Below are 57,671 nucleotides of genomic sequence, written 5' to 3' on the forward strand. Positions count from 1 at the left end.
AACATTTATTAGCTTTAATGTTACCTTACCTTTTACATCAGGATGGATGACAATATTGTATCCACCTATGTCTCCAAGAAGTCTGAAAACCCCTACAATATCAGCATCTTGAAGGTCAAGTGAAATAGTCTTTTCTTCATTACCAGCCTTTGGCAGAGAGGTTTCTATGGATTTAGTTTCTTGTGATTCAACTATTTTAGTTTCTTTAACTTTTTTCATATCAAGAATTATTTCATCTCCGAGATAAACAGGCTCAACATCAAATTCTTTCCCGTAAAAGAAGCTCAATATGAGTTCGTCTCCCTGCCTTTTTATAGAAACAGGAATGTCTTCTGATGGTTCTGTATCCAGATTTATACCCTGAAAACCAACATTAATGTAACCATCAATCTTGGTTATAGAAGGCTCTGGAAGTTCGCCATCTCCCTGAATTGATATCTCAAAACCTTCCTCTGTTTCATCAACTGTTATTTCAATAATCTTTTTCGCCTTCATCTGTTGAGATATTGAATCAGACGGAGAACTAAAAGAAATGATCAAAATATTGTTTTCCATTTTTATTTCAGGCTTAGCAGGTTCAACCAAAAGCATATCTACAATAGTGGTATCTCCATAAGCTTGAGCTGAGATCTCACTTACAATTCCTTCTCTGAAAAACATTTTTTTATCTAAAATTCCAGGATTTGTGTTTTTAAACTCTACTTTTATCTTAAAGGGATCTTCCTGAGGAATTACTTTATATTCTGTTTTTTCTGTAAGTTGTATTTTTAGAATATCTCCTTCAGGAATTATCGCTTTAATCTCACCAGCTATTAAATTTGATGCAAAAAAAAGTATAAAAATTAAGATAAAAACAATTTTATTTATCATTTCTCTTCCTCCGCTCCAAGCTTTAAATATTTAAGCTTTCTATTATCTTCTTTAATCTCAACACCATCTTTTAGAATCCTGATTACTTTACCTCCACTAAACCCTATTCTATCATTTTCTCTTACGATATAGAACCTTCCATCAGGTGCCTGAATAAGTGCAAGACTACCTTTTTTATCCTTTGCAACTCCTGTGAGCTTAAGTTCTTCTATGTCATAACTTTCAAGAGGAGAAGCCCCTTTTTTCCGCTCCTCTCTTTTTACGATTAATGGTGCAAAGGGATCTCTTAATTTTTGAGCATCATAGGAATATGTAGGGAATGTAATTTCTTGTAAATTTGTTTGGATTGATTGTTTTTTTACAGATTGTTGGACTATTTCTTCATGTTTTAAGGTGTTATTAAATAGATAAATTACTAACAGTAAAACTATGAATAATGTAACTATTCCGATAAATAAAATATTTTTTCTATTCATCATTTTTTCTTCTGTTGTATTTTCTTCTTTTCTTCTTCTGGTATCAATGAGTATGTTACAGCAATCAAGTTCATATTAAGCATTGTTGGATCCTTATCACCTTTTTTAATTTCCATCTTTTTTATGTTGATTATTCTTTCTATTTTTGTAATATCAGCGAAAAATGTTCCAAATGTATGATATTTACCACGCATTAACACTTCTACAGGAATTTCATAAACTTCATTTGATGAATGTGGCTTTTTATCTTTTGGTTTCCATGAAGTTACAACTAATCCTTTTTGAAGTCCTATCTCAGAAACTTTCTTTAATACATCAGAAACTTCTGTTTCCTTAGGAAGAAGATTTGCAAGAAACTCCATCTTTTTCTGAAGTTGTTCATTTAAAGCTTTCAATTCTTCATACTTGTTAACTACCATATTTGCTTTTTCTATCTCTTCTTTTAAACTATTTTTTTCTTTTTTTAATTTATCAATAGCTTCCAGATTTGGTAATAAATAAACAGAACTGAAAAGAATAAAAAGAACAAGACATGGAATCACCATTAAAAGAATTCTGTTAGTTTTTGAAAGGTTTTCCCAGTTCATTTTTACACCTTTAGCTTAAATTTTATAATAAATTTATATACTGCCTGTTTTTCAAACTCAGTTTGCTGAGATTCTACAAGATAGACATCCTGTAACTCTGGTGTTGCTTTAAGATTGTCAACAAATGCAACTACATTTAAGTTTGAAAATCCTATGCCTTCAACTGTAACTGCCTCATCAAACTGTAATCCTGTAAGCCATACTCCATCAGGAAGTTTTTTTACAATAGTGCTGAGAATACTAACAGGTGCTGATTGCATTTTTTTCAAACTTTCAATTAATTTTGTTTTTGCTTCTATATCTTTATTCATTGCTTCAAATTTTTTAACCTCGGCAATTTTTTTCTGTAGCCCTGAAAGCACTTTTTTCTGGCTTTCTATATCTTTTTGATATTCTGATTTTATATACTCACAATAAGCAAAAATAACCATCAGAATCACCAATGTTATTCCTGCTGGAATTATAAACTTTTTAACAACTTCCCAAGATAGTGTGACTTGGAACTTTTTGCCTGTTTTTTTTACCTCTTTTTTGGGTAAAAGATTTATTTTAATCACTTTATCTTCTCCGTTCCTCTCAGAGATAAACCTATTGATATAGAGGCAATGTTTACATATTTATGCATTTTGGATGAGATTTTTTTATTAATCTTGATTTTTTTGAAAGGATTAAATATAAAAATTTCCTGCTCCAGCCTTTCCTCAATTGATGAAATAAAAAAAGGAGAAATTACAGGAAATCCTGTAAGATATATCTTTTTTACAGATTCTTCGGACATAAAAGCCTTGAAATACTCAATCTGTCTATAAATTTCTGCAGAAACTTCATCTGCGAAGTTTCTTATTTCTTCATCGTGAGCTTCATTTATATTAATATTTAAAGCAATAGTGCTATCTCTAATATAAATAGGCTTATTTTTCTTTGCGATAGCAAAGTTAATAACATTTTCTCCTATGTTAATAACTGCGACAGTATCAACATCGCTATAATTTACCTCGTATATATTGTAAAGAGCTAAAGCTCCAATATCTATAGCTACCAGTGTAATGCCTGCTCTTTCAAAAATATTGACATATTCATCCACTATTTGTTTGTTAGCGACTGCTACAAGCAGTTCTGCTGAATTTCTATTTTTTGATTGTTCAAGTATATGAAAATCATAATATACTTCTTTCACGCTAAAAGGAATGTATTTATCAAGTTCTAAGGGAAGATTTAAAGCAATTTCATCTTTATTTATGTAAGGAACTTGGAGTATTTTTACAGCTGTATATGTGGGTCCTGAAATTGCTAATGCTACTTTGAGATCCTTTATATTAAACTTAGGAGGAATTTTTAAAAGAGTTTTTATAAGAGTATCACTATCAACAATGCCTTCTGAACCGAATACGCCATTTGGAAGTTCAAATATCTCCCATTGAACAAGCTCATATTTCTTGCTCATCTGAGCTATTCTAATAGAAGAAGGCTCTATTTCTATCCCAAGAACCATTTTATGTTTTGTAGCAAAAAATTAATCTTTTGTCAATAGTTTATTCAAAGTTTTTTTCATAATTTCAATAGGAGCTTCAACTTCAGTCCATATTTTAAAGGCAAATGCAGCCTGCCACAGAAGCATTCCAATCCCTCCAACAACCTTGCATCCGATTCGTTCCGCTTCTCTCATCAAAGGTGTTTCAGGATAAACAATATCACAATAAACATGTTCAGGTTTTATTAATTCAGGATTTAAAGGCATAGGGTCATCCTTTTTTAAACCAAGTGATGTGGCATTTACTATAACATCTATTTTTTCAGTAACTGATTTATCCATTTCCACAATTTCAATAAAACCAAATTTTTTAAACTTTTCTTTTATTGCCAATGCGTTAGATGGCGTTCTATTGTAAATATAAACTTTTCCACCTTCTTTTAAAATCCCGTAAACTATGGCTTTTGCAGCCCCACCTGCTCCCAGAATTAAAAAGTTCTTATTTTTCATTGATATTCCTTCATCTTTAAGGGATAAAATAAAGCCGTTTACATCTGTATTAAATCCTTTTAATATTCCTTCATTATTTAAAATTGTATTGACTGCACCGATATTTTTAACTTCATCTGAAAGCTCATCAATGTATTGGATTACTGTCTCTTTGTGAGGAACTGTAATATTAACACCCCTTATATTCAGAGCTCTTATAGCTTCCACAGCTTCTTTTAGTTTGTCTTTTTTTACATTAAAGGCTACATAACAATAATCAAGTCCAAGATATGAAAAAGCTTCATTATGTATTAAAGGAGAAAGTGTATGTTCTATAGGATCACCGAATATTCCTATTATTTTTGTTTTTCCTGTAATCACGGAATTTATTCTATCAGATAAATCAATTTAATCTCAATTTGTTATAATTATGAGGATAAAAATACGAAGCTGTTTAATAATAAAGAGAGTTTAAACTGTTGTTCTGAGAGACGAGACTCTGAGGAACTTGGACTTAAAGAGTTATCCTGAGGGATTATCTCCTTAAAAAAGTGGAGGAGATTCTTCGTCGCTTACGCTCCTCAGAATGACAGAAAGCATCAGATGGCAGAAAAAGATTTAGAAGGGCAAAAATATAATTGGAGGACCAACAAAGCCTTAGCATGATAGAAAGGAAAGAGGAATGATATTTTTATGCTGTCACCCTGAGCGAAGCGAAGGGTCTCCTCTTTTGGATGCATAGGGGAAGTATAGGCAGACAGAAGAAAAGGGCTCAGAATGACAGATTGCGGCAAGTGAAAAATTACTTTTATTATGTGGTTTGATTTTTAAAACTTAAAACATTGTTAAGAGGTAGAACTAATGGTTCAATATGAAGATTTAGAAAAAGGTAAAGAAAAAATTCTCATCATAGGGCTTGGATATGTGGGATTACCCTTGGCAGTTGCCATGGCAAAATATTTTAATATTGTTGGCTTTGATAGGAACTCGCAAAGAATCAAAGATCTTAAAAAAGGGCTTGATTCTACAGGCGAAGTAACAAAGGCGGAACTATTGAATTCAAATATTGAGTTTCAGGATAGGTTGTCGGATAAGAATAAATTTAAATTTATAATAGTTGCGGTTCCAACTCCTGTTGATAAGCTTAAAAATCCTGATTTATCTTTTCTTGTTTCTGCATCTGAGGTAGTAGGTAGGCATATTTCAAAAGGTGGGGTGGCTGTATTTGAGTCTACTGTTTATCCAGGAGCAACTGAGGAAGTATGTGTTCCTGTTATTGAAAAAGAAAGCGGTTTAAGATGGAAAAGAGATTTTTGGATCGGCTATTCACCTGAAAGAGTAAATCCTGGAGACAGGGAGCACAACATAGAAAGAGTAGTAAAAATCGTATCAGGAGACACTCCTCAGACACTTGAGCTTGTGGCATCGGTTTATGGGAAAGTAATCAAGGCAGGTGTTTACAAATCACCAGACATAAAAACAGCAGAAGCTGCCAAGGTTATTGAAAACATTCAGAGAGACATAAATATAGCTTTGATGAATGAATTAGCCTTGATTTTCCATAAATTGGGACTTGACACTAAAGAAGTTCTCAATGCTGCCAAGACTAAATGGAACTTTTTGCCATTTGAACCTGGGCTTGTAGGTGGGCATTGCATACCTGTTGACCCTTATTATCTTGCCAGAAAATCCGTAGAGGTAGGACACGCTCCAGAGTTGATTTTAGCTGGTAGAGGTGTAAATGAGTTTATTCCTCTTTATATAGCCCATGAAATAGTGAAAATTTTGATAAAAGCAGGAAAAAAGGTAAAAGGTTCTAAGATTTTAATTTTGGGGGCAACTTTCAAAGAAAATGTGCCTGATTTAAGAAACAGTAAGGTAATGGAACTAAGCAAAGAATTAGAGGATTTTGGCATGCAGATTTATCATTACGACCCTGTTGTGATGAAAAATGACCTAAATCACGAATACAGATGGAATTTTATAGATGATATAAATCATCATTCACCCTATGATTGTGTTGTTTTAGCTGTTAAACATGAAGTTTTTATTAAGAAATTTAGCCTTGATTTTTACAGTAAAATTATGAAAACCCCTTGTATACTTATTGACATAAAAGGCGCTTATGATAGAGAGGAAATTTTGAGAAAAGGATTTCTTTATTGGAGATTATAAAGTTTTGTTTGAATATTGCAAATATAAATCAAGCATACTTTTGCACATATGTTCTAACGTATATTTGTTTTCCACTTTTTTTCTTCCTGCCTGTCCCATCTTATATGCTAAATTTGGCTCTTTAAGAATTTCCAATATTTTGGATGCCAATAAACGAGGCTCATTCGGAGAAACAAGATATCCATTTACCCCATTATCAATGACTTCTCTTACTCCATCAACATCTGAACCTATAACAGGTTTGCCCATTGCCATTGCTTCTAAGAAAGATGTCCCCAAAGCTTCCTGTAGGGTGGGAAGAATAAATAAATCAATGGAATTAAGTATCTGAGGAATATCATTTCTGTGTCCAAGCATAATTACATTTTTTGAAAGTCCATACTGCTTAATTTTTTCCTCAATATTTTTTCTTTGAGGACCGTCTCCGACAAAGACAAAAATTGCTTCTGGGATTTCTCTTAAAACTTCAGGAATTGCTTCAAGCAGAATGTGATGACCTTTTTTCTTTCTTAAAACAGCTACAGTGCCGATTAAAGGAGTGTTTTTGCTAAGTCCTAATTTTTCTCTTAGCGAGGCTTTCACTTTATCGGGATTAAATTTTTCAATATCAATTCCTGTAGGAACTGTAAAGACTTTTTCAGGCTTGATACCCCTGCTGATAAGATAGTTTCTCACATATTCGCTGACTGTTACTATAATATCTGAGAGATATTTATATGAAAAAGTAGAGGTAATTGGTAAAGCAAGATGTCGGGTTCTCACAATTAGGGGATGTTTTTTTGAGAGCTTTCTTGCAAATCCTGCAATATAGGTGTCCTTACCACTATGAGTGTTTACTACATCAATGTTCAATTTGTGGATGAGTCTTGCTGTATAGTAGATTGCTTTGATATCGTAACTCTTTCTCATAGGATGCATAAAAACTTCTATACCAGCATCTTGGGCTTTTTTGGCAAGTCCACTCTCAGGTTGGCAGAGAATAAATACCTTAGCGCCTAATTTCTGAATGCCTATACATTCATTCAAAATTCTATTTTCCTGTCCACCCCAGCCTGGTGAGGATTCAGTGTGAAGAACCTTGATAGTCATTTACTGTGTTATCTCCTTAACGAATCTGACAATTGCCTCATATACTGGTTCAACATCTACATCATCTGCTTTTTTATTAATACCTTGAATAAGAACATTTTTTACTCCCCAAGGTCTCCACCTTTCAGGGTCTGTGGAACCCCATATGGTAACAATAGGTTTACCAAGTGCTGCTGCTATATGCATAGCTCCTCCATCAAGACAGACAACAAGATCTGCGAAACTCAATGCAGCAATAAGCTCTCCAAGACGGACAGTCCTACAAGGAATAATCTCAGGAACTGCTTTTGATATAAGCTCAGCTTTCTCATCATCTCCTGGATGGTAGGGGTTGTTTTCTGAACCTGGAGACCACAGTAGCATTATATTGGCATTATGATTTTTTAAAATAAGTCTTGCGAGGCTTATAAACTTCTCAGTAGTCCATCTGTTTTCAGGCTTTCTGCTGCTTATGTGGAAGGCTATTTTTCTGTCATTCTGAGGGGTCTCAATGACCCCGAAGAATCTCTCCTTTTTAAGCAATTCATTTACCCTTTCAATCTCGTATGATGATGGATATACCCTCATTTTGTCTGGTTTTTCATTTATTCCCAATGGTAAAAGCAAGGTAAAAACTCTTTCTACTTCATGCATAGGTTTTTGAGGCTCTTTGAGAGGCATATTATAAAAAAATGATTTTTCAACATTTTTTGGTAGATAACCAATTTTCAGCTTTGCTCCTGTTAAATATGTATATCTTGCAAGTCTTGGCGAATATGAGCCACAAGCAATTGCAACGTCATATTTTTCTTTTCTGATTTTCATGAGAATTTTGGTATTGTTGAACCAAACAGAAAACTTGTTTTTCTCAGGAACATGTTTAGCTTTTTCATAAATATATATCTCATCAATATCTGGATTGTTTCTAATCGCCTCTGCATTGTAAGAATTTACAAGGATTCCAATTTTTGCCTGAGGATAAGCCTGCCTAACTGCATGTATTGCAGGAGTTGTGCATACGAGGTCACCAATATTGTCCCGACGGATGAAAAGGATTTTTGAGATCATTGTTGATGTACAATTTCCCTTTCTCTTGGTATTCTATGCATAACAGCCATTCCTATTCCGAGTAACATCATGAAAAGCAATTTTGAATCATCTCCATCAAAACTTCCAAAGAAATTATTAACCCAATAGCCTACCATCATAGTCATTAATGAAGCAGAAAAATATTTTATTAACGTATCTTGAGATTTTAGCCAATATTTTAAACAAACTATAAAAAATGCTGTTATCATCCATAAGAAAACTATTAAACCTTGAATCCCTAACTCAAAAGCAATTCCTATAAAAGTATTGTGAGTTTGAGGATAAATAAAATGCTTATTATTTTCATTTCTTACAGTTTTACCGAATAAAAATCTTCCGTATCCATGAGGATAAAATGGATTTTCAGATATTTTATCAATTGCTGTTTTCCACATGGCAAGCCTTTGCTTCATCGAAGATGGATTATATCCTGCTATTTCCTCAGGTTTCATTTTGAAGTATTCACTTATAGAGGGAATCCGCTCTGTATGCATTTCTCTAAACATCTTCTTTTCAATATATACAAAAGTTAAAATAGATAGAAGTATAACCAAAAGCAAAGAGATAAAAAATTTTTTCTCTTTGAGTAATAATAAAGAGCTAAAAAACACATGTAAACCTAATGCAATTATTCCTGCCCTTACGAAAGTTATATGAAGTGCTAATAGATTTATGACTAATGCTAATATTAAGAAAAATTTCTGCTTTTTATCTTGAAGATAAATCAATCCCCAAAATATAAAAGGGATGACCATAGTATGATAAAGAGCTGCTACTTCTCCACCTCCAGGGTCTCTGAATCCACCAGCTTTATAAGTTACAGAAAACCAATTGCCTCCGTTTCTATAAAAGTCATAGAATGAATAAAGACTGAATATTATACTACTAAAGAATAGAACTCTCATTAAAAGAAGAGCATTTTCTTCCTTTTTAATAGCATAGTAAACTAAATAAAATAGCAAAATTGGTGTAATTAACTCGCCTCTAATTTCTTTTATTGTTTCTTTGGGGTTGACTGAAGTAAAAAAGGAAAGTAATGCAATAACAAAAAAAACTAAAAATGGAACTTCAAATGAGGTCTTAATGAATTTAAAATTTTTCTCACGATAAAATCGTAAAATTAATAAAATAAATGGAGTCCATAAAGCAATAGAACGAATAGTAGCAGTGTGAGCAACAGGCAAAACTAAGATGAGAATACTCAGAAATATAATAATTATTTTATCAACTTGTTTCATAACAATTAGTATTCAGACTATAGAACTTTTTGATCTTCTCAACTATCTCATCTATCTCAATTAATTCAATACAGTCACGATTTTTTGTCTCACAATCATAAGGGGATTTAAAAACATGTGAGCATGGCACACAATGTAAGTCTGTTTTTTGAATTATCACGACCTTTTCTCCCAAAGGTCTTTGATCTTCCATGTTAGAAGGTCCTGCTATATTAATCAAAGGGATATTTAAAGCATCAGCCATATATGTTATACCTGTATCTACACCAATAAACAATGATAGTTTTTCAATAAGTACTGGGAGTTCTTTAAGATTAAAAATTCCAGCGGTATTAATTACTCTGCCCTTATTCTTTGAAGTTACTTTAATTATTTCAGCATTATTTGTATCTTGAGAATTTCCTATTAAAACAATTTGAGCATCGAGATTTTCTAATAACTTATCCACCAAATCTATTATCTTCTCAACTCCCAATTCCTTTAGTTTATTAGCACTACTGACCGCAATGCCTATCAAGGTTTTATTTGTCTTACCTAAAATCTCTTTAACTTTCATTTCAGCTTCTTCAGATTTGTAAACTTCCTTTCTTAAATCGTATTTATCAATATCTATAAATCTCAGCATTTTCATGTAAGTTTCAATAACAAGTTGTCCTGAAACATGTGGTTCAACATAGGTAAAGAGCTTTGAAGCAAGTTTAAAAGTTAAACCAGAAAAATTTGGCATTACTGATAATCTTATCGGGACTAATCCCCAGAACAGAGAAATAGCATACAGAACACTTGGATTTAGAGCAATTCCAATGTCATACTTGCCATTATAAATTAATTTTGCAAGCTTAATCTTACCCCAAAATCCTTTATAATCTTGAGGTTTTATTGCTATAATTTCATCTACATGTGGATTTAATTCTAACAATTCCTTTGTAGTTGGAGTTACGATAACAGATAATTTAATATGAGGAAAAGTTTTTTTTATTTCTCTAAAAACAGGCGTTGAACAGATTAAATCACCAATTTTTGCCGTTTGTATAATTAATATTTTAGAGACTTTATTTTTTCCTTTCAAGGAAGTCAGAATATAAATAAAAGGGTAGAAAATATAAGTTAAAATCAGATATATCAATCTTTCAACACCTCTTCAAAAACATTTTCAACACCTTTTATATAATGATCAATTGAAAAATCTTTTATAACTCTTTCTCTTCCCTTTTCACCCATCTGATTCCTTAAATCAGGATTTTTTATTAGTAATAAAATCTTTTCAGCAAAAGCTTCAGGATTGTTAGGTGAAACAAGAAAGCCTGTCTCTCCATTCACGACGAGTTCGGTAGGACCTGATTTATTTGAAGCAACGACTGGTTTACTCATAAGCATTGCTTCAATAATAACTCTTGGTAATCCTTCTTTATCTGAGGTCATTACAAAAATATCAAATGCATTGATATAAGAAATAGCATCATTTTGAAAGCCTGTAAAGATTATATCATTGATTAGGTTTTTTCTTTTTGCTAATTCAACCAAATTTTCTTTTTCAGGACCTTCACCTACAATTATGAGTTTGATTTCATTATCAATTTTACTTCTAACTATACTGAATACCTCTATTAAAGCTGATATTTTTTTTCTTTTCATAAGGGAGCCTACTGTTCCTATTGCTATTTCTTTTTCTGATACTTCTAGTTTTTTTCTTATTGCTTGCAGGGATTGCTTGGGTAATATAGCAATGTCTATGCCATTATAGACTACTATGCATTTTTCTGTGTTAATGTTCTGCTTAATAAGTTCATTTTTGACACCTTCTGATACGCATATTATTTTATTGACTGATGAATTTGTTAATTTTGCTTCAAAAAAATTAAGAACTGGCTCTACTCGGCAATGTAATATTGAGGGAATTCCTGTAATTTTTGAGGCTATTATCCCCTCAAGATTTGATGATGGTTGATTATTCATATATAATAAGTCGATTTTCAAATCTTTTATTATTTTGGCAATTCTTTTTGCGTTAGGTTTTATTTTATAAAAATAATCAATCCAGAAAATGATAATTTTTTTAATTTTTTTACTATAAAAAAATAAGATCCTGCTCACTTCCTTTATTATCTTTATAAATATCGCCTGAGATTTTTGTGGTAACAAAACAAACTTTATTCCGAGTTTTTCAATTTCTTTTTGGATATTAGAATCATTACCCTTATTATAGTTGTAGTAAAATAAAACAGTAAAATTGTATTTTTTTCTATCAATTCTCTTGAGAAGTTCAATAAGGCTATTAGTGCCTCCTCCCCATTCTTTGCCTGTATCAAGAATTAATATATCATAAATTTTTTTCATAAATTCAAAAATTTTATTATAACTTTATAAACTTCTTCAACACTTATACTTTCCATACATACGGGATATTTACATTTTTTACTTATACATGGTTCACATGTTCTATCTTTTTTGATAATAAAATGCTTATCTAAATCATAATATGCTCCAGACCGATTAGGATCAGAAACAGCAAATAATCCAATTATCGGCGTTCCCAAAGCAATTGCCATATGCATAATTCCTGTGTCTCCTGTAACTAAAACTCTTAATTTCTTTATGAGAGATGGGAGATATTTTAAAGGAATTTTACCTGCCGAAACAACTGCTCCTTTTCCTATACTTTGAGCGATTTTTTGACAGTATGAATATTCACTGGGAGAACCAGTTATTATAATTTTTATTTTAGAGTCTAATTGGATTAATTTTTTCCCTAATTCTATAAATCGTTCCGGCAACCACATTCTACTTACAGTTGAAGCTCCCACTTGAAATCCTATGATTGTGTTATTTTCATCAATATTGTTTTGTTTTAAAAATTTTTTTACAAAATCTTCTCCCTCATTTTGAATTGGTAAAACCATTCTTTTATCTCTAATATTACATCCTATCAATTCTGCTGATTTTAGCCTAGCCTCAACTCCATGCGTAAAATCATCCCATGTATACAGCTCATTTGAGTTAGAAAGCAGAAATTTAAACCTATTAGAATTTGGCACTTTAACGATAAATCTTGCTTCTCCGAGGTATGCCATCGGAGTTGCCTGAGGTTCGTTGCCATGAAGGATTACAGCTACATCAAATTTATGTTTTCGGAATTCTCTGATTGTTTTAAAAAACTTTTTCCACCCTCTGTAGTAGGGAATTATTCCGTCAATATGGGGATTGTTTTCGAAAAGTTCCATGTTTTTTACATTAAAATGGGCAATAATTTTAGCTTTAGGATATTTCTCTCTTATAGCTCTTATTGCAGGAGTTGACATAAGTGTATCTCCGATAGCGGTTGAAGACACCACAAGAATATTCCTTACCTCATCTGGATTAAAATATTTCAGTTCTGTTTGCCTTTGGTCCAATTTTTTAATTATTTTTAATAAAAAATACAAAAGATTTTCTCTTATCCTGAGTTTCATCTGCCTCTTTGATTATGAATTGTCTAAAATAAAAATAATTATTTTAACAACTCATCAAGAAATCTTAGAAATTTATTTATTTCACTTTTATATTTTTTCTTTATTTTCAATGCTTTTTCAGCAACAATTTTAAATTTTTCTCTATCAATATCAACATCGTAGGCATGCCTGAAAAAATGCATGAATGCTTTCTTTCATATACAAGAATTCCCTCTTTTCTTATTTTTTCCCTAAAAGGAAGTTCGCTGAGTAATCTTATGTCTACTTCTCTTTTAGAATATCTGTTTATCTCAGAATAAAGCTTGAGAAGGTTTTCAAAATCTAAGTCTGGTTCCACAGCAATATCAATATCTGAATACTTATTAAACGAAAACTCTACCATTGAACCATAAAGGTAAACCCTTTCCACTCCATATTTTTCCCATAGCTTTGAAAGTCTCCTTATCATTGACAATATCTCATCCCGCTCTTTTGTTTTAATAGCTAATTTTTTTTCATTTTTTTCTAAAAGATAATTTTTGACTGATTGAATATCTATTTTGCAGCCTTTCATGTTTTGATTATATCACATAGTTTTCAAAAATCTCTTTACCTCATCAGGATTGAAATAAATTAATTGAGGCTGTTCAATCACCAACGGTCATTCCGATGGGTCTTCTCCTTAAAAGAGAAAAGGAGATTCCTCACTTCGTTCGGAATGACATGGACGAACAGAGGAGATTCCTCGTCGCTAACGCTCCTCGGAGTAACAGAAGAGGAACGCTCATTGGAATGACAGGAAAAAGGTGCAATGACAGAAAGCGAATCCGAAGGATACATATATTCTCTTACCCTGAGCGAAGCGAAAGGTCTCATCTTTTAGAGCGGAGAAGATTCTTCTTCCGCATACACGGCATTGGAATAGCAAACTTTTTGGGCAACTCATATTAGAAACCGAAGTAGACAAAAGAAATCAAAATTATATAAGGATAACAAGATTATCTCTGTGGACTATTTCATCTGAGTATTTATATCCGAGAATTTTTTCAATTTCTGAAGATTTTTTGCCTTTTATGAGTTTTATTTCACAGGAGGAATAGTTAACCAATCCTTTTGCAATTCTTTCTCCTTTTTCATCAACACAATATACTGCATCACCAACATCAAAATCTCCTTCAACTTTTTTTATTCCTGATGGTAAAAGACTTTTCCCGTTTTTAAGTAATGCTTTAACAGCGCCTTCATCAATATAAAGATTACCTTTTGCTCTTGTTGCATAGGCAATCCAGCCTTTTCTGGATGTTACTTTTTGAGCTACTGGTTCAAAGTATGTGCCTATCTGTTTTCCTTCTATTACAGCTTTAATATTTCCATAGCTTCTTCCGCTTACAATATGAACAGGGATTCCAAATGAGGTTGCTTTCTTTGCAGCCATAACTTTTGAGTACATGCCACCTGTTCCGTATCCTGTGCTTGTTGGTTTGGCGATCTCTATAAGTTCTTTTGAAACCTCTTTAACATGTTTTATTATCTTAGCATCAGGGTCTTTTTTAGGATCAGATGTATAGAGTCCTTCAACATCTGATAAAATTATCAAATGATTTGCTTCAATAAGCCCTGAAACAAGTGCTGCAAGCTGGTCATTATCACCAAATTTTATTTCATCTGTAGCAACAGTGTCGTTTTCATTTATTATAGGAATAACATCCATCTCAAGAAGTGTAAGAATCGTATTTTTTGCATTAACATAGCGAATTCTATCACTGAGGTCATCTCTTGTAAGAAGAATCTGAGCTATATGTTTTTTATATTTAAGAAAAGACCTTTCATACATCCACATAAGAAGAGGTTGTCCAACAGCAGCTGTAGCCTGTTTTTTTCTTATTTCTCTGGGTTTAGTTTTAAGTCCGAGTTTCCTTAAGCCAGAAGCAATTGCTCCGGAGGAAACCATCACAACTTCAATTGATTTATTATGAAGTTCGGAAACTTCCTTTGCCAAAGAAAGAATTCTTTTTTGGTTAATGCGTCCTGCTTTGTCAGTTAAAAGATTACTCCCTATTTTTACAACAATCCGCATTTTTTACCCACTTTCTCTGAAAGATAATGTAAAAGTTTATCAATACCTTCTTTTTTTACTGCACTTATTGGGAAAAAATCAATACCTTTTTCTTCACAATATTTTTTAAGCTTTCCAAGTCTGTCCCCTTTATAGGCAATGTCAATCTTAGTTCCAACAACTGCAAATGGCTTTTTTGTAAGGGCTGGATTATAAAGTTCAAGTTCTTTCTGAATTTTCTCAAAGTCTTCCCGAGGGTCAGACTCAGAAAAATCTGATACATCAACAAGATGAAGGAGCAAAGAGGTTCTTTCAACATGCCTTAGAAATTGATGTCCAAGTCCTGCTCCTTTATGAGCACCTTCAATTAATCCTGGGATATCAGCAACAACAAAACTTTGATAATTTTCATATTTTACAACTCCAAGCACAGGTATAAGGGTTGTAAATGGATAATCTGCAATCTTTGGTTTGGCTGAGCTTATTACTGAAATCAAAGTTGATTTGCCAGCATTGGGAAGACCTATTAACCCTACATCTGCAAGGAGCTTAAGCTCAAGAATTACCCATCGTTCTTGTCCTTTTTCTCCTGGTTGAGCATATCTTGGAGCTTGATTTGTTGGAGTCGCAAAATGAGCATTTCCGAAGCCACCTCTGCCACCCTTTGCAACAATAAAATATTTTTCTTCTTCATCAAGATCTGCGAGAACTTCCTCTGTTTCAGCATCTTTAACTACAGTTCCAACAGGCACTTTTATTATCAGGTTTTCTCCATCTTTTCCTTTCATATTACTTCCTTTTCCATGTTGTCCTCTCTGGGCTTTATAGACTTTTTGATATCTATGGTCAAGAAGTGTATGAAGTTCTGAAGAAGCTTGAATTATTACATCTCCGCCTTTTCCACCATCTCCGCCGTCAGGACCTCCTTTGGGAACATATTTTTCCCTGCGGAAGCTTATACAGCCTCTGCCACCGTCACCAGCTTTTACATAGATTTTTACATAATCAATGAATTGCATGGAAGAAGAAAGGGTGGTTTTAGCCACCCTTTGATTTATTGGGCAGGTTCAATTACTGGATAAACGCTTACTTTAAGTCTCTGCTTGTCTTTCCTTTCAAATTTAACAATTCCATCAATCAAGGCAAACAGGGTATAGTCAGAACCAACCCCTACATTTGCTCCAGGATGAAATTTTGTTCCTCTCTGACGAACAAGAATATTTCCAGCTTTAACAAACTGTCCACCGAATCTTTTTACGCCAAGTCTTTTAGCCTGGCTATCTCTTCCGTTTCTTGAACTTCCAACTCCTTTTTTATGTGCCATTTTTATCCTCCTACAATTTCTTTTATCTTTATTTTAGTATACCATTGTCTGTGTCCTTTTAGCTTGTGGATAGCTTTTTTTGAAGGAGGACTATAGACAAGAACTTTCTTGTCTTTTTTCTCATCAATAACTTCAGCTTTAACTTTTACACCTTCAATATACGGATTTCCTATCTTAAGTCCCTCATTCCCTTTAAAAAGTAAAACCTTATCAAAAATCACTTCCTGCCCTGGTTCAATATTGAGTTTTTCAATTTTTACTATGTCTCCAGATTTAACTCTGAATTGTTTTCCTCCTGTTTCTATAATCGCGTACATGAAACACCTCCTTATGGAATTACTTTATTCAATGGATACTCAACAAAACCTGATGCACCTGCATCTTTGAGCTTAGGTAAAAGTTCTCTAACTTTTTTCTCGTTTATTATAACTTCTACTGCATACCATTCTTCATCATAAAGCTGAGAAATTGTTGGCGAATGTAATGAATTAAGTAAACATAACACTTTCTTAAGAGAATCCTTTGGAACATTCATCTTGAGTCCTACTTTTTCTTCAGCCAATAAAGCACCCTGAAGAAGCATTGCTATATCCTGCATTTTTTTCTTTTTCCATGAGTTTTTCCATGCATTTTTATTTGTAATAAAACGGGTGGTTGATTCAAGAATTGTTTCAATAACGCGTAATTTATTTGCCTTTAAAGACGTCCCGGTTTCTGTTAAATCAACAATTGCATCAGCAAGATAAGGTGGTTTAACCTCTGTTGCTCCCCATGAAAAATAAACTTCAGCTTTGATGCCTTTTGATTTTAAATATCTTTTTGTGTATCCAACAAGCTCAGTAGCAATCCTTTTACCCTGCAAGTCTTCAACTGTTTTTATCGGAGAGTCTTCTGGAACAGCTATAACCCATTTGACAGGCCTAAATCCTTCTTTTGCATATCTCAATTCAGCAACCTCTATTACATCAACATTTTGCTCAAGAATCCAATCATATCCTGTAAGTCCGCAATCAAGATATCCTTTTTCAACATAAACTGGTACTTCTTGGGCCCTCAAAAGCATACCTGAGATTTCTTCATCATCAATTACAGGATAATATGACCTGTGTGAAACATGTATATTGTATCCTGCCTTCTTAAAGAGCTTTAATGTGGTTTCTTGAAGACTTCCCTTAGGCAATCCGAGTTTTAAGACTTTATCCTTCATTTTATTTAGATGTCCCTCCTAAATAAATTTAGAAATTTTAGTTTAAAATTTTTATTAATTTTCCGTCAACTTTTTTGCCATTCAGGGGCTGCGTATGCGGAAGAAGAATCTTCTCCGCTCTAAAATATGAGACCATTTACTTCGCTCAGGGTGACAGAATATATGTGTCCTGCGGATTCGCTCTTTCTGTCATTCCACTTTTTCCCTATCATTTGAACTTTTCTTGTCATTCCAATGCACGTTCCTTTTCCGTCATTCCGAGGAGCGTTAGCGACGAGGAATCTACTTTTTTTTCCCGAGTATCAAAGACTCCTCGCACCCATTGAGGAAGTTAGGAATGACAAAAAAGACTGCTCAATTATTAAGGGGTATTAAAACCATTGAAATAACCGTTAGTATAAGTTTCTGAATTTAAAGGCTTTAAAAATCAAGGGGTTATAAAATGCCGAAGGCGGGATTTGAACCCGCACGGCGTTAACACCACCAGATCCTGAATCTGGCGCGTCTGCCAGTTCCGCCACTTCGGCATATAGTATTTTAAACTTTTTTATTATCTTTTCTTCAAGAATGAATTCAGAGGGGTATGATTTATATAAAAAATTTATTAAACTATTTAAAAGTTTTAACAAACCTAAGAATTAAAAATTGATATTATATTTTTGATGAGTCAAATATATCACAATTTTGATTGTCCATCCCCTTGATTTCCTGTCTCATTAATGTTTGACAATACTTTGATACTTAAAAGGAGGAATTATCATGAAAATTTCAAAACTTATTCAATTAGTAAGTATTACAACACTTTTTTCTTTTATATTTCTTTTTGTTATTTTTTACTTTACTGGGAAAACTTCTCAGGATAATGTCAGGGAACTTGTGGATAAGGATATTCAGCTTCTTGTTGCGTATAAAGATATTTATGGACATGGTTCTCAGACATTAGCTTCGGTCAGAAATGTTCTGGCATCTAATGATGAACAGTCAAAGAAAAATGCTGAGAAATACTATAAAGAGTTAGTACAAACGATTGATGAAACAATAAAAATAGCACCTGCTAACATACAGGAAGAATTGAAAAAACTTCTGAAAATGTGGCAAGACAATCATGTTTTAATAGCAGAAATAATTAAACTTACAGAACAAGGTAAAAAAGAAGAAGCCCTTAAGAAATCACAAGAACTTACAAATGGATTCAGAAAAGCAAGAGATATAGTTTTTAATCTTAGTGATTTGCAAAAATCTAAGTTTTTAAAAGCAAAAGAAAATATGGCAAATACTATGAAAAGAAACTTTTATCTCTTTGCAGGAATATTTGTATTTGCAGCTCTTTTGACCAACATATTTTTGTTTTTCATGAAAAAATCATTAAAGGTTATCCCAGAGATGGCATTAAAGATGGAAGAGATAGCGAAGGGAGCAGACAGAGGTGATATAGGGTCAATAGAGTTTGATAAAAAACTTGAGGAGAGGAAAGATGAGATAGGCTTAATAGCAAGAGGAGTAAGAAAGGTTGATGAATTCACTTTATCAGTAATAGAAAATGTAAAGAAATCTCTGGGGACGATTCAATCAGTAATAGGAGCACTTGAGGCAAATGTTGAGACATTAAAAAAGAAAGCAGCGGAGCAGACATCACAGTCTCATCAAATAGCTACAGCAGCGGAAGAAATGAGTCAGACAATAACTGACATAGCAAAGAATGCTTCTCAGGCATCTGACTTAGCAACAGAATCACAAAATATTGCACATGAAGGAGTAACACTTTCTGATAAATCAACAACAATAGTCCAATCAGCTAATCATTCAACCACAGAGTTGAAAAGGACAATAGATTCACTGAATAAGAGAGTAGAGGAAATTGGAGAGATAGTTATAGTTATAAAAGACATAGCAGATCAGACAAATTTGCTTGCTCTTAATGCAGCAATAGAGGCAGCGAGAGCAGGAGAACAGGGAAGAGGCTTTGCAGTAGTGGCAGATGAAGTAAGGAAACTTGCAGAAAGAACAATAAAATCTACAGAAGAGATATCACAGAAAATAGAAGCGGTACAGGCAGAATCAAGGGAGTCATTGAAAAGCATGGATGTGACAGCAAGGGAGGTAGCTGAGGCACTGGAAGCATTAAATGAAGTAAAGGATGCATTGAACAGAATAGCAGAACATTCAATAAAAGTAAAGGATACAATAACGCAGATAGCTACAGCTACAGAACAGCAATCCTCAACATCTGATGAGGTAGCCCGTTCAGCAGAGCGTTCAAGCGGGCTTGCTCAGGATGTAAAAATAACATCAGAGACAGTGGGACAGGAAGTGGAAAATCTTAATGAAGTCATAAAAAAGCTTACTGAGGCTATTAGAGGTACAAAAGTTTAGTTTTGATTTTTGAGAATGTAGGAGCTGAATTTTAGTTATTCCCTAAGGCTTAAAATAGGAGACTGTTATTTTTTCTCAGTATCTGTTCCTCCTGCGGAAAACGGTTTTTATTCTTATTTAATCTTTTAAATTAAAAGTGTAAAAGTGAAGGATTTTATGAAAGAAGCAATTCTTCTAAAAGAAAGCCTTTTCAGTCTTGATGGTAAAGGCAAAGCTGTCTATGAGCTTGACGGAATAAAAAAAGAAGCAGAGCTTGTAAAAAGCTCTACCATACATTCAAGAATACCTTACAAATTTCTTAATCCCCTACAGAGTCTTTTTTATCATCTTTACAAAAATGGAAATGCTATTGTATCAGCACCTTCCTCAGCTGGTAAAAGCCTTATAGGATATCTTTTCTTTCTTAAAAATAACAGAGGTGGAATAAAACTTTATTCAGCTCCTACAAAATCCTTAGTTTATGAAAAGGCAAGAGAATTCAAGACATTTTATAGCAGCCTCAGCGTAAGAACAGGAGACAATATAGTTGAACTTCTTAAGCCAGTAACACAGGAGCTTGTGTTAAGCACCTATGAAAACATGGCTTACACATTCCGTAACAGAGGAGGCTGGCTACAGAATATAGACTGTATTGTTTTTGATGAGATACATCACATTGTAAAGAAATGGATTGTGGAGGAAGCCATAGTTTATGCCATTGAAAGAGGCATTCCAGTTATCGGGCTTTCAGCAACACTTCCTGGTTTAAAAGAGATTGCAGAATGGATGAACTGTGAGCTTGTCATAAAAAGTGACTGGAGACCTGTTCCTCTTCAGAGAAACCTGCATCTCCTTAAAGATTTTAAACCAGTAGTTAAAGTGTCGGATGGAGCGGAATCAAAATTAGCTTCAAAAATACTTGGTGCTGTAATGAAATTGAAACAAAATGAAGAAAAGGTGCTTGTTTTTGTCCCGAAGAAAACTCTTGGCTGGAGAATTCTTGAGTATGCCCAGCAGTATGGCTTATCAGTTATGAATGTAACAGCTCCCTTTGAAGTAAAACTCACAGGCACTGAAATAGCCTTCCATAATGCTGATATTCCACAGGAAGAAAGACATTTAATAGAAAGGGAATTCAGATATGGCAATCTCAATATTCTCATTGCCACCCAGACACTTGCCTATGGAGTTAATCTTCCTGCAGACAGAACAATAATTGCAATTAAGGGATGGTTTGATATGCAGAACTTTGTCTACAGATACATACCTGATGTTCTTGACATACTTCAGGAAGAAGGAAGAGCCGGCAGACTTGGAATAAAAGAAATTGGATACTCAGACTGGCTACTTTACGGAATAAAGGAAGACTCTCTTAAAGAATCAATAACTAAAAGCCTCACAGGAACACTGAAAACCGAATTAATGTATACAGAAGCAAGCTCATTCATTGATGCTCTGAGTCTCTGGATTCCTGTTGGATATCTTTATCTTGGAAGTAGATACAGAGATTTTTTAAAAAAGACCTTTTCCCTTAAAAATGTTTCAGAGTCTGCTGTAAAAGAAATTGAAGGGTTTCTCAGGCAGAATGGATACATTACTGAAGATTCTCTTACTAAAAAAGGAGCATTCTGCGTAAGAAGCGGTATTCCTCCGCTTAGGTTTGAAGAATTTTTGATAAGGCTTAACAAAATGGCTGAATTTTCAGAACTTCCAGCAGTTATAAGACCTCTTCTTCACATGAGAAGATTTGATGGACTTTTTCCTTTTATTGAAAATGCTGAAAGATTTCATAAGGATTTGTCAATGGTTTATAGCAAACTGTCCAGATTTGGCTCTTCCTGTATAAATGACAATACCCATCAGTTTATTTTCTTTACTGAGGGTTTGACCTTTTATTATCCAAATATTGTTAGTCCTCCTGGAGAGTTTTCAGCAATAAGAACAGATGCTCTGCATCTTATGCGTGCTTTACTTGAACTTAGAAAGCTTAAAGTGATGCTACTTTCAAATCAGGAAATACTCTCCCTTGCCCATACCATAAAATATGGAATACCAATCGGATATTCCCTATTTGGTGCTATTCCAAAAATAGGACACATAAGAGGAAATCTTCTAAGGATTACTGCACAAAAACTAAATTTAGAAATGCCCCAGTTTGGAATGCCAGCCAGAGAGTTTTTTGATTCCTTTCTTACAGAAAAAAACTTAAAATTAATGGGTGGTATACTTCTTTCTGAAAGAAAGATACAGAAAGACAGAGTAACGTCAGAAATTTCAGTTATTGTGCAGATATTAAAGGAAAACAGAGACACCCCACTTATAGATAGAGACATATTAAATACCTTTGGAGTCCTCCTTTACGCCCATAAAGCTCTTTCAATGAAAAAGGAGGAGTTGATTGAAAGAGTATGCTATGGGACTTACTGAAATCCATCAAGTAGATACTAAGTAAAAATTTTTATATAGCATTGTAATATCTGAATTTTTTCATTGAAAATATTATACAATTTTGTTTAACCTATAAATAGCAATAAAATGTTACCAAAATATACATTTTATTGCTACAAAAAGTAACGCAAATTTAAATGCTCTAATTTTTTCTTTAATTATTAAGACGTTTTATATTTGAAAAAGTCAGGCATGATTTTTGCTGCATTTATTTTTGGTGAGAAGTGAATTCAAAAAATAATTATGTTCATTGAAAAGAATTTTTTGCAATCAATAGGGCTGGTCAATTTCTTTCTGTCATTCCGAAGGGTCTCAATGACCCTGAGGAATCTCTGATTTGTTCCATTTGAGAAAAAACAGAGGAGATTCCTCGTTGCTTATGTTCCTTGAATGACAGGTGGGGCGGAATGATAGAAAAATGAGAGATATGATAGATGGATGCAATTTAAAAATAACACAGCTTGTAGTTTATTGATTTTCAATAAATTGCAAGTTTTTGAACAATCTTAAACTAAAAAAAGGAGGGGAAGAGTATGTTTAAGAACCTTACAATTGGTAAAAAACTCGGGATTGGTTTTGGGGTTGTTATAGCATTACTAATAATTCTTGGATTTTTGGTGTTCACCCAATTGACAGCCATTGAAGGAAAGTTAGGAGATATTGATGAAAGAACAAATAAGCTAAATGATGCAGCAATTATAAGGAAAGAAGTTAAAGATATATTGACCACCATAAGAGACATAATGCTGACTGATGATATAAAGCGAAAAGAGGAGATGAAAAAAGAAATTGATGAGCATAGGAAGATTTATAAAGAAAAATTTGAAACTTTAGAAAAAGTTACCCGTTCTGAGCAGGGAAAGAAAATACTACAAGAAATAGAAAATGCTATAAAAGATGCTGCATCGGCAAATAATAAAGTTATAGAACTAAGTTTTGCAGGAAAAAATAAGGAAGCTATAGCATTTTTTAACAAAGAGTTGCCTAAGAAAGTTGAAAGGATTAACAAGTCACTTGATGCTGCTGTGAGCTTTCAACATGAAAATTTAAGTAAAAGAGTGAATGAAATCAAAACTTCCATTAGAACTCAAATAGTTATATTAATTGTTATATCACTCGCGAGTGCCTGTATCGGAATTTTCTTTGCTCTCTTCATCTCCCGTTCAGTCAAGAAACCTGTTACCCAACTAAAAGGAGCACTTGAGAAAGTAGCACAAGGAGACCTATCAGTTGATATAAGAGTAGAAAGCAAAGACGAACTTGGAATGATTGCACAATCAGTGCATGAAGCAATAACAAGCATAAAACGCCTTATAGCAGAATCAAAGACAATCTCAAGCTCTCTTGCATCATCTTCTGAAGAACTTTCAGCAACAACAGAAGAGATATCAAGAAACCTCAAATCCCAGACAGAAAGAGCAAGCCAGATAGCCTCTGCAGCAGAAGAAATGAGCCAGACAGTAGTTGACATAGCAAAGAACGCATCAAACATAGCAGAAGTAAGTGTAACAACAGCCAGTGTTGCAAAAGAAGGAAAAGACATGACAATGAACACAGCACAAGAGATAAAAGTAATTGAAGGAGCAATAGGGAAACTTTCAGAAGTAATCAATGTATTAGGAGACCGTTCTCGTCAGATAGGAGAGATAGTAACAGTGATCAAAGACATAGCAGACCAGACAAATCTACTTGCATTGAATGCAGCAATAGAGGCAGCTCGGGCAGGAGAGCAAGGAAGAGGCTTTGCAGTTGTTGCAGATGAAGTAAGAAAATTAGCAGAGAGGACAACAAAGGCAACAGATGAGATAGCAGAGATGATAAGAGGAATACAGACAGAGGTAGATGTAGCAGAGGGTTCAATGGAAGATGCAACGAAAAAGGTGGCAAGTGGAGTTGAGCTAAGCAACAAGTCAGCAGAGATACTTGGGCAGATACTGAGCAAAGCACAGGAACTTCAGTCAATGATACAACAGATAGCATCTGCAACAGAGGAGATGTCTTCAGTGACAGACCATATAACACAGGATATAGGAAGCATAGCAGAGGGTTCAAAGGAGATATCTCTTGCAGTGGATCAGTCAGCTCAGACAGCAAGTGATATAGCAAGATTGGGTGGAGAATTAAATACAGCAATAGGAAGATTTAAGGTTTAGTAATTTAAAATCACAAGATTGAGAACATTGACAGATTATGTTCTAAATTTATAGAATTAACTAATCCCTGGGGGAGGTCAAAAGACCTGAGAGTTCCCGATAAGGGAAGACCCCTTGAACCTGATCCGGATAATACCGGCGGAGGGAAAGGGAGAGACTGAGTAAAAAACAGCCTCTATCCTTCAGGGATAGAGGTTTTTTATTTAGGAGGTTTTATGAAGCTAAAACTAAATGGCAATGACATAGATGTGAAAGCGAAAACAATAGAAGAACTTTTAAAAGAGCTTGATATAAACCCTCAGAGAGTTGTTGTTGAAGTGAATCTTGAAATTATAAAAAGAGATAGATTTGCTGACTATAAAATAAAAGAAGGCGATTCTATAGAAATCGTTAATTTTGTTGGAGGAGGATAAAATGAATGACTCATTAGTAATAAGAGGAATTGAATTTAAATCAAGGCTATGGGTAGGTACAGGCAAGTATAAAAGCTTTGAAGAAACTGCTCGTGCAATAGAAGCCTCTGGAACAGACGTAGTTACGGTCGCGGTAAGAAGAGTGAATATTATAGACCGTTCAAAGGAAAACCTTCTTGACTATATTGATCCCAAAAAATACAAAATTCTACCAAACACCGCAGGTTGCTACACGGTTGAAGATGCTTTAAGATATGCAAGATTAGCAAGAGAAGCAGGTGTTTCAGACATGGTTAAGCTTGAGGTTATTGGAGATGAGAAAACACTTTTTCCAGATGTATGTGGACTTCTTAAAGCAACAGAGATTCTTGCAAAGGAAGGGTTTATTGTATTTCCATATACAAATGATGACCCAATAACAGCAAAGAGACTCGTTGATGCAGGTGCTGCTGCTGTTATGCCTCTTGGCGCGCCAATTGGTTCAGGGCTTGGTATAAGAAATCCATATAATATAAAGATAATTCTTGAAACTGTTAACATACCTGTAATTGTTGATGCAGGAGTTGGAACAGCATCTGATGTATCAATTGCTATGGAACTTGGTTGCGATGCTGTATTGGTAAACACTGCAATTGCTGGTGCAAAAGACCCTATCATGATGGCTGAAGCATTGAAACATGCGTGCATTGCGGGTAGATTAGCATACAGAGCAGGTAGAATTCCTAAAAAACTTTATGCATCAGCAAGTTCACCTATTGAGGGAATGCTTACATGAATTTTAAGCTTTATCTTATAAGTGATAGGAAGATTTTTCCCAATAAAGAAACTTTTTTCCGAGCAGTAGAAATTGCTTTGAAGGCAGGTATTAAGGCTTTGCAGTTGAGGGAGAAGGATTTGACAGCAAAGGAGCTTTACAATCTTGCAAAAAAATTGAGAGAGATAACTAAAAGAAATGATGCCATGCTATTCATAAATGACAGAATTGATATAGCTTTGGCTGTTGAAGCTGATGGAGTTCATCTTCCACAGAGTGGGTTTCCTCCTCGTATTGTAAGAGAAGTATGGAAAGATAGATTTCTAATAGGTGTATCAACTCACTCTATTGATGAGGCAAAGGAGGCATCAGAATGGGCTGATTTTATTACCTTCAGTCCTATTTTCCATACTCCATCAAAGGCTCACTATGGAGAACCTCAGGGAGTGGAAAAATTAAAGGAGGTTAAAGAATCTGTAAAATGCAAAGTTTTTGCACTTGGAGGAATTAAGCTGGAAAATGTTCATGAGTTAATTCCCTACTGTGACGGAATTGCTCTGATAAGTGGTATACTTGCTCAAAGGAATATTGAAGGAACAGTCAAAAAATTTAAAGAAATTTTAGGAGAAAACATATGACAAGAATAGAAATGGCTAAAAAAGGAATAATCACTGAGGAAGTAAGGCAGGTGGCCCAAGAGGAAGGAGTTTTTCCTGAAGAGCTTTCACAGAATATTGCAGAGGGAAGGGTTGTTATAACAAGAAATATTTTAAGGAATATAAAACCTCTCGGAATTGGTAAAGGACTTAGAACCAAGATAAATGCCAACATAGGAACTTCAAGAGACAAGACAGATATACAGGAGGAGCTTGAAAAGCTTGATATTGCTGTAAAATACGGAGCAGATGCGGTAATGGACCTTTCCACAGGAGGTCCGCTCACAGAAATGAGGAGGGCAATACTTAAGCATTCATCCGTAAGTATCGGGACTGTTCCAATTTATGAAGTTGCTGTGAGAGCAATTGAAAAATATGGAAATATTGTAAAAATGACAGTTGATGATATATTTAATGTTATAGAGGAACATGCAAAGGATGGAGTAGATTTTGTAACTGTTCACTGCGGAGTTACAAAAAAGATTGTTGAAATGCTTAAATCTGGTGACAGAGTTTTGCCAATTGTTAGCAGAGGAGGTTCAATACTTGCAGACTGGATATGCTATCATGACAAGGAAAATCCTCTTTATGAATACTTTGATAGGCTTCTTGAGCTTGCTAAAAAGTATGATTTAACACTTAGTCTTGGAGATGGATTAAGACCTGGATGCCTTGCCGATGCAACAGATAGATATCAATTAATTGAACTTATAACTATTGGCAAATTAAAAGACATAGCTATTTCAGAAGGAGTTCAATGCATAATTGAAGGTCCTGGGCATCTTCCTTTAAATCATGTTGAGACAAATATTAAGCTTCAGAAAAGCATTTGTAAAGAAGCACCATTTTATGTTTTGGGTCCACTTGTAACAGATTGTGCGATGGGTTATGACCATATTGCAGCAGCAATAGGTGGCGCTTTAGCAGGCATGTATGGTGCGGATTTTCTATGTTATGTAACTCCGTCAGAGCATATAAGACTTCCTGATAAAGAAGATGTGAAAGAGGGAGTTATTGCTTCACGGATAGCAGCTCATGCTGCAGACATTGCAAAAGGTTATGCAAAAGCGTGGCAGAGAGACAACAAAATGGCAGAGGCAAGGAGAAATTTTGACTGGCAGAGTCAGATTTCTCTATCCTTTGATCCAGACAAAGTTCATTCAATGCGTTCAGAAAGACCACCTCTTGAAGATGAAAAAGTATGCAGTATGTGTGGTGAGTTTTGTGCAATAAAAATTTCAAGACGAGCTGTTGAATAGAATGTGATACTTTTCAAGAATTCTTTCTACAGCTCTGTGAGCGGAGTTAAACGCGTAAATTATACTGCCTCTTTTGACTGCTACATCACCGATAAGAAAAACTCTTTCAAGATTGCTTTCTCCAAATTCATCAATATCTGGAAGCGAGTCTTTAAATTTTATACCCATTTTCTCAAGAAGGTTTCTTGGCGTGCTTCCTCCAAGACAGTAAAAAATTTTTGAGAATACTTCAGTATGTCCATCATGGAATATAACTTTTACCGCTTCTTTTTCAGGCTCTAATGCTTTTATCTCTGTGCCCAAAAAAAAGGTTATTTGGTCTTTTCTCTTTTCAAGTTCTCTGAGATTTTCTTCATTTATTCTAAAAAAGTCAGGTCTTCTGTAAGATAAGTATACATCGCATTTTCCTGATAGAATACAGGCAAGTTCAGCAGCTGTATTTCCTCCTCCAACAATTAGTATTTTTTCTCCTTCTGGTAATTCTTTAGGAAGTTCAAAAAAAACTCTATTTTTTATTTCTTCAGGAATGGGATAGGATGGCTTTCTGGGTCTATCAAAAACTCCTGTAGCAATAACTACAACATATGCATGGGCAACCGTATATGTTCCAGCTTTAATAATATAATATTGTCCAGACCTTTCAAGCCCGTTAATTTCCGTATTGTAAAAAATTTCTATTTTATAGTCTTTAATATATTTTTCAATTCTTTCAAGAAATTGTTCCTTTGTTTCTGTTTCAAAGGAACAGACTCCCTCTGAAATCATATTTATGCCTTTGTAGTTTCTGTCCACTCTTTTGCCTTCAGGATAGAGTCTTCTTATTGTATAACAAAAATTACCAGCCTTTTCAAAAATAGCGATATCTTTTATGCCCGCTGTTTTTAACTCTACTGCTGTAGCAATACCAGCAGGACCTGCACCAATTATTGCAACGGATAGCTTTCTCATAAGTTTTTATTATACTTACAAAACCTGATTCTTTACAAACCCTTAATCTGACCTTTTATTTTGTTTATATTCAGAGATTCCTCGTCGCTAACGCTCCTCCAATGATACCTAAGCTGTCACTCTGAGGGGCGAAGTCCTGAAGAGTCTCCTTCCTTTTTCTATCACCCCGAGCCAAGCGAGGGCTCTACTCCTTTTGGAGGAGGAGATCCCTAAGCATAACATAAAAAATGCAAAGTTAGATGTACACCTAAGCTTGCGAAAGAGAGCATGAAAAAACAGGAAAAGGTTTTTTAGATTTCTATCGTCAAATTGTCCTGCGATGTTTGATTTTTTATCTGCTGTTGTTTAAAAATATTGAATAAATAACTTTGATATAATGTTAAAAAATTTCTCAGTAGGAGGCATTGATGGAAATACAACTCAATAAAACACCTGAGTCTCCAGAAGAGAGGAAAAAACTTATTGGGGATATTATCAAGGAAGAGGAGGAACTTTTTGCACAAAGTATTGGATATATTCAGAGGTTAATGATAGAAAGGTTAATAAATTGTGGCTATAAACTTAGTGATATGGAAATCAATAAAGGCTACGAAGTTATTGTATCAGATAAGGAAAAGTTTGTTACATCTGTTGATATTCTTTTAATCCTTGAAGGAAAGGTTGTATTTGCAATTAAATGTACTCCTGCTTCCATTGATTCATGGGAAAGATTCATGATTGCATTTTGTAGAGTAGTTGAACCCTATCAGATTCCTTTTGCTATGGTTACTGATGGGAAGGAGGGAAGGGTTATAGATGTGCTTACGGGCGAGGTTAAGGAAACAATGGATATTCCCTCAAAGCAAGAGTTTTTGAAAGTTTTGCCAGATATAAAATTCATTCCCTACAGCGAGGAAAGACTTCCAAAGGAAAGAAGAATACTTTATGCTTTTGATGCCATAAAGTGCTGTCCAACCTGTAATATATGAAAAAAATTAGATTAGCTCTATGTCAGATAAATCCTATAGTAGGTGATATAGAGGGTAATTTTAGTAAAATTCTATCATTTAAAGAAAAAGCTGTTAAAGAAAAGGCTGATATAATTGTTTTTCCAGAATTAATCCTCACAGGATATACTCCAGAAGATCTTCTTTTCTATCCATCCTTTATAAAAAAAGCAAATGAAGCCTTGAACAAATTGATTGAGAATGTAAAAGATTTTGTAATGATTCTTGGATTACCTGTAAAAGAAGAAGACCTCTATAACTCCGCAGTTATTTTAGCTGAACAAAAAGTAATAGATACCTACCATAAGATTTATCTTCCCAACTACAGTGTTTTTGATGAGATGCGATACTTCAAATCAGGCAAAAGAGCTTCTGTTTATGAATACAGCGGAGTTTTATTTGGAGTTAATATTTGTGAAGATATATTCCATCCTACATTACCAAGTCCTATTCAGGCATCCTCAGGAGCAGAGTTGATAATTAATATATCTGCTTCACCCTTTTATGCAGGCAAATTTGAAAAAAAACTAAGGATGCTTTCAACAAGAGCCTATGACATGGGAGTGTTTATTGCCTATTTGAATACAGTGGGTGGACAGGATGAGATTGTTTTTGATGGAAGAAGCATGGTTATTTCTCCTTCAGGAGAGATAATTACAATGGGCAAAGCCTTTGAAGAAGACTTTATAGTTGTTGACCTTGACCTTGAAGAGGTAACAAGGGTAAGAATGAGAGAACCTAAAATAAGATGGGAATCTGAATTTGAAAGGGCAGAGATAATAAAAATTTCAGGTGAGCAAAAAAAATCTTTAGCGGTACAGTCTCTTCAGCCTTCAGCCTTCAGCCTAAAGATTCTTAGCGAAGAAGAAGAAATATTCAAGGCTTTGAAAACAGGCTTAAGGGACTATGTAGAGAAAAATGGCTTTAGCAGAGTATGTCTTGGCTTAAGCGGAGGAATTGACTCTTCCTTTGTTGCTTTGGTTGCAACCGATGCATTGGGAAGTGATAGAGTTACAGGAGTTTTCATGCCTTCAAGATATACTTCAAGGGAAAGTAAAGAAGATGTTTATGAACTTGTAAAAAATCTCGGGATTGAGCTTATAGAGATTTCCATAGATGAGATTTTTGAGGAGTATCTCAGAAGGCTTGCGGATACTTTTAAAGGCTTGCCAGAAGATACAACTGAAGAGAATATTCAAAGCAGAATTCGCGGAAACATTCTTATGGCGATTTCAAACAAATTCGGCTGGCTTGTAATTACAACAGGAAATAAATCAGAGATGGCAGTTGGCTATGCCACATTGTATGGTGACATGGCTGGTGGATTTGCAGTTATAAAAGATGTTTATAAAACACAGGTTTACAGAGTGGCAAAATGGGCATCACGGGATAGAATTCCAGAAAGAATATTTAAAAAACCACCGTCAGCAGAGCTAAGACCTGGACAGACTGATCAGGATACTTTACCACCCTATGAGATTCTTGATGAGATACTAAAAAGGCATATTGAAAAATGTATGAGTGAAGAAGAAATAGTGGAACAAGGATTTGACAGAGACACTGTGAGAAAAGTTTTAAGGATGGTTAAGAAAGCTGAATTTAAGCGTAGACAGTCACCTCCTGGAATAAAAATATCTCCTGTCTCCCTTGGCAAAGATTGGAGATTTCCGATTACGAATAGATTTGGAGAATGAGATGGAAAGTTATAAACAGCAAGTTTTGGATATTATAGAACAGAATATAAAATTAATCACTCCAAAAGAAGCCGCCCGATGGGCTACAGAATATCTTAAGAAAAATATTACTGTTTCAAATATAGCATATTTAATTCAATACGGAAGGCTCAAAAACTATGGAAGCAATGGAAATCCTCTCATAGATAAAGATGAATTAAAAGACTATTATGACTCCTTCAGAAACGAACTTTATCAAAAAAGTTCAATTTTTAAGGATATAAATTGGCATTTGTCTTTCAGTGAGTATAAAGAATCTGAAAGAACAAAACATGTTCACAGATTACATCCCTATAAGGGTAAATTCATTCCTCAGTTAGTGGAATATTTTCTTGATTCTCACACAGATGAGTTTAAAAAAGAAGTTTATTTCAAAAAAGATGATATTGTTTTAGACCCTTTTTGTGGGAGTGGAACAACGCTTGTTCAAGCAAATGAATTAGGAATTCATGCTGTTGGAATTGATGTTTCTTACTTTAATTCACTCATTAGCAACATAAAAATAAAAAAGCATGAAATTTCAAAAATATACAATGAAATAAAAAGATTGACTGATGAAATTGAAGATTTTAATAAGAATAGTAAAGTATCATCTTTTGAAAATGAACTAAACGAAGAACTTTCAAAATTTAACAACAAATATTTTCCATTTTCAGATTTTAAAATAGCAATTAGAAATAAAGAGATTGACGAGAACAAATACGCAAATGAAAGATTAAAAGATTTTCTTCCACTTTACTACAAATTAGTTAATAAATACAGTATAAAACTCAAACAGGATAGGGAAGATGCATTCATTGATAAGTGGTTTCTATCTACTGTAAGAGATGAAATAGAGTTTATGAAAGAGAAAGTTTTAGAAATAAATGATAAAGATGTTAAAAATGTAATCATGATAATTTTGAGTAGAACTGTTCGTTCCTGTAGAGCCACAACTCATTCAGATTTAGCAACTTTAAAAGAGCCTGTATTTGAACCCTATTATTGTAAAAAACATGGTAAGATTTGTAAGCCTATTTTTTCAATTATAAACTGGTGGAAAACATATACAGTAGATACCATTAAAAGATTGAGAGAGTTTGAAAAAATAAGAACCGATACTTTTCAGATATGTTTAACAGGAGATAGTAAAGCAATTGATATATTTGAACAAATTAAGAACATTAATCCTGATTTTGCTAACATACTAATAAATAAAAAATTCAGAGGTATATTTTCAAGCCCTCCCTATGTGGGATTGATTGATTACCATGAACAGCATGCATATGCCTATGAGATGTTCGGTTTTGAAAGAAGAGACGAATTGGAAATAGGACCTCTTTATAAGGGACAAGGAGAGGAAGCTAAAATGTCTTATATTAAAGGAATTGCTGATGTTTTAAAAAATTGCAAAAGATTTCTTCAAAAAAATTACGATATTTTCCTTGTTGCAAACGATAAATTTAATCTCTATCCCAAAATTGCTGAATTAGCAGGGATGCGAATAGTTGAAGAATTTAAAAGACCTGTTCTTAACAGGGTGGAAAAAAACAGAGAAACTCTATATTCAGAGTCAATTTTTCATTTAAAGGAAAAATAAATATGGAAATAGGTAGTGATATAAATGAAACAATTGAAAAAGTAATAATCAACAGTTTAAGAAAAAAATTTCAATCTTATAATCCAGAAACCTCTCATATGCCTTTCCATTACAGACTGCTTGGAAAAGACAGGATGACTTTATTTTCTTTCATCCAATCTTTAAATACCACTTTTGGCACATCAATTTTTGAACCAGTTGCAGAGACTTTAGCCAAGTTAAAACATAAACAAGCAAAAAGAAGGTATGTATTAGGCAATAAAATAAGCAAGGAAGCTCAAAAAGAAATCCAAAATATAATAAATGAATTAACAATTGGAAAAAATCCAGATAAAAAAGAAGAAATTGAGCGAATTAGAAGAGTCTGTCAAGAAGGAGAAATTGTCAAACTAAAAACAACGTTGGTTGATTTCTGTGTCATAAGCTATGACGATAATATTCATCTTTTTGATATTAAAACTGCAAAACCAAATATTGGTGAATTTAAGAGTTATAAAAGAACTCTTCTTGAGTGGCTCGCTATCTTTTTCTACGAAAATCCTGAGGCAAAGGTCAATTCATATATAGCAATTCCATATAATCCCTATGAACCCAAACCCTATGAGCGTTGGACACTGAAAGGAATGCTTGATTTAGAAAATGAGTTGATGGTTGCAGATGAATTCTGGAACTTTCTTGGTGGTGAAGGGGCTTATGAGGAAGTTTTAAATTGTTTTGAAAGGGCTGGAATAAAGTTAAGACCAGAGATACATGAATATTTTGCAAAATTTAAGTAGGAGAATGAGATGGGAACCTATCATAAACTGATAATTGGTGATGCTACCAGCATGAAAGAGATTGAAGATGAATCCGTTCATTTAATGATTACCTCTCCACCATACTTTAATGCTCCTTTTGATTATAAGGGACTGTTTAAAAGTTATGAGGCTTATTTTGAAATGATTCAAAAAGTTGCAGAAGAAACATACAGAGTTTTAAAGAAAGGCAGAGTAGCAGTTATAAATATTGATGACATGTTGATAGATGGTGAAAAATTTACAATTGTTGCTGATGTGACAAAGATTTTTCAGTCTGCAGGCTTTAAATATAGAGACAGAATCATCTGGAAAAAACCAGATGGCTACCTACGAATAAGCAGACGAAGTGGGGTGCTTCTTCAGAATCCTTATCCTATGTATTTTTATCCTGATAACCTTCTTGAAAGTATACTCATATTTCAGAAAGGCAAATTTAATTATAGTTCAGTGCCGAAGGATTTAAAGGAAGAGTCAAAAATTGATAAAAAAGAATTTTTAGAGAATAAATGGTATTCAACATTATGGGAGATGGTTAATGTTTTACCCAATTCTTCTTTGGAAAAGGATATAGCAGCATTTCCAGAGGAGTTACCTTATAGGATTATTAAACTGTTTTCTTATATAGGAGAAACAGTGTTGGATCCCTTCGCAGGTTCGGGAACAACAATGAAAGTAGCAAGAAAACTTGGTAGAAATAGTATAGGTATTGAAATAAATAAATCTTTGTTATCTGTGATAAAGAAAAAGCTTGGTTTTGAGGGACAACTTTCGCTGGGTGAACACGGGGATAGATTGGAAATTATAATTAGAGAGGAAGAAAAAGTTGAATATTTTTGCTGAAATAGAAGGGATACAATATACTCCTTTTGCATGTCGTACTTTAAAGGAATATAACCTCTCAAATTTAGAGGATGCTTTCAAGAAAAATGCTACTTTTATTTTAAATTTTGATAAAAATAATAAGTTCGCGCTAAGCTGGTGGGTATCACCAAAAAGAACCAGATCATATCCTTATGCAAGAGTTTATGATTCATTGGCTTTTCAGGGCAAAAGAGTAACTGTAATCCCTGTTCTAAAGGATGAGGGTAAGGATGGAGATCGTGATTTTATTCAATGGGACACAATTTCTTTAATGAGTTTGTTGGGTGTTTATGTAATCATATCCTATTACAAAGAAGCACAGAAAAATTTAAAATTTGAAAATAAAATTACCAATCAAAAGTTTGATTTTGAACACATAAAGCAAGAATTAAGAGCGATTTCCTCTTATCAATCTGATGCTCTACACTGGAATATTTCTCAAATTGAAAAAATAAAAGAGATTACAGAAAAGGCTTTAAACAGTTACAGAAAAATTTCTAAAAAACTCAAAGTTGAATTACACTCTGATGAAGAGATAGAAAGAAGAATCAAAGAAGTTCTCACTGAAAAAAATTCATTTATCAATTATTCAAGAGATTTAGCGGAAAAAGCTCAAATTAGAGAAAGCAGAACCATTCAGCCTAAAGAAAGAGTAAATGGACAAAAAGTTCAAATAACAATAAAAAACTATCTTGGGGGATATTACTTTTTCACATGTGATGAAGTTATTATTCAAAATGACATAATTTATCTTATAGAGTGCAAGCATAGTAAAAGGTCAATATTACCATCAAAGGCAGATATAAAAGATGGGCTTCTCAAGATGATACTTTATACAAATCTTAAAAATTTGAAGATAAATGATAGAAAATTTCAACATTGTGCAATTTTGAAACTAACAACTTCTCAAAGTTTTGATAGTGATAGAGTCAAAAAATTGGATTTTTTAGGGAAGATTCAAATAGAAAGCAAACAAAACAATTTTTCAGTAACAATAAATAATCTGGATTTGGAAAGTCTTATTAAGTAGGAGGTCAAAGTGAAAAGATTTTTTACTATTTTTTTAGTTGTTTTATTTTTCTCAGCTCTTGTTTTTATTGATAATTCCTTTTCCCAGCCTCAAACACAACCTCAAGTTCAGGCAAGTAAAGACAAAGTTCTTCAGTATGCAAAACCTAAAAAACCTGTTAAAATAAAGCTTCATAGGGATAAAAAGGGAGAATACAGTTGGGATATTACGGGCGAAAACGCTGATGAGATTATTAGGGCTGACAAACGTCTAAGACAGCTTCTTAAGGAGGAGTAAGTGCCAAAGGGCAGACTTTATATTGTTTCAACGCCAATTGGAAATCTTGAAGATATAACATTGAGGGCACTGGATACTTTAAAAAAAGTTGACTACATTGCCTGCGAAGATACTGAACATAGCCTCAAACTTCTCAACTACTACGAAATTAAAAAGCCTCTTATAAGTTACTGGTCTGAAAAAGAAAAGGTTCGGGCTGAGGAGATAATTCAAAAAATTAAAGCTGGTCACAATGTAGCCTTGATAACTGATGCGGGAACACCTGGAATATCAGACCCTGGAGCAGTTATTATATCAAGAGCAATTGAAGAAGACATAGAGATAATTCCTGTGCCAGGACCAACAGCCTTGATTGCTGCTTTAAGTATTTCAGGACTTAACACAGAAGAATTTACATTCATAGGTTTTCTTCCTGTAAAACAAACACAAAGAAGAAAGAAACTTCTTGAGCTTAGTTCTGAAAGAAGAACCCTTGTTTTTTATGAAGCTCCTCACAGGATACTCCAGAGTCTGGATGATATGCTTGAAGTATTTGGAGACAGAAGAATATGTGTAGCAAGGGAACTCACCAAAATGTTTGAGGAAGTACAGAGAGGAAGACTTTCTGAGGTATTAGAAAGACTTGAGGAGTCAAAAATAGCGGGTGAGTATGTTATAGTGATTGAGGGTGCTTTAGAAAAAGATAGAAGTATTGAGGAGGCTTTGAAAGAAGTCAGAGAACTAATGAAAAAAGGAAAAGGTAGAAAAGAAGCTGTTAAAATAGTATCAGAGTTATACGGTTTAAGTAAAAAAGAGCTTTACGAGGAAAGCTTAAAAAAGGATGAAATATAATGAAAACAGCTTACTTAGTAAGCCCAAATAAAATAGAGATAGTTGAAAAACCGTTATCAATCTTAAAAGAAGGAGAAGTTTTAGTCCGAGTAAAAGCTGCACTTACTTGTGGAACAGATTTAAAAGCCTATTTGAGAGGACATCCTTTAATACCCATGCCAGGACCTTTTGGACACGAGTTTTCAGGAATTATTGAGAAAGTAGGAGATGCTGTAAACGGTTTCAAGGCAGGAGATGCGGTTATGCTTGTTCACACAGCACCGTGTGGAGAATGTTCTTACTGTAAGCATGGACTTTTTAATTTATGTGAGATTCTCACAAAAGACATGATGCTTGGAGCTTTTTCAGAATATATGGTGGTAAAGAAAAGAGTTGTTGAGATTAACATGTTTCACAAGCCTGAAGAGATATCCTTTGAAGAAGCAGCTTTTCTTGAACCTCTTTCATGTATAGTTCATGGAGTAAAGGCTCTTTCACCTTTAAAGAAAGATAAAGTTCTTGTAATTGGAACAGGTCCTGTAGGGCTACTTTTCCTTCAGGTTTTAAAAAGCATGAGTGTTAGTGTAGCAGTTATGGGAAGGAATAAAAATAAGCTTAGTTTAGCTGAAAGCTTAGGTGCTGATAGAATTTATTATTCTGGAGAAGAACCTCTGGATTTTACAGATGGTTTTGGTTATGACAGAGTTGTTGAATGCACAGGACAGAAGGAAATTTGGCTACGCTCCATTGATTATGTTAGAAAAGGTGGCACTGTTCTGCTATTCGGTGGACTTAAAACAGGCACTGAGGTTTGCTATGATGCCGGAAGAATTCATTATGATGAAATAACACTCAAAGGGGCTTTTCATTATAATCCTCAGGATGTTTGTGAAGCCTATGAATTGATTAAATCAAAAAAATTGAAACTAAAAGAGCTCATCTCAGGTAAAATATCTCTTTCAGAGATTTCTACAGCTTTTGAAAAACTATCAAGAGGAGAGGGTGTTAAATATCTAATTGAGCCATGAGAAAGATAAAAAAAGAAGACATTGTAAACACAGTAAAGAAACTTTACATGGATGCGGTTATTTCTCTTCCAGAGGATGTCTCTAAGTGTTTGTTAGAAACTTATGAAAAAGAAGAAGGATTGGCTAAGGAAATCCTGAATCAACTTATTGAAAATCAAAAAATTGCTCTGCAAGATAGAGTTCCACTTTGTCAGGATACTGGAATAGCGGTGCTTTTTGTTGAATGGGGTTTAGAGGCGATATACGAAGATGGTGACCTAATGGAAGCTTTTAATGAAGGTATCCGGCTTGCTGTAAAAGAAGGGTATCTTAGAGCAAGCGTTGTTGATGACCCTGTTTTTGAAAGGAAAAATACAAAGGATAACACTCCATGCATTATTCATTTTGAGCCTGTCATGGGCGATAGAGTAAAAATAACTCTTGCTCCAAAAGGTGCTGGAAGTGAAAACATGTCTGCCCTGAGAATGCTTAAACCTGCACAGGGATTAAAGGGCGTGAAAGATTTTATCATTGAAACAGTTAAAAATGCAGGAGGCAATCCCTGCCCACCAATTATTGTTGGAGTAGGAATTGGAGGCAACTTTGAAAAGTGCGCAATCTTGGCAAAAAAGGCTCTATTAAGAAAGGTGGGAGAGTCAAACAGAAATCCTGCCTATGCACAGCTTGAAAAAAAACTTCTTGAGGAGATAAATGCACTAAACATAGGTCCTATGGGCATAGGAGGTAAGATTACAGCCTTAGCTGTTCATATTGAGTATGCTCCATGCCACATTGCATCTCTTCCTGTAGCAGTAAACATACAGTGTCACTCTGCAAGGCATAAGGAGGCAGAGATATGAGCAGGCTAAAAACTGAAGGCATAAAGATAAAAATTGAAACACCCCTTACAGATGAAGTAATTGAGCAATTAAAAGCAGGTGACTTGGTTCTGATAAACGGATATGTGTATACAGCAAGAGATGCTGCACATAAAAGGCTCGTAGAGTTGATAAATAATAATACACCTCTACCCTTTGACTTAAAAGGACAGATTATCTACTATGTGGGACCAACACCTGCACCTCCAGGAAAAGCAATAGGCTCAGCAGGACCTACCACATCATCAAGAATGGATAGTTACACTCCGCTTCTGCTCTCATTAGGAATTAAAGGAATGATTGGCAAAGGTCAACGAAGTGAAGAAGTTGTAAAAGCAATCAAGAAATACAAAGCTGTTTATTTTCTTGCCACAGGAGGAGCTGGAGCACTTCTTAGCAGACACATAGTTTCAGCAGAGGAAATAGCCTTTCCTGAACTGGGGACAGAGTCTATAAAAAAGTTACTTTTAAAGGACTTTCCTGCAATTGTAGCGATAGATTGTCATGGAGGAAATATTTTCAGGGAATAAGATTAAATCATATTTCCTGTTATTCTATCCTTTTTCTGTCATTCCGACAACCTGTTTTGCCCATATCTTCTCTTTATCTCCTCCAAAGCTTCCTCTTTTTTTGAAATTTTGCCCGCAAGAACAAGAGTTTCTATTCTTTCAATTATTTCGCCAACCAGAGGAGAGGGCTCAAATCCGAGAGAAAGGATGTCTTCTCCTTTAATGAGTGGAAGCTTTTTTTTGTTTTTGAGATAGACTTTTTTATAAAAGTTTTCAATTTCTCTGTAGAACCATGCTCTTGCCATTCCAAGAGGGTCTGTGCTTATACCATAAATAAGAGCAGGATATAAAACATTTTCATAATTTTTGACAAATCTTACTTTGTCTAAAAGAGTTTCTACTTTTTTAATACTAACCCCAGCTTCTATTAGTTTTTCTACAAATCTTTCTTCCTTTTTTGATGGCTTAATCTGTTTTATGAAAGATAAAGCATGGTGTCCAAAAATTCCTGTGAATTTAAGACAGGCTATAATGTTTGGATTAAAGGTAATTTTGTGATGAGTAAAGATTTTTTCTGGATTTCTTAGCGCTTCCTCAATTATTATCAGTACTTGAAGATTTGGTCTGATTTGTAATAAATCAGGCATTTTAAAAAATGCTTTGAATATCTCATCTTCTACCATCATTTCAACTGTTCTTGCACTATTGTCCACTGAGAGAATCTTCCAGAGTTCCTCTTTTATTCTTTCTTTTGCTGTCACTTTCATGAGAAAGGCATTTTTTTTCAAGGCTTCACGAGTATTATTCTCTATGTCAAAGTTGACAGTAGCGTGAAATCTGTAAGCTCTCAGAATTCTCAGAGGGTCTGCTTTTAGATTTTCTTCCTTTACCATTTTTATTAATCTATTTTTTAAATCCTCCATCCCCCCAAAGGGATCAATGAGGTTTTTAAGAGATAAGTCTGTAGCCATTGCATTTATTGTGAAATCTCGTTCGCTCAGGTCTGTTTCAATTGATTCTCCGCTTAATTGGGCAAAGTCAATTGTTACATTATCTTTAACGACTCTACCTATTGAAAATACTTCATCAAGAAGAACAAAGGTTCCTCCTATTTTTCTTGAAAACTCTTTTGCGAGATCTATTGAATCACCTTTGATTGCAAAATCAATATCTTTTAAATCTCTCTTTAATAGCAAATCTCTCACAGAACCGCCCACAAGATAAGAGTTTTGGTAAAGTTTTTTTTCTTGTAAAAATTTCACTACTTCGTTAAAGTATTTATTTTCTCTCAGAGTTTCAAACATATCTCACCTCGTGTTTAATATAAATGTTACAGGACCTTCATTTATAAGAGAAACATGCATGAAACTTCTGAAAACGCCTTCTTTCACTGGAATACCTTTGCTTCTAAGGCTGTCTATGAAATCCCTATAAAGTTTTTCTGCTTCTTCTGGCGGCATTGCTTTATCAAAGGAAGGCCGGTTTCCTTTTTTGCAGTCTCCTGCAAGAGTAAACTCTGATACTACCATTATTTCTCCACCAACATCTTTTATGGAGAGGTTCATTTTAGAGTTGTTATCCTCAAAGATCCTTAGATTAACAACCTTGTCCGCAAGATATTCAACATCCTTTTTACTGTCTTTTTTGTCTATCCCCAAAAAAATAAGGATACCTTTTCCAATCTCTGATATTGTTTCCCCTCCAACTTCTACAGACGCTTTGTTTACTCTCTGCAACAGTGCAATCATTTTATGTTAATATATCATACCATGTTTGAAGAAGTCTCCAAAATTTTAGTAGTTGATGATGAAAGTATAAATTTAGAATTAATATCTGCTATTTTTGTAGATTCTCCACATATTAAGGTTCTTACTGCAAAAGACGGACTTGAAGCAATAGAAATTCTTAAAATACATACTCCAGATGTAATTGTTCTTGATATAAGAATGCCAAGAATGAACGGAATAGAAGTTTTAAATGTTTTAAAATCTGATCCTCACACATCTCATATTCCTGTTGTTGTTCTTTCTGGAGATGACAAAGAAAGAAAAAATGCTTTAAAAAATGGTGCCAATGATTTTATCCCGAAACCATTTGATGCAGAAGAGTTAAAACTCAGAGTTATTAATAATCTACAGGTCAAAAAATATCATGATTTAATAAAAAATATAAATGACGTATTACAGAAAGAAGTAATGAAAAAAACAAAAGAACTCCGTGAAGCTCTGGAACTCGCAAGAGAGGCAGAATATGAAATGGTTGTAAAACTTGGTATGATTTCTGAGTTTAGAGACGAAGAAACAGGGCAGCACATTAGAAGAATAAGCTATTACTCAAAATTACTTGCTCACTTAGCTGGTTTACCAGAATCGGAACAGAGTGTTATATTTTATGCATCTCCCTTGCATGATGTGGGAAAGGTTGGAATTCCGGATAATATCTTGAGAAAGCCAGGACCTTTAACCCATGAAGAGTTTGAAGTAATGAAACTTCATACTATTATAGGCGCTAAAATTCTGGATACAGATCCAAGATTTATTACCCTTCAAGCAGGAAAAATAATAGCAGAACAGCATCATGAAAAATGGGATGGTTCAGGATATCCTTATGGACTAAAAAAAGAGGAAATACATATTTATGCGAGAGTTGTTGCAGTATGTGATGTCTTTGATGCAATGACATCAGATAGGGTCTACAGACCAGCTTTTACTGTTGACCAAGCAATTGATATTATGAAAAAAAATATAGGAACTCACTTTGACCCGAATCTTTTTGATATTTTTATTAGCAATCTTGATGAATTTTTAAAAATAAAAGAAACATTTAAAGATTAAAAATTATTCAACAATAAGATTATCAATTAATCTCGTATCTCCAATTTTTAAAGCAACTGCAAGCAAATATTTATTTTGCCTTTCTTTAACTTCTTCAAGTGTTAACGGATCATAAACTCCTGCATATTGAATTTCTCTGATAAGTGGTTCATTTTTAAATATTTCATGCATTTTTAATTTTACATCTAAAGGCTTTTCCCCTTCGTTTAGAAGTCTTTCCCCCTCTTTTAAGGCTTTATATATAACAGTAGCTGATTGTCTTTCTTTCTCATTTAAATATAAATTTCTTGAACTCATTGCAAGACCGTCTTGTTCTCTTACAGTTGGGCATACAATTATTTCAACATCAAAATTCAAATCCTCAACCATTCTTCTAATTATCAATGATTGTTGATAATCTTTTTGTCCAAAATATGCTCTCAAAGGCTTTACTATGTTGAATAACTTACAGACAATTGTGGCAACACCGCGAAAATGCCCAGGTCTGAAGATGCCGCAGAGTTTATCGCTCAATCCTTCAACTACAACATATGTGCTATAGCCTTCTGGATAAAGAGAATTAACATCAGGCAAGAACAAATAATCAATTGCAAGAGCTTCAAGTTTTTCTTTATCTAATTCTACATCTCTTGGATATTTTTCATAGTCTTCGCCTTGAGCAAACTGTGTTGGATTTACAAAGATACTTACAATAACTATATCATTTTCTTCCTTTGCTCTTCTGATCAAAGATAAATGTCCTTCATGCAATGCTCCCATTGTTGGAATGAAACCTATGGATTTGCCTTTAAATCTTAATTCTTTACTTATTTCCCTCATTATTCTTGGAATTCTTATTACTTCCATAATGGTTTAATTATAACTTAATTTTGGATGTAATAGACAATTCTGGTATACTTAATTCATGTTTTTTCTGAAAAAAGTTATTACCTCTTTGATTTTGCCGCCTGGTATTTTAATAATTATTTTTCTTTTAATTGCACTGTTAGAGAAAAGAAGAAATTTTATCCGTTATTTGGCTTTTTTCTCAGCCTTATTGGTTTATCTAATCTCTATTGAACCTGTGAAAGATTTATTATTGTATCCTCTGGAAAAAAGTTACAGCGTTTCGGAAAAATTAGATGCTGATGCTATTGTTATACTTGGAGGAGGTGTTTATAGCTGGGCTTCCTTTCCAGAAGATTCGTCAAACAGGCTATTTACAGGATACTTGGTTTATAGGAAAACAAAACTTCCTATTATTGTGTCTGGAGGAGCTGTTGAAGGGAAAATTTCAGATAGTGCAGCTATGGCTGCAATGTTAAAAGAATTTGGAGTTGAAGATAGCAAAATTATTGAAGAAAATAAAAGCAGAGATACTGCTCAGAATGCTTTATATGTTGCTAAGATATGCAAAGAAAAATCTTTTAAAAAGGTGATACTGGTTACATCAGCTTATCACATGAAAAGAGCAGTTAAGTTTTTTAAGCAAGCAGGACTTGAAGTTTTACCATATCCAGCAGATTTTAAACAAAGCAATCATTATAACATTTATAGTTTTTTACCGAAATTCGGTAACTTTGCTCTTTCATCAAAAGCTATAAGGGAGCATATAGCTTTAATAGTATATTAAAATACTAATTCATTTAAGTTTTAGAATTTTTGGGGTTTTAAATTTTACAATTTTAAAGTAGAGCCATGCATACAAAATCATAAAAATAATGCATGATAAAATTAGAAGCAGTTTATGCCTCCAGAAAAGCAAAGCAGGAATTGTGCATAATATCTGCATTATCCATAAATAGGGCGATGTTAATGAATTTCTGAGCCTTCTTTTTATTTTTCTGAATTTAGGTTTTACAATTCTTCTGTATATTAGTGTATGCAGATGTATACTGTCTGGTTTAAAAGGACTGAATGAGCGAGCAAATTTTCTTCTCCATATTGAAAAAACGGTTTCCCATATGGGATACATAAGAAGAAGAAAAGGAAACCATGCAGAAACCTGAGGATGGCTATTAACTATCAAAACTCCGCTGAGTCCAGCAAGAAATCCTGTAGTATAGGCACCTCCGTCACCTAAAAATATATTTCCAAAGGGATAGTTCCACAGAAAAAATCCCATTAAAGAGGCAAAAATACATAAATTAAGATAAAGCAAAAAAATATCACCAACTAAAAAGGAGACATAAGCATAAGATAAAAAAACAAGAATACACACACCTGATGCAAGTCCATTAAATCCATCTATGATATTTACAGCATTTGAAACCCCAGCAAGAGCAAAAGATGTAAAGATAACTGAAAAGATGAAAATTGATCTAAGAGCATCATCAAAATATGGGATGTCAATCCTTAGAAGATTTGCTTCAAGAAGAAAACAGGCAACCATACCAGACAAAAATGCACAGGCAAGTCTCATTTTTGCACCAACTTTTTTTGTTATATCCTCTGCAATGCCTCCTAAAAATACAGGTATGCAGGAAAGAATAATAAAAAGAAATTTATTTGAAAAATCTTTTTTAGCAATAAAAAAGGCAATACAAACAAAAATCAGAGATAAAAATATTGCAATACCTCCTGTTCTTGGAACTTGCCAGTTATGAAACTTCTGTATTCCCTCAAACTTATCAAGATGGCTTTTATGTTTAATTCTTAGAAGAATGAGGCATAAAAGAAAGGATGACATAAAAGCAATAAGCAAATAAGGCATAAACCCTCCCCATGCTTAATTTTTAATATAATAACATAATAGGTTGTTATAAAAGACAATATTCCTATGTTTTCCAAAGTTTTCCAAACTTTTTTATTTTCTTACCCCTCTGAGCGAAGCGAAGAGTCTCCTCCTTTTTCTTGTCATTCCGAACACCCTCAATGGGTGTGAGGAATCTCTGTCCTGTTTTCCCCTTGCAGAAAAAAGAGAAGGAGATTCCTCGTCGCTAACGCTATGAAGGTAAATCACTAAATAACGAGGCTTGTAGTTTAATGATTTTGTGTAAATTACAATTTTTTGAACAGTTTTTTATTAGATAAAGAGATAGTTTATTGACATGAAAATACATTTCATGTTATTGTTCAAATAATGAACAAATCATCAATAAACGATGAAATCTCCCTTCGTATTCTTGAACATATTCATGAAAGTCCATCAATAACCCAGAGAGACTTAGCATCAAAGCTTGGGATAGCTCTTGGACTTACAAATTCTTACATAAAGAGGCTATATAAAAAAGGCTATATAAAGATTAAAAACCTTACAGGTAAAAGGATAATCTACATGCTTACTCCAAAGGGTTTTACGGAAAAAGCTCGGCTTACGCTAAACTATATGGCAAGGTCTTTTAACTATTTTAAGGAAATAAAACAGCGAATAGATAAAACCTATGACCTGATGGTGTCATTGGGTATTAAAGATGTGGTTATCTGGGGAAATGATGAACTGGCAGAACTCTGTTATATTGCATCAATAGGGCTTCCCATTAAAATATTTGGAGTAGTAAGTCTAAATGGAGCTAAAAAATTTCATAATTTACCTGTCTATTCAAAGGCAGAAATAAGAAATACCCAATTTGATGCCATTCTTGTGGCAACTTTTGATGAAAAGGAGATTGCCGAACTGAAAAATATAGATGCTAAGGTTTATTATCTATGGCAGACGTAGCATTTAACTGGTATTGTATATATGTAAAATCAAGGCATGAGTTTAAGGTGTTTGATAGACTAACAAAGGCTGGCATAGAGGCATTTCTGCCTGCTGTTGAAAGGCTTAGAAGATGGAAGGACAGAAAAAAGCTCATTAAATTCCCGCTTTTCCCCGGCTATCTTTTTGTATGCATAGAGAAAAGCTATGAATTGATGCTTAAAGTGCTTAAAACTCCGGGGGTTGTCACTTTCATAAAAACTCCTTCTGGCGAACCAGAGCCTATACCAGAGGAGGAAATAGTCCCACTTAGAAAAGCAATAGAAAACGGAAGAGAAATAGACCCGTATCCTTATCTCAAGGAAGGACAGAGGGTAAAAATAAAGAGCGGACCCCTTGCAGGAGCAACGGGAATACTGAAGAAAAAAGAGAAGCAGCATTTTTTTATTATTTCAATACATATACTTCAGAGGGCTGTAAGTGTTAAAATAGATGCTTCTGAAGTAGAACTGACTTAATACTTAAAGCCTGCTCGGTTATTTTTGGTAGTTTTATTTCTCTGCCAATGTAACTGAGGAGGCGGAGCATTGGGAAAAAAGTGAAAATAAACTCTAATAGAAAAATCTTTTGCCTGCGACGCATGATTCCGCTTTGTTACGGCTTGTGCAAAAAAGTGTCATTCCGAAAGGCTTGATGCCCTGAGGAATCTCTGCCATGAGAAAAGAGAATTTTGGGTTAAATAAGCCTAAAAATAAGATTAGAAATGCTAATTTTCATGATAAAATAAAAACGAGGAGATAAAATGAGATTTAAAGTGGTGATAATATATGATCCAGAATACGATGGCTATGTTGTTGATGTTCCAGAGCTTGTAGGATGCATGAGTCAGGGGAAAACAATAGATGAAGCTCTTGAGAATATAAAAGATGCAATTAGAGGATGGATAGAAGTAGAAAAAAAACACGGAAGATTTGACATTTTTGAAGAAAAGGAAGTGTTTCTTGGCGAGGTTACTGTTTAATTGGGGGCTTTGTCCAATATCTCAGGCAAAGAAGCAGTAAGAATTTTTCAAAAATTTGGTTATATACTTGATCATCAAACTGAAAGTCATATGATTCTTTATCACGAATCAAGGCCAACGCTTTCAATTCCAAATCATAAAGAATTAGCTCCAGGACTGTTAAGAGCTTTAATTAGAAAAAGCGGATTAACAGTGGAAGAATTTTTAAAGAACAAATGAACTCAAAGATTAAAATCCTTGTCACAGGTGGAGCAGGGTATATAGGAAGCCATGTAGTGAAGGCACTTGGTGAGAGAGGCTATCAGGTGCTCACCTATGACAATCTCTCATACGGATGCAGAGATTCAGTGCTTTATGGAGACCTTGTAGTTGCTGATTTGGCAGATAAAGAAAAGTTGAGGAGAGTATTTGAAGAATTCAAACCCGATGCGGTGATACACTTTGCTGCCTCAATAGTAGTGCCAGAGTCTGTGAGAGAGCCAATTAAATATTACAGAAATAACTTCTGCAACACTCTGAATCTCATTGAGGCATGCATAGAGCAAGGTGTGAAAAACTTTCTCTTCTCATCCTCTGCTGCTGTTTACGGTATACCTGAAAAGTCTCCTGTTGATGAGACTGCGTCACTCGCTCCTATAAATCCCTACGGAAGGACAAAAGCAATGGTAGAGCATTTACTTGCTGACCTCTCTCAGGCAGAGGATTTCAGATATGTATCCCTTCGTTATTTTAACGTTGCAGGAGCGGACATTAGCGGAAGATTAGGGCAGAGAAGGCCAGATGCAACCCATCTTATCACGCTCGCTGTAAAAACTGCACTCGGTAAAAGACCCTTTCTTGAAATATATGGCACTGATTATCCTACAAGAGACGGAACATGTATCAGAGACTACATCCACGTAGATGACCTTGCAGAGGCACACTTATTGGCTTTGGAGTATTTGATACAGAATGGCAAAAGCGATATCTTCAACTGTGGATACGGTCATGGATACTCTGTTAGGGAAGTAGTGGATGCTACAAAGAGAGTTTCAGGCGTTGATTTCAAAGTAATAGAGACTACCCGTAGAGAAGGAGACCCTCCTGAACTTGTGGCAGACAACAGAAAGATAAAAAATACTCTTTGCTGGATGCCTAAATACGACGATATTCAATACATAGTAAAAACAGCCCTTGAATGGGAAAGAAAGCTGCCAAGATAAAAAGTCTTCCTTTGTCAGCCCGAGCGTTAGCGAGGGATCTCAGTAAAGGATGAGATTCCTCGTCGATTACGCTTCTCGGAATGACAAGTAAAGAAAGTCTCGGAAGGACAGGAATAGAGAAATGATAGTAATGGAGAAAAGTGAAGGCGCCCCTATTCTGTCACCCTGAGGCGAACCGAAGGGTCTCCTCCTTTTTAAAAAAAAAGATGAGATTCCTCGCTTCGCTTCGCTACTTTCGGAATGACAAAAAGAGTGTTCAGATTGATATAAAGATAGGCGGAATGATAAGAAGAGGAACAGAATGACAAAGAGGAAAGTCTCAGAGTTAAAAAAGTTAAATTATTACATGGGTGGATGATAGATGAAAAAAGCACTTATCACAGGCATCACAGGTCAGGACGGAAGCTATCTTGCAGAGTTTTTACTTTCAAAGGGCTATGAAGTTCATGGACTTATAAGAAGAGCAAGCACCTTCAACACCCAGCGGATAGACCATATATACATTGATCCTCACATGCCTGAAGCAAGACTTTTTCTTCATTATGGAGACCTTTCTGATTCGGGACAGCTCGTGCATATTATATACAACATTCAACCCGATGAGATATATCATCTCGGAGCTCAAAGTCATGTGCGTGTGAGCTTTGACATGCCTGAGTATACTGGAGACATTACTGCCCTTGGCACAACAAGGCTTCTTGAGGCAGTAAGGAGGAGTGGCATAAAGACACGCTTTTATCAAGCATCATCCTCCGAGATGTTTGGAGCATCTCCTCCACCTCAGAATGAAAAAACACTCTTTTATCCAAGAAGCCCCTATGCAGCTGCAAAAGTATATGCCTACTGGGTCACAGTAAACTACAGAGAGGCCTATGGACTATTTGCTTGTAATGGCATACTTTTCAACCATGAAAGTCCCCGAAGAGGTGAGACCTTTGTAACACGAAAGATTACCCGTGCCCTTGCCCATATCCTTGCAGGCAAACAGAAAAAACTCTATCTTGGAAACCTAAATGCCAAACGTGACTGGGGATTTGCTCCCGAGTATGTGGAGATGATGTGGCTAATGCTTCAGGCAGATGAACCTGATGACTATGTTGTTGGCACAGGCGAAAGCCACTCGGTAAGAGAGTTTGTTGAAAAGGCATTCTCTTATGCGGGAATTGAGATTGAATGGAAAGGCTCAGGAACAGATGAAAAAGGTATAGTTTCTTCCTTAAAGGAAAACTTGGACATTGAACAGAGAATCTTGAACACAGGAGATGTCGTCATTGAAATAGACCCTCGATATTTCCGTCCAACGGAAGTTGAGCATCTTGAGGCAGATATAACAAAGGCAAAAAATAAACTTGGCTGGCAACCAAGGACAACTTTTGATGAGCTTGTAAAGATAATGGTTGACTATGACATGAAGTTTACAGGACTTAAACCCATAGGTGAAGGAATCAAAACATGCATGGAAAAAGGCTTTTGCTACACAAATCATGAGTATTCAAAAGAAAGAATTAGATATTAAAATTAACTCAATGGTGGACATTACTTCTAAGCATATCTTTCAACTTGAGCATTTCTGTAACCCTGAGCGTCTCTTCCACCCTGAGAATAACTGTTACCCTGAGCATCTTTGTCATCCTGAGTATCACTGTCACCCCGAGCGTAAGCGAGGGGTCTCCTCCGTTTCTTTCATTCCAAGCATTCTTAATAGACGCGAAGAATTCGCCTTTAAGGGTCATCCAGAGGGCAAAGCCCGAGGGATCTCCTCCTTTAGAAAAACAGAGGAGATTCCTCGCAAACCCTTCGCCTATGGCTCAGGGCTCGCTTCGCTCGGCTCGGAATTACATTCCTATTCTGTCACCCCGAGCGAAAGCGAAGGGTCTACTCCTTTGGAGGCGAGGAGATTCCTCACTCCGCTTCGCTTCGTTCGGAATGACAGGGAATAATTAGGGTTTACTTGTCTTTGGTAAATATTATAAGTTTTAAACATCGGCATGAAAGAAATTTATACAGCTTCATAGGTATGTTAAGTAGTTTTTTATTTAGCATATTATGCGGAATTATTGTAAAAGAAATCTTACAGAATATTTAAGATGAACAAAGGCAGTAAAATAGCAGTTCTTGGTGTGAGCGGGCTTGTGGGAAGTGCCCTTGTGAGGAAACTTCTTGAGAGAGGCTACGAAAAAGTTATTGGCACATACAAAAGCAGGAAGCCAAATTTTGAGGACATTCAATTATTTCAGGTTGACCTGACCAATCAATCAGAAACAGAAACTTTCTTTGCGGAACAAGCTCCCGAGTATGTCTTTCTTGCTGCTGCAAAAGTGGGTGGAATACTTGCAAACAATACCTACAAAGCAGAATTTATTTACGAAAACATGGCAATAGCTCTAAATGTGATCCACAGTGCTTACAAATATGGAGTAAATAAGCTTCTTAATCTTGGCTCCTCCTGCATCTATCCAAAACACGCGCCTCAACCCTTGAAAGAAGAATATCTGCTTACAGCTCCTCTTGAACCCACAAACGAACCTTATGCAATAGCAAAGATAGCAGCGATAAAACTCTGTCGTTACTACAACGAACAGTATGGCACAAATTTTTTATCTGTTATGCCCACAAACCTTTACGGACCTAATGATAACTTCAACTTAGAAACTTCCCATGTTCTGCCTGCTCTTATCAGAAAATTCCATCTTGCAAAGCTTCTTGAAGAGGGAGATATTGAAGGGATAAAAAGAGACTTTCAAAAATATCCCATAGGCTTTGGACTTGATGAAAAATTAGACCTCTCAGACAAAAGCTTAATCTCTCAAATCCTCAACCATTTAGGCATAAAGTTTTCTAATTCAGCTAACAACTTTGAAAACCGAACCTTTAAAAATGTCATAGTCACCATGTGGGGCGCAGGCAAAGTATATCGTGAATTCCTTCATGTTGATGACCTTGCCGATGCCTGTGTATTTTTAATGGAGAATGTTGATGCTTGGAGCTTATCTCCTTATCATCCAAAAATTAAGATTGAACATAGAGCCTTTAACCTCGAACCAATGCTTCCTGATTATCTTATAAATATCGGAACAGGAGAAGACCTCACAATTGATGAACTTGCTCATACAATAAAGAACATAGTCGGATTCAGAGGCGATATTAATTATGATACATCTAATCCTGACGGAACTCCGAGAAAGCTTCTTGATGTCTCAAATATTAAAAGACTTGGTTGGAGTTACAAAATAGGGCTAAAAGACGGAATCAAGAGAGTCTATGAGTGGTATAAAGACAACTTATAATTTTAGTTGTCACTTTGAGGGGAAAAGGTCCCGAAGAGTCTCCTCTGTATAGGCAGGAGATTCCTCGCAGACCCCTCGCCTGCGGCTCAGGGCTTGCTTCGCTCGGCTCGGAATGACAGATGGAGGTAATTGAAAAATAGGATCGATTGTAGTTTATTGCTTTTCAATAAATTACAAGTTTTTGAACAGTCTCATTATAAAAATTAGAGGTGACTATGAGCAACTATTTCACTAAACGAATCTTAATTACAGGCGGGGCAGGATTTATAGGGTCTCACTTATGTGAAAAACTTCTCAGTGAAGGGCATGAAGTACTTTGTGTTGATAATTTTTACACAGGGAAAAGAGCTAATATTGCTCATCTTTTATCCAATCCTAACTTTGAAATATTACGTCATGATATAACTTTCTCCCTTTATGTAGAGGTAGATGAAATTTATCATCTTGCATGTCCTGCGTCTCCTGTGCATTATCAATTTGATCCTGTCCAGACAATAAAAACAGCAGTGCATGGAAGCATAAACATGCTTGGGCTGGCAAAGAGAACAAAAGCAAAAATATTACTTGCTTCAACAAGTGAAGTTTATGGAGACCCTACAGTACATCCTCAACAAGAAACATACTGGGGAAATGTAAATCCCATTGGTCCGAGAGCCTGTTATGATGAAGGGAAAAGATGTGCCGAGACTCTATTTTTTGATTATCATAGACAGCATAAAGTTAGAATTAAAATTGCCAGAATTTTTAATACTTATGGTCCGAGAATGCATCCTAATGATGGGAGGGTAGTAAGTAACTTTATTATTCAGGCTTTAAAGGGAGAAGACATAACCATATATGGAGATGGAAGTCAAACAAGAAGTTTTTGTTATATTGATGACATGATTGAAGGTCTGATAAAACTAATGAATTCAGAAAATGATTTTACAGGTCCTGTGAATTTAGGAAATCCTTTTGAAATATCAATTCTTGAGCTTGCAAAAAAAATAATAGAATTAACAGGTTCAAAATCAAAAATTGTATTTAAGCCATTACCTGACGATGATCCGAAGAGAAGACAGCCTGATATTACACTGGCTAAACAAAAGCTTAACTGGCAACCATTTACACTTTTAGAAGAAGGGCTTTTAAAAACTATAGAATATTTCCGAAAAATACTATAATTCGATGCAATATAAAACAATTTTAATAACAGGTGGAGCTGGTTTTGTAGGCTCTAACCTTGCCATTAAATTCAAAGAAAGATATTCCGATATAAAAGTTATAGCATTGGATAATCTCAGAAGACGTGGCTCAGAACTCAATCTTGTACGATTAAAAAGATATGGAGTTGAGTTTATTCATGGTGATATTAGAAATAGAGAAGACTTGGAAAGCATTGGTTACTTTGATTTAATGATAGAATGTTCAGCTGAGCCATCAGTGCTTTCAGGATATAATGAATCACCAGAGTATCTTATTAACACCAATTTAATCGGAACTATAAACTGTCTTGAAATGTTAAGAAAAAATAAAGCTGATATAATTTTTCTGTCAACCAGCCGTGTATATCCGATCAAGACACTTAATTCGCTTGAATATGAAGAATTAGAAACACGTTTTGAATTGAAACTATATCAGTCTATTAAAGGAGTTTCTCAAAAAGGGATAACAGAAGAATTTCCATTAAATGGTATTCGTTCTCTTTATGGAACTACAAAATTAGCATCTGAACTTTTAATTCAAGAATATATTGGTGTCTATGGTATTCGTGGTGTTATTAATCGTTGTGGAGTATTAACAGGTCCGTGGCAGATGGGAAAGGTTGAGCAAGGATTTGTAGTTTTATGGGTGGCGAAGCATATTTATGGAGGTGAATTGTGTTACATAGGATATAAAGGGACTGGTAAACAGGTTAGAGATATTCTGCATATTGATGATCTTTATAACCTGATAGAGAAGCAAATACTCAATATTCATACATATAATGGTCAAATTTTCAATATTGGAGGTGGCAGAAATATTAGTGTGTCACTGAAAGAACTAACCCAGATTTGCCAAGATGTCACGGGTAATAAAATAGAAATTAAATCTATTCCAGATACAAGATTCGCTGATATTCCCTATTATATAACAGATTACACAAAAGCACAGACTGAAATTGGTTGGATACCTAAGTATTCTGTAAGAGAAATAATTGAAGAGATAGCAAGATGGATATATGATAACAAAGAATTATTAAGTCCAATACTTGCATAGAGCATGGAGGGTTATGAATGAACATAGCTTTAATTACAGGTTCTGCAGGGCTAATAGGTTCCGAAAGTGTTAGATTTTTTGCCCAGAAAGGTTTCACTATAGTTGGAATTGACAATGATATGCGAAAAGTTTTTTTTGGTGAGGAGGCTTCCACACGATGGAATCTGGAGAGGTTAAAAGAGGAAGTTCCAGAATACATTCATTATGAAGTAGATATACGAGACCAGCAAAAGATAGAACAGATATTTAAAGAATATAATACTGATATAAAACTTATAGTCCATACAGCAGCTCAACCTTCACATGATTGGGCAGCTAAGGATCCATTTACTGATTTTACTGTAAATGCAAATGGTACTCTGGTTTTGCTGGAAATGACAAGAAGGTATTGCCCAGAAGCTGTATTTATTTTTACATCAACCAATAAAGTTTATGGAGATGCTCCCAATCAGCTTCCTTTAATAGAACTTGACACACGCTGGGAACTTGATAAATCACATCCATATTATGAGTACGGGATAGACGAATCAATGAGTATTGATCAGTCAAAGCACAGTCTTTTTGGAGCTTCAAAAGTAGCTGCAGACATTCTGGTTCAGGAATATGGAAGATATTTTGGTATGAAAACAGTTTGTTTCAGAGGCGGGTGTCTAACAGGACCTAATCACTCAGGAACACAACTTCACGGATTTTTAGCCTATTTAATGAAATGCGCTATAACTGGTGAAAACTATACAGTTTTTGGTTATAAAGGTAAACAGGTAAGGGATAACATTCATAGTTTTGACCTTGTAAATATGTTCTGGCATTTTTATCAGAATCCAAGATGCGGTGAAGTTTATAATGCAGGAGGAAGTAGATATTCCAATTGTTCTATGTTAGAAGCAATTAAAATGTGTGAAGAAATTACAGGCAAAAAACTCAATTGGTCATATACCGATACCAATCGCATTGGTGACCATATCTGGTGGATAAGTGATGTAAGAAAATTTAAGAAACATTATCCTACTTGGGAATTTACCAGAGATATCAAGCAAATATTGATTGAGATTTTTGGAGGTCTTGTTAAAAGGCTTTAAAATAATTCATGAAAAAAAACTTCTTGTATTATTTGTCTCCCTCAGTAGTAATAGGAATATTGAGTACGTTTATAATGGTTCCTGTTACAACCTACTATCTTGAACCAAAAGATTTTGGAATTTTTGCCATTATTAATACTATTGTTATGCCTATAGGACCTCTGTCTTCAACAGGAGTATCGTGGGTTCTGGGAGGAAATTACTATAAAATAAATGAGGAAGAAAGAAAAATATTGCTTTTTAATCTATTGATTCTGGATTTTACTTTTAAGTTTTTCTGGGTTATAGTATTCTGGCTTTTATCTTATTTATTATTGCCAGTTATAATAAAAGATTTTGAACACAGATATATACTATATTTTAAGTTAATATTATTAGCCACTCTATTTACAGCCTTATGGCCTACCATATCTTATTTCATTGTATTACAACAGAAAGGCAGATTGCATGCTATATTTGAAATAATTCCTTGGCTTTGTGGAGCAATAACTACTATTGTTAGCTTGAGCGTTTTTAATTTTTCAACATTAGCATTATTTTTGAATCCTCTGGTGTCAGGTTTGACCTCATTTTTATTAGGTTTATGGTATATTAAAAATTATATAAAACCGATAATTGTAAAGAAGTGGTTAACTGAAATTTTTAAAGTGGGAATACCATCAATTCTAGTAAATTTAGTAGATATACTAACAAGCGTGTTAAGTAGATATTTTATTCAAAAATGGATAAATCTTTCTCAGCTTGGAATATATTCTCATTCCGAGAGTTATAAAACTATATTTACAATGGGCACAAAGGCATTCAGCAGAAGTTTTGTTCCACCATTGCTTGAGGCTTTTTCAAAAAATACAAGCACCGAGAAAATAGAAACACAGTTAAAAAGATGGTATGGACTATTAGGACTTGCAGGAGTTTTTGTGACCTTGTTTTCTTATGAAATAGTCAATATATTAACACATGGAAAATTTGTAAAAGCAGCACCGCTGGTACCAATATGGTTTTTTCTTATTCTTTCGTTTACATATGGAATGCCTGGAACTCAATTTTTGCTTGTTCAAAAAAAAAATCAATTCATGATGTATTCTGGAATAATCACAGGAATGATTTTTATTAGTGTTATTGCATTTTCGGTATATCAGTTTGGTCTATTCGGTGCGGTTATTTCTTTGGTATTGTATAACTTTTGCATTCAGTTAGTGAGAACTATTTACGCAAAGAAACTTGGCAGCAGAAATTTGGGAGAGAAATATTTTGCTTTAGTAACAGTTTTAATGTTTGGAGTTTACTTATTAAATGAATTATTTAAGTTAAGTTTTATCGGTAAAATTTTAGTATTAATCCTATTATATGTCTATATATTTAAACAATTTGGATTAAATGAAATGATATATAAAAAACAAAAAATTTTTTTCATTATTTTAGCAAATAAGAATGAAAAAAAGTAACAATAATCTCACACTTTATAAAGGTTATATTAATAGAGAGGATAGAGAACGTTTACATGGTCATAAATCATTTGTTATCTGGTTTACAGGTCTTCCTGCATCTGGCAAATCAACAATTGCTCACTTGGTTGAAAAAGAATTATATAAAAGAGGATGTTCTACATATGTATTAGACGGTGACAATGTTAGATATGGATTATGTTCAGATCTTGGATTTTCTATTGAAGAAAGGAAAGAAAATATCCGACGAGTTGGGGAGTTAGTAAAATTATTTGTTGATGCCGGGATTATAGTGATTACAAGCTTTATCTCACCTTTTAAAGAAGATAGAGAAAAGGTTCGTTCTCTTTTTAAGGAAGAAGACTTTATTGAAGTATATACAAAATGTCCTGTGGAGACATGTTCTTTACGCGATCAAAAGGGTATTTATAAAAAAGCTATAAAAGGAGAAATAAAAAATTTTACAGGAATATCTGCACCTTATGAGGAACCTGAAAATCCAGAAATTACAATATTTACCGATATTGATAGCCCAATAGAAGCATGTCAAAAAATTTTAAGGTACATTAAAGATAAACTAAAATTATGAAGTATAAAAAAATATTTTTTCACTTTTTATCAAAATATATTCCATCTGCATTAAAACTTAAAATTAAAAATTTTTTATTCTATTTTAAAAAATCATGCGTTACACTTGAAAAGCCTATTTTTATATGGGGCACGGGTCGGAGCGGTACACATCTTTTATATGATTTATTATCGTTACATCCTGATTTATGTTTTGTAAGAACATATAAACGATGGAAAAAAGGATTATGGGGAAGCATGCATTATGGGGATACAACACCAGAAAAATTAAAAGGTTATCCAATACCTGTAGAAGGAATGATATTTAATTGGCAAACAGCTGGCCTTATTCCCATCTTTAAGGGTAAAATGAAGAGAGATCATATTTTGAAAATAAATAAAGATATTGTTATAGAGAACTATAAAACATTATATGTTAAATGGAAATGGTTAAAATGTGACAAGAAATATCGAGTATTAGATAAAACACCTGCATATATAATGATGGTTGAAATAATAAATGAAATATTTCCTGATAGTTATCATATTTTTTGCATAAGGGATCCTCGATCTGTTGTTAACTCAATCCTTAGAATCGCCAGATTTACAGGTAAAGATAACTTTGAAAAAGAATATAAAGATGGATTCTTTGCTAATATGTATCCAGATGGATATGAAAAAATTATCGGGAAATCATTAGTTGAAATTATTTGTTGGCAAGTTGAGAAATTAATTCTTACAGGATTTAGTTATATTAAACTTTTAGATAATAGACTAATTCCATTCAGATATGAAGAATTGTTAAACGATATACATAATTCTTATTTCAATTTGATTAAAAAATTAGAACTTTCTCCATTTTATAAAATAATTGACTTAATTCCTAATAAATTTCCAGACTATAGCCCTGATTGGCCACAGCCATTTGAAAACTTTGATGCAAATGAAAAGATTTGTTTCAATAGTGAGGAATTAAAATTTTTTTCAGAGATACAAAAATTAGCTATATTACTTGGTTATGATAAAAATAAACCCGGTAAAATTATTAAACCGATCAGTAGAGAGTTATATCAAATATCAAATAATTAGAAAAATCAGAAAAATGAATCTCTGTCTAATTACAAATGGTCTTCCAGGACCAGCTTATCATGGTGGTGCAGTTACCTGCTGGGCTATTGTTAAAGCAGCAATCGTAAGGGAACATAGAGTAACTGTATTAAGCCTTTTTGATACATCAGAATTTAATCCATACCTTGAGTCAAAGGATATACAAACCAAAGGTCTTTATGATATCGGAGCTGCCGTAGAATTTGTAAACTTTGACTATATGGGATTGTCAGGATTAAGTAAATCAACGGATTTTAAATCAAAGATTGCACATAGAGTTAAAAGAATTATAAATCCTCCCATGGAGCACTATTTCCCCTGGGCAAAACTTAAAAAGGAAGTTGA

Annotated in this window: 59 protein-coding genes, 1 tRNA gene and 1 riboswitch (2 of these 61 cut by a window edge); of the genes, 35 read left to right on the plus strand and 25 right to left on the minus strand. The window is 34.3% G+C overall.

What is annotated here, in order from left to right; translation table 11 throughout:
- The 6 genes in view from pilQ to aroE are tightly spaced (at most 21 nt apart) and all read right to left on the minus strand, a layout consistent with a single transcriptional unit that may run on beyond the window.
- A protein-coding gene (pilQ, locus tag THEYE_RS02080; RefSeq protein ID WP_012546882.1) for a type IV pilus secretin PilQ crosses the window boundary here: on the minus strand, positions 1 to 870 show its start. It extends 1,122 nt beyond the left edge of the window; the window shows 870 of its 1,992 coding nt (coding positions 1-870); the start codon lies at positions 868 to 870; its stop codon lies off the left edge, out of view.
- Positions 867 to 1,349: a pilus assembly protein PilP gene (locus THEYE_RS02085; RefSeq protein ID WP_012545649.1), complete on the minus strand. Its 483-nt coding sequence runs from the start codon at positions 1,347 to 1,349 to the stop codon at positions 867 to 869. Before THEYE_RS02085 ends, pilQ begins: the two co-directional genes overlap by 4 nt.
- Positions 1,346 to 1,933 carry a type IV pilus inner membrane component PilO gene (locus tag THEYE_RS02090; RefSeq protein WP_012546057.1) on the minus strand — a complete coding sequence of 196 codons (588 nt, stop codon included), beginning with the start codon at positions 1,931 to 1,933 and terminating at the stop codon, positions 1,346 to 1,348. Before THEYE_RS02090 ends, THEYE_RS02085 begins: the two co-directional genes overlap by 4 nt.
- Before the next feature lie 2 nt (positions 1,934 to 1,935).
- The gene (locus THEYE_RS02095; protein WP_012545919.1) at positions 1,936 to 2,490 is read right to left on the minus strand and encodes a PilN domain-containing protein; all 555 of its coding nucleotides are present in this window, start codon (positions 2,488 to 2,490) and stop codon (positions 1,936 to 1,938) included.
- Positions 2,487 to 3,425 carry a type IV pilus biogenesis protein PilM gene (pilM, locus tag THEYE_RS02100; RefSeq protein ID WP_012546294.1) on the minus strand — a complete coding sequence of 313 codons (939 nt, stop codon included), beginning with the start codon at positions 3,423 to 3,425 and terminating at the stop codon, positions 2,487 to 2,489. Before pilM ends, THEYE_RS02095 begins: the two co-directional genes overlap by 4 nt.
- A gap of 21 nt (positions 3,426 to 3,446) precedes the next feature.
- Positions 3,447 to 4,274 (minus strand): shikimate dehydrogenase, encoded by an 828-nt coding sequence (aroE, locus tag THEYE_RS02105; protein ID WP_012544907.1) that lies wholly within the window; start codon positions 4,272 to 4,274, stop codon positions 3,447 to 3,449.
- Positions 4,275 to 4,754: 480 nt separating this feature from the next.
- Between aroE and THEYE_RS02110 the strand changes: the two genes are divergently transcribed.
- Positions 4,755 to 6,068, plus strand: coding sequence for a nucleotide sugar dehydrogenase (locus THEYE_RS02110; RefSeq protein ID WP_012545193.1), 1,314 nt, complete (start codon positions 4,755 to 4,757; stop codon positions 6,066 to 6,068).
- On the opposite strand, the gene THEYE_RS02115 is transcribed toward THEYE_RS02110, so the two are convergent.
- From THEYE_RS02115 to THEYE_RS02175, 14 genes are all read right to left on the minus strand, one after another.
- On the minus strand, positions 6,063 to 7,157 hold the full coding sequence (locus tag THEYE_RS02115) for a glycosyltransferase family 4 protein (protein ID WP_012546515.1): 1,095 nt from the start codon (positions 7,155 to 7,157) through the stop codon (positions 6,063 to 6,065). The genes THEYE_RS02110 and THEYE_RS02115 overlap by 6 nt on opposite strands.
- Positions 7,158 to 8,204, minus strand: coding sequence for a glycosyltransferase family 9 protein (locus THEYE_RS02120; RefSeq protein WP_012546733.1), 1,047 nt, complete (start codon positions 8,202 to 8,204; stop codon positions 7,158 to 7,160). It lies immediately after the preceding gene.
- Positions 8,201 to 9,463: an O-antigen ligase family protein gene (locus THEYE_RS02125; protein WP_012545658.1), complete on the minus strand. Its 1,263-nt coding sequence runs from the start codon at positions 9,461 to 9,463 to the stop codon at positions 8,201 to 8,203. Before THEYE_RS02125 ends, THEYE_RS02120 begins: the two co-directional genes overlap by 4 nt.
- Positions 9,450 to 10,589: a glycosyltransferase family 9 protein gene (locus tag THEYE_RS02130; RefSeq protein ID WP_012545887.1), complete on the minus strand. Its 1,140-nt coding sequence runs from the start codon at positions 10,587 to 10,589 to the stop codon at positions 9,450 to 9,452. The genes THEYE_RS02125 and THEYE_RS02130 overlap by 14 nt, the downstream gene beginning before the upstream one ends.
- Positions 10,586 to 11,800: a glycosyltransferase family 4 protein gene (locus tag THEYE_RS02135; RefSeq protein ID WP_012546788.1), complete on the minus strand. Its 1,215-nt coding sequence runs from the start codon at positions 11,798 to 11,800 to the stop codon at positions 10,586 to 10,588. Before THEYE_RS02135 ends, THEYE_RS02130 begins: the two co-directional genes overlap by 4 nt.
- On the minus strand, positions 11,797 to 12,912 hold the full coding sequence (locus tag THEYE_RS02140) for a glycosyltransferase family 9 protein (RefSeq protein ID WP_012546260.1): 1,116 nt from the start codon (positions 12,910 to 12,912) through the stop codon (positions 11,797 to 11,799). Before THEYE_RS02140 ends, THEYE_RS02135 begins: the two co-directional genes overlap by 4 nt.
- Before the next feature lie 38 nt (positions 12,913 to 12,950).
- The gene (locus tag THEYE_RS10650) at positions 12,951 to 13,061 is read right to left on the minus strand and encodes a hypothetical protein (RefSeq protein WP_422640669.1); all 111 of its coding nucleotides are present in this window, start codon (positions 13,059 to 13,061) and stop codon (positions 12,951 to 12,953) included.
- Positions 13,019 to 13,465 (minus strand): nucleotidyltransferase family protein, encoded by a 447-nt coding sequence (locus THEYE_RS02145; RefSeq protein WP_012545379.1) that lies wholly within the window; start codon positions 13,463 to 13,465, stop codon positions 13,019 to 13,021. Before THEYE_RS02145 ends, THEYE_RS10650 begins: the two co-directional genes overlap by 43 nt.
- 405 nt (positions 13,466 to 13,870) lie before the next feature.
- Complete coding sequence (gene proB / locus THEYE_RS02150; RefSeq protein ID WP_012546492.1) at positions 13,871 to 14,968, minus strand: glutamate 5-kinase; 1,098 nt, start codon at positions 14,966 to 14,968, stop codon at positions 13,871 to 13,873.
- On the minus strand, positions 14,953 to 15,966 hold the full coding sequence (gene obgE / locus THEYE_RS02155; RefSeq protein WP_012545625.1) for a GTPase ObgE: 1,014 nt from the start codon (positions 15,964 to 15,966) through the stop codon (positions 14,953 to 14,955). The genes proB and obgE overlap by 16 nt, the downstream gene beginning before the upstream one ends.
- A 35-nt stretch (positions 15,967 to 16,001) precedes the next feature.
- Complete coding sequence (rpmA, locus tag THEYE_RS02160; RefSeq protein WP_012545975.1) at positions 16,002 to 16,271, minus strand: 50S ribosomal protein L27; 270 nt, start codon at positions 16,269 to 16,271, stop codon at positions 16,002 to 16,004.
- A gap of 2 nt (positions 16,272 to 16,273) precedes the next feature.
- On the minus strand, positions 16,274 to 16,588 hold the full coding sequence (gene rplU / locus THEYE_RS02165) for a 50S ribosomal protein L21 (protein WP_012545103.1): 315 nt from the start codon (positions 16,586 to 16,588) through the stop codon (positions 16,274 to 16,276).
- A gap of 11 nt (positions 16,589 to 16,599) precedes the next feature.
- Positions 16,600 to 17,478: an ATP phosphoribosyltransferase gene (gene hisG / locus THEYE_RS02170; protein WP_012545705.1), complete on the minus strand. Its 879-nt coding sequence runs from the start codon at positions 17,476 to 17,478 to the stop codon at positions 16,600 to 16,602.
- Between the two features lie 443 nt (positions 17,479 to 17,921).
- Positions 17,922 to 18,005 (minus strand) — tRNA-Leu (locus THEYE_RS02175).
- A 232-nt stretch (positions 18,006 to 18,237) separates the two neighbouring features.
- Here THEYE_RS02175 and THEYE_RS02180 point away from each other — a divergent pair.
- The 7 genes from THEYE_RS02180 (at position 18,238) to thiC (ending at position 27,513) form a co-directional block, all read left to right on the plus strand.
- A complete protein-coding gene (locus THEYE_RS02180; RefSeq protein ID WP_012546834.1) occupies positions 18,238 to 19,851 on the plus strand; it encodes a methyl-accepting chemotaxis protein in 1,614 nt (537 codons plus the stop codon).
- 156 nt (positions 19,852 to 20,007) lie between these two features.
- Positions 20,008 to 22,257 carry a DEAD/DEAH box helicase gene (locus tag THEYE_RS02185; protein WP_012545253.1) on the plus strand — a complete coding sequence of 750 codons (2,250 nt, stop codon included), beginning with the start codon at positions 20,008 to 20,010 and terminating at the stop codon, positions 22,255 to 22,257.
- A 554-nt stretch (positions 22,258 to 22,811) separates the two neighbouring features.
- Positions 22,812 to 24,431 (plus strand): methyl-accepting chemotaxis protein, encoded by a 1,620-nt coding sequence (locus THEYE_RS02190; RefSeq protein WP_012546101.1) that lies wholly within the window; start codon positions 22,812 to 22,814, stop codon positions 24,429 to 24,431.
- 59 nt (positions 24,432 to 24,490) lie between these two features.
- A riboswitch (TPP riboswitch) is annotated at positions 24,491 to 24,596 on the plus strand.
- A gap of 50 nt (positions 24,597 to 24,646) precedes the next feature.
- The gene (thiS, locus tag THEYE_RS02195) at positions 24,647 to 24,844 is read left to right on the plus strand and encodes a sulfur carrier protein ThiS (RefSeq protein ID WP_012546191.1); all 198 of its coding nucleotides are present in this window, start codon (positions 24,647 to 24,649) and stop codon (positions 24,842 to 24,844) included.
- 1 nt (position 24,845) lies between these two features.
- Positions 24,846 to 25,619 (plus strand): thiazole synthase, encoded by a 774-nt coding sequence (locus THEYE_RS02200; RefSeq protein ID WP_012545324.1) that lies wholly within the window; start codon positions 24,846 to 24,848, stop codon positions 25,617 to 25,619.
- Positions 25,616 to 26,236 carry a thiamine phosphate synthase gene (thiE, locus tag THEYE_RS02205; RefSeq protein WP_012545604.1) on the plus strand — a complete coding sequence of 207 codons (621 nt, stop codon included), beginning with the start codon at positions 25,616 to 25,618 and terminating at the stop codon, positions 26,234 to 26,236. Before THEYE_RS02200 ends, thiE begins: the two co-directional genes overlap by 4 nt.
- Positions 26,233 to 27,513 (plus strand): phosphomethylpyrimidine synthase ThiC, encoded by a 1,281-nt coding sequence (gene thiC, locus THEYE_RS02210; RefSeq protein ID WP_012546777.1) that lies wholly within the window; start codon positions 26,233 to 26,235, stop codon positions 27,511 to 27,513. The genes thiE and thiC overlap by 4 nt, the downstream gene beginning before the upstream one ends.
- On the opposite strand, the gene THEYE_RS02215 is transcribed toward thiC, so the two are convergent.
- Positions 27,493 to 28,461: an NAD(P)-binding domain-containing protein gene (locus THEYE_RS02215; protein WP_012546724.1), complete on the minus strand. Its 969-nt coding sequence runs from the start codon at positions 28,459 to 28,461 to the stop codon at positions 27,493 to 27,495. The genes thiC and THEYE_RS02215 overlap by 21 nt on opposite strands.
- A gap of 407 nt (positions 28,462 to 28,868) precedes the next feature.
- Here THEYE_RS02215 and THEYE_RS02220 point away from each other — a divergent pair, with 407 nt between their 5' ends.
- The 11 genes from THEYE_RS02220 to THEYE_RS02270 are packed head-to-tail and all read left to right on the plus strand — an operon-like array spanning position 28,869 to position 38,948.
- Positions 28,869 to 29,429, plus strand: a complete 561-nt coding sequence (locus THEYE_RS02220; protein ID WP_012545918.1) for a type I restriction enzyme HsdR N-terminal domain-containing protein — start codon at positions 28,869 to 28,871, stop codon at positions 29,427 to 29,429.
- Positions 29,426 to 31,141, plus strand: a complete 1,716-nt coding sequence (locus THEYE_RS02225) for an NAD+ synthase (protein WP_012545979.1) — start codon at positions 29,426 to 29,428, stop codon at positions 31,139 to 31,141. Before THEYE_RS02220 ends, THEYE_RS02225 begins: the two co-directional genes overlap by 4 nt.
- Position 31,142: 1 nt before the next feature.
- The gene (locus THEYE_RS02230) at positions 31,143 to 32,759 is read left to right on the plus strand and encodes a DNA methyltransferase (protein ID WP_012545223.1); all 1,617 of its coding nucleotides are present in this window, start codon (positions 31,143 to 31,145) and stop codon (positions 32,757 to 32,759) included.
- Positions 32,760 to 32,761: 2 nt separating this feature from the next.
- Positions 32,762 to 33,535 (plus strand): TdeIII family type II restriction endonuclease, encoded by a 774-nt coding sequence (locus THEYE_RS02235; protein WP_012546419.1) that lies wholly within the window; start codon positions 32,762 to 32,764, stop codon positions 33,533 to 33,535.
- A gap of 9 nt (positions 33,536 to 33,544) precedes the next feature.
- Positions 33,545 to 34,396, plus strand: coding sequence for a DNA-methyltransferase (locus THEYE_RS02240; RefSeq protein ID WP_012545553.1), 852 nt, complete (start codon positions 33,545 to 33,547; stop codon positions 34,394 to 34,396).
- Positions 34,380 to 35,447 carry a hypothetical protein gene (locus THEYE_RS02245; protein ID WP_012546662.1) on the plus strand — a complete coding sequence of 356 codons (1,068 nt, stop codon included), beginning with the start codon at positions 34,380 to 34,382 and terminating at the stop codon, positions 35,445 to 35,447. The genes THEYE_RS02240 and THEYE_RS02245 overlap by 17 nt, the downstream gene beginning before the upstream one ends.
- Positions 35,448 to 35,456: 9 nt before the next feature.
- Positions 35,457 to 35,723 carry a hypothetical protein gene (locus THEYE_RS02250; protein WP_012545816.1) on the plus strand — a complete coding sequence of 89 codons (267 nt, stop codon included), beginning with the start codon at positions 35,457 to 35,459 and terminating at the stop codon, positions 35,721 to 35,723.
- Complete coding sequence (gene rsmI / locus THEYE_RS02255; protein WP_012546504.1) at positions 35,724 to 36,554, plus strand: 16S rRNA (cytidine(1402)-2'-O)-methyltransferase; 831 nt, start codon at positions 35,724 to 35,726, stop codon at positions 36,552 to 36,554. It begins immediately after the preceding gene.
- Positions 36,554 to 37,561 carry a zinc-dependent alcohol dehydrogenase gene (locus THEYE_RS02260; protein ID WP_012545565.1) on the plus strand — a complete coding sequence of 336 codons (1,008 nt, stop codon included), beginning with the start codon at positions 36,554 to 36,556 and terminating at the stop codon, positions 37,559 to 37,561. Before rsmI ends, THEYE_RS02260 begins: the two co-directional genes overlap by 1 nt.
- Complete coding sequence (locus THEYE_RS02265; RefSeq protein ID WP_012546091.1) at positions 37,558 to 38,400, plus strand: fumarate hydratase; 843 nt, start codon at positions 37,558 to 37,560, stop codon at positions 38,398 to 38,400. The genes THEYE_RS02260 and THEYE_RS02265 overlap by 4 nt, the downstream gene beginning before the upstream one ends.
- On the plus strand, positions 38,397 to 38,948 hold the full coding sequence (locus THEYE_RS02270) for a Fe-S-containing hydro-lyase (protein ID WP_012545215.1): 552 nt from the start codon (positions 38,397 to 38,399) through the stop codon (positions 38,946 to 38,948). Before THEYE_RS02265 ends, THEYE_RS02270 begins: the two co-directional genes overlap by 4 nt.
- A 38-nt stretch (positions 38,949 to 38,986) precedes the next feature.
- Here the strand turns inward: THEYE_RS02270 and THEYE_RS02275 are convergent, their stop codons facing one another.
- Together THEYE_RS02275 and dtd are read right to left on the minus strand one after the other, a co-directional pair.
- The gene (locus THEYE_RS02275; RefSeq protein WP_012545891.1) at positions 38,987 to 40,231 is read right to left on the minus strand and encodes a tRNA nucleotidyltransferase/poly(A) polymerase-related protein; all 1,245 of its coding nucleotides are present in this window, start codon (positions 40,229 to 40,231) and stop codon (positions 38,987 to 38,989) included.
- A 3-nt stretch (positions 40,232 to 40,234) separates the two neighbouring features.
- A complete protein-coding gene (dtd, locus tag THEYE_RS02280) occupies positions 40,235 to 40,675 on the minus strand; it encodes a D-aminoacyl-tRNA deacylase (protein WP_012545012.1) in 441 nt (146 codons plus the stop codon).
- Positions 40,676 to 40,696: 21 nt separating this feature from the next.
- Here dtd and THEYE_RS02285 point away from each other — a divergent pair, with 21 nt between their 5' ends.
- Positions 40,697 to 41,761, plus strand: coding sequence for an HD domain-containing phosphohydrolase (locus THEYE_RS02285; RefSeq protein ID WP_012545648.1), 1,065 nt, complete (start codon positions 40,697 to 40,699; stop codon positions 41,759 to 41,761).
- Between the two features lie 3 nt (positions 41,762 to 41,764).
- Here the strand turns inward: THEYE_RS02285 and panC are convergent, their stop codons facing one another.
- Entirely contained in the window at positions 41,765 to 42,607 is an 843-nt protein-coding gene (gene panC, locus THEYE_RS02290) for a pantoate--beta-alanine ligase (RefSeq protein WP_012546748.1), read from the minus strand.
- Between the two features lie 58 nt (positions 42,608 to 42,665).
- Between panC and THEYE_RS02295 the strand changes: the two genes are divergently transcribed.
- On the plus strand, positions 42,666 to 43,373 hold the full coding sequence (locus THEYE_RS02295; RefSeq protein WP_012545555.1) for a YdcF family protein: 708 nt from the start codon (positions 42,666 to 42,668) through the stop codon (positions 43,371 to 43,373).
- A gap of 9 nt (positions 43,374 to 43,382) precedes the next feature.
- On the opposite strand, the gene THEYE_RS02300 is transcribed toward THEYE_RS02295, so the two are convergent.
- Entirely contained in the window at positions 43,383 to 44,453 is a 1,071-nt protein-coding gene (locus THEYE_RS02300; RefSeq protein WP_012546409.1) for an MraY family glycosyltransferase, read from the minus strand.
- Between the two features lie 369 nt (positions 44,454 to 44,822).
- On the opposite strand from THEYE_RS02300, the gene THEYE_RS02305 reads away from it, so the two are divergent.
- The 14 genes from THEYE_RS02305 to THEYE_RS02370 form a co-directional block, all read left to right on the plus strand.
- On the plus strand, positions 44,823 to 45,401 hold the full coding sequence (locus THEYE_RS02305) for a winged helix-turn-helix transcriptional regulator (protein WP_012545744.1): 579 nt from the start codon (positions 44,823 to 44,825) through the stop codon (positions 45,399 to 45,401).
- Entirely contained in the window at positions 45,389 to 45,898 is a 510-nt protein-coding gene (locus THEYE_RS02310) for a UpxY family transcription antiterminator (protein ID WP_012546650.1), read from the plus strand. The genes THEYE_RS02305 and THEYE_RS02310 overlap by 13 nt, the downstream gene beginning before the upstream one ends.
- Positions 45,899 to 46,182: 284 nt before the next feature.
- Positions 46,183 to 46,401, plus strand: a complete 219-nt coding sequence (locus THEYE_RS02315; protein ID WP_012546684.1) for a type II toxin-antitoxin system HicB family antitoxin — start codon at positions 46,183 to 46,185, stop codon at positions 46,399 to 46,401.
- Entirely contained in the window at positions 46,402 to 46,620 is a 219-nt protein-coding gene (locus THEYE_RS02320; RefSeq protein WP_164924812.1) for a type II toxin-antitoxin system HicA family toxin, read from the plus strand. It abuts the gene before it with no gap.
- Positions 46,617 to 47,603, plus strand: a complete 987-nt coding sequence (gene galE, locus THEYE_RS02325; RefSeq protein ID WP_012544967.1) for a UDP-glucose 4-epimerase GalE — start codon at positions 46,617 to 46,619, stop codon at positions 47,601 to 47,603. The genes THEYE_RS02320 and galE overlap by 4 nt, the downstream gene beginning before the upstream one ends.
- A 361-nt stretch (positions 47,604 to 47,964) precedes the next feature.
- On the plus strand, positions 47,965 to 49,119 hold the full coding sequence (gmd, locus tag THEYE_RS02330; protein WP_012546080.1) for a GDP-mannose 4,6-dehydratase: 1,155 nt from the start codon (positions 47,965 to 47,967) through the stop codon (positions 49,117 to 49,119).
- 571 nt (positions 49,120 to 49,690) lie between these two features.
- Positions 49,691 to 50,890: a GDP-L-fucose synthase family protein gene (locus THEYE_RS02335; protein WP_012544929.1), complete on the plus strand. Its 1,200-nt coding sequence runs from the start codon at positions 49,691 to 49,693 to the stop codon at positions 50,888 to 50,890.
- 215 nt (positions 50,891 to 51,105) lie between these two features.
- The gene (locus THEYE_RS02340; RefSeq protein WP_012545566.1) at positions 51,106 to 52,053 is read left to right on the plus strand and encodes a UDP-glucuronic acid decarboxylase family protein; all 948 of its coding nucleotides are present in this window, start codon (positions 51,106 to 51,108) and stop codon (positions 52,051 to 52,053) included.
- Positions 52,054 to 52,057: 4 nt separating this feature from the next.
- Positions 52,058 to 53,128, plus strand: coding sequence for an NAD-dependent epimerase/dehydratase family protein (locus tag THEYE_RS02345; RefSeq protein ID WP_012546142.1), 1,071 nt, complete (start codon positions 52,058 to 52,060; stop codon positions 53,126 to 53,128).
- Positions 53,129 to 53,145: 17 nt separating this feature from the next.
- Positions 53,146 to 54,207: an NAD-dependent epimerase/dehydratase family protein gene (locus THEYE_RS02350; protein ID WP_012545331.1), complete on the plus strand. Its 1,062-nt coding sequence runs from the start codon at positions 53,146 to 53,148 to the stop codon at positions 54,205 to 54,207.
- A gap of 74 nt (positions 54,208 to 54,281) precedes the next feature.
- A complete protein-coding gene (locus tag THEYE_RS02355) occupies positions 54,282 to 55,652 on the plus strand; it encodes a lipopolysaccharide biosynthesis protein (protein WP_164924813.1) in 1,371 nt (456 codons plus the stop codon).
- Entirely contained in the window at positions 55,639 to 56,241 is a 603-nt protein-coding gene (gene cysC / locus THEYE_RS02360; protein WP_012546131.1) for an adenylyl-sulfate kinase, read from the plus strand. The genes THEYE_RS02355 and cysC overlap by 14 nt, the downstream gene beginning before the upstream one ends.
- Complete coding sequence (locus THEYE_RS02365; protein ID WP_012546686.1) at positions 56,238 to 57,308, plus strand: sulfotransferase; 1,071 nt, start codon at positions 56,238 to 56,240, stop codon at positions 57,306 to 57,308. Before cysC ends, THEYE_RS02365 begins: the two co-directional genes overlap by 4 nt.
- 13 nt (positions 57,309 to 57,321) lie before the next feature.
- On the plus strand, positions 57,322 to 57,671 hold the start of the coding sequence (locus THEYE_RS02370; RefSeq protein ID WP_012545904.1) for a glycosyltransferase family 4 protein. It continues 940 nt past the right edge of the window; the window shows 350 of its 1,290 coding nt (coding positions 1-350); the start codon lies at positions 57,322 to 57,324; its stop codon lies off the right edge, out of view.

The organism is Thermodesulfovibrio yellowstonii DSM 11347, assembly GCF_000020985.1.
Lineage (GTDB): Bacteria > Nitrospirota > Thermodesulfovibrionia > Thermodesulfovibrionales > Thermodesulfovibrionaceae > Thermodesulfovibrio > Thermodesulfovibrio yellowstonii.

Bases quoted from the DNA above. Each gene is read 5' to 3' on its own strand.
- THEYE_RS02085 (WP_012545649.1), bottom strand. From the start codon at position 1,349: ATGATGAATAGAAAAAATATTTTATTTATCGGAATAGTTACATTATTC.
- THEYE_RS02090 (WP_012546057.1), bottom strand. From the start codon at position 1,933: ATGAACTGGGAAAACCTTTCAAAAACTAACAGAATTCTTTTAATGGTG.
- pilM (WP_012546294.1), bottom strand. From the start codon at position 3,425: ATGGTTCTTGGGATAGAAATAGAGCCTTCTTCTATTAGAATAGCTCAG.
- THEYE_RS02110 (WP_012545193.1), top strand. From the start codon at position 4,755: ATGGTTCAATATGAAGATTTAGAAAAAGGTAAAGAAAAAATTCTCATC.
- THEYE_RS02115 (WP_012546515.1), bottom strand. From the start codon at position 7,157: ATGACTATCAAGGTTCTTCACACTGAATCCTCACCAGGCTGGGGTGGA.
- THEYE_RS02120 (WP_012546733.1), bottom strand. From the start codon at position 8,204: ATGATCTCAAAAATCCTTTTCATCCGTCGGGACAATATTGGTGACCTC.
- THEYE_RS02125 (WP_012545658.1), bottom strand. From the start codon at position 9,463: ATGAAACAAGTTGATAAAATAATTATTATATTTCTGAGTATTCTCATC.
- THEYE_RS02135 (WP_012546788.1), bottom strand. From the start codon at position 11,800: ATGAAAAAAATTTATGATATATTAATTCTTGATACAGGCAAAGAATGG.
- THEYE_RS02140 (WP_012546260.1), bottom strand. From the start codon at position 12,912: ATGAAACTCAGGATAAGAGAAAATCTTTTGTATTTTTTATTAAAAATA.
- THEYE_RS02145 (WP_012545379.1), bottom strand. From the start codon at position 13,465: ATGAAAGGCTGCAAAATAGATATTCAATCAGTCAAAAATTATCTTTTA.
- proB (WP_012546492.1), bottom strand. From the start codon at position 14,968: ATGCGGATTGTTGTAAAAATAGGGAGTAATCTTTTAACTGACAAAGCA.
- obgE (WP_012545625.1), bottom strand. From the start codon at position 15,966: ATGCAATTCATTGATTATGTAAAAATCTATGTAAAAGCTGGTGACGGT.
- rpmA (WP_012545975.1), bottom strand. From the start codon at position 16,271: ATGGCACATAAAAAAGGAGTTGGAAGTTCAAGAAACGGAAGAGATAGC.
- rplU (WP_012545103.1), bottom strand. From the start codon at position 16,588: ATGTACGCGATTATAGAAACAGGAGGAAAACAATTCAGAGTTAAATCT.
- hisG (WP_012545705.1), bottom strand. From the start codon at position 17,478: ATGAAGGATAAAGTCTTAAAACTCGGATTGCCTAAGGGAAGTCTTCAA.
- THEYE_RS02180 (WP_012546834.1), top strand. From the start codon at position 18,238: ATGAAAATTTCAAAACTTATTCAATTAGTAAGTATTACAACACTTTTT.
- THEYE_RS02185 (WP_012545253.1), top strand. From the start codon at position 20,008: ATGAAAGAAGCAATTCTTCTAAAAGAAAGCCTTTTCAGTCTTGATGGT.
- THEYE_RS02190 (WP_012546101.1), top strand. From the start codon at position 22,812: ATGTTTAAGAACCTTACAATTGGTAAAAAACTCGGGATTGGTTTTGGG.
- thiS (WP_012546191.1), top strand. From the start codon at position 24,647: ATGAAGCTAAAACTAAATGGCAATGACATAGATGTGAAAGCGAAAACA.
- THEYE_RS02200 (WP_012545324.1), top strand. From the start codon at position 24,846: ATGAATGACTCATTAGTAATAAGAGGAATTGAATTTAAATCAAGGCTA.
- thiE (WP_012545604.1), top strand. From the start codon at position 25,616: ATGAATTTTAAGCTTTATCTTATAAGTGATAGGAAGATTTTTCCCAAT.
- thiC (WP_012546777.1), top strand. From the start codon at position 26,233: ATGACAAGAATAGAAATGGCTAAAAAAGGAATAATCACTGAGGAAGTA.
- THEYE_RS02215 (WP_012546724.1), bottom strand. From the start codon at position 28,461: ATGAGAAAGCTATCCGTTGCAATAATTGGTGCAGGTCCTGCTGGTATT.
- THEYE_RS02220 (WP_012545918.1), top strand. From the start codon at position 28,869: ATGGAAATACAACTCAATAAAACACCTGAGTCTCCAGAAGAGAGGAAA.
- THEYE_RS02225 (WP_012545979.1), top strand. From the start codon at position 29,426: ATGAAAAAAATTAGATTAGCTCTATGTCAGATAAATCCTATAGTAGGT.
- THEYE_RS02230 (WP_012545223.1), top strand. From the start codon at position 31,143: ATGGAAAGTTATAAACAGCAAGTTTTGGATATTATAGAACAGAATATA.
- THEYE_RS02235 (WP_012546419.1), top strand. From the start codon at position 32,762: ATGGAAATAGGTAGTGATATAAATGAAACAATTGAAAAAGTAATAATC.
- THEYE_RS02240 (WP_012545553.1), top strand. From the start codon at position 33,545: ATGGGAACCTATCATAAACTGATAATTGGTGATGCTACCAGCATGAAA.
- THEYE_RS02260 (WP_012545565.1), top strand. From the start codon at position 36,554: ATGAAAACAGCTTACTTAGTAAGCCCAAATAAAATAGAGATAGTTGAA.
- THEYE_RS02265 (WP_012546091.1), top strand. From the start codon at position 37,558: ATGAGAAAGATAAAAAAAGAAGACATTGTAAACACAGTAAAGAAACTT.
- THEYE_RS02270 (WP_012545215.1), top strand. From the start codon at position 38,397: ATGAGCAGGCTAAAAACTGAAGGCATAAAGATAAAAATTGAAACACCC.
- THEYE_RS02275 (WP_012545891.1), bottom strand. From the start codon at position 40,231: ATGTTTGAAACTCTGAGAGAAAATAAATACTTTAACGAAGTAGTGAAA.
- dtd (WP_012545012.1), bottom strand. From the start codon at position 40,675: ATGATTGCACTGTTGCAGAGAGTAAACAAAGCGTCTGTAGAAGTTGGA.
- THEYE_RS02285 (WP_012545648.1), top strand. From the start codon at position 40,697: ATGTTTGAAGAAGTCTCCAAAATTTTAGTAGTTGATGATGAAAGTATA.
- panC (WP_012546748.1), bottom strand. From the start codon at position 42,607: ATGGAAGTAATAAGAATTCCAAGAATAATGAGGGAAATAAGTAAAGAA.
- THEYE_RS02295 (WP_012545555.1), top strand. From the start codon at position 42,666: ATGTTTTTTCTGAAAAAAGTTATTACCTCTTTGATTTTGCCGCCTGGT.
- THEYE_RS02300 (WP_012546409.1), bottom strand. From the start codon at position 44,453: ATGCCTTATTTGCTTATTGCTTTTATGTCATCCTTTCTTTTATGCCTC.
- THEYE_RS02305 (WP_012545744.1), top strand. From the start codon at position 44,823: ATGAACAAATCATCAATAAACGATGAAATCTCCCTTCGTATTCTTGAA.
- THEYE_RS02310 (WP_012546650.1), top strand. From the start codon at position 45,389: ATGGCAGACGTAGCATTTAACTGGTATTGTATATATGTAAAATCAAGG.
- THEYE_RS02315 (WP_012546684.1), top strand. From the start codon at position 46,183: ATGAGATTTAAAGTGGTGATAATATATGATCCAGAATACGATGGCTAT.
- galE (WP_012544967.1), top strand. From the start codon at position 46,617: ATGAACTCAAAGATTAAAATCCTTGTCACAGGTGGAGCAGGGTATATA.
- gmd (WP_012546080.1), top strand. From the start codon at position 47,965: ATGAAAAAAGCACTTATCACAGGCATCACAGGTCAGGACGGAAGCTAT.
- THEYE_RS02335 (WP_012544929.1), top strand. From the start codon at position 49,691: ATGAACAAAGGCAGTAAAATAGCAGTTCTTGGTGTGAGCGGGCTTGTG.
- THEYE_RS02340 (WP_012545566.1), top strand. From the start codon at position 51,106: ATGAGCAACTATTTCACTAAACGAATCTTAATTACAGGCGGGGCAGGA.
- THEYE_RS02345 (WP_012546142.1), top strand. From the start codon at position 52,058: ATGCAATATAAAACAATTTTAATAACAGGTGGAGCTGGTTTTGTAGGC.
- THEYE_RS02350 (WP_012545331.1), top strand. From the start codon at position 53,146: ATGAACATAGCTTTAATTACAGGTTCTGCAGGGCTAATAGGTTCCGAA.
- THEYE_RS02355 (WP_164924813.1), top strand. From the start codon at position 54,282: ATGGTTCCTGTTACAACCTACTATCTTGAACCAAAAGATTTTGGAATT.
- cysC (WP_012546131.1), top strand. From the start codon at position 55,639: ATGAAAAAAAGTAACAATAATCTCACACTTTATAAAGGTTATATTAAT.
- THEYE_RS02365 (WP_012546686.1), top strand. From the start codon at position 56,238: ATGAAGTATAAAAAAATATTTTTTCACTTTTTATCAAAATATATTCCA.